Genomic DNA, 44,640 nt, shown 5'->3' with positions numbered 1-44,640 from the left:
AATACCCCATTGGAAAAATATAGAGACTTACTTCCAGACCGATGGAAAAAGCAGTAACAGCACTTATTTAATCAGCTGTTACTGCTTTTTTTGAATTATGCAAGGTATAAACGCGGAGCCGCTTACTAAAATCCATAGAAGTATCATTAAAATAATACAATGCACGAGAAAAGCCACTTTAAACGTTAAGAAAAGCCTGTTTAAACATCAGAAAAAGTCATTTTAAACATCGGAAAAAGTCATTTTAAGCATTGCAAAAATGCATTTTAAACATTGCAAAGAATCAGAAGAATATTGCCCAAAAATAAGTCCGATATTTGGGCATTTGTTGCCCGCATTGTGGGCAATGGTTACCCGGTACAGGGGCTATAGATGCCCACTTGGCGGGCTGTGGATGCCCGTGTAACGGGCACAAGCAGACCAACCGAAGGGCATAGAGAGACCAGCTGATGAACAGACTTTTCTTGATTTCAGTAGACACTTTTTACTTTGTAAACTAGAAAAGTAGACACAATCAATTTCATAAAACTGAAATAGTAGACGCATTAGCTAAAAGTGCAGTCAATGATACTTCTATGATACATTAATGAGACTTCTCGGCACTAAAACAGAGAAGTCTCATTAATGTTAATTCGCTATATATCAAATATTTAAGCCGTATTTTTTTTCGTGCAAAAATGAGACTATGAGACTTTTTTCGCTAAAAAACTTTTTTCACGTAAGCGATTGATGCCTATAAAAGATGAAAAACTCCCTTCAAGTTATTGGGTACACAGTTGAATACAGAATAAATCCCGAAATCGCTTGGTGGTTTCGGGATTTTTGCTTATCTTTGCCAACGTTAATAGTAAATAGTTGATAATATGGCAACGAAGTTATATCCAATAGGCATGCAGACCTTCTCTGAGATTCGAGAGGAGGACTTTCTCTATATAGATAAGACGGAGTACATCTATCGTATGACTCATACGAGTGGAAAGTATTTCTTCTTGGCGCGTCCACGTCGTTTCGGCAAATCTCTTTTGGTTTCAACTTTTGAGAGTTACTTCGAGGGAAAGAAGGAACTCTTCAAGGGACTTGCCATCGAAAAGCTAGAAAAAAAATGGACGGAATATCCTGTGCTCCATTTAAGTTTGGCTGGTGGAAAGCACATGGAGAAAGACCAATTAGTGCGCTATCTCTTGTATATATTGAAGGTAAATGAAGAAAAATTTGGCATCGTCAATGATTCTCCTGACCCGAATGTTCGTATGCTTAATTTAATAAAAACAGTATGTGAACAGACTGGGCTGAAGGTCGTTGTGCTCATCGATGAATACGATGCTCCTTTGCTCGATGTGGTGCACGAGGATACTAGCTTGGATATCTTGAGAGAGGTGATGCGTAATTTCTATAGTCCTCTAAAGGATAGCGACCGAATGCTGCGTTTCGTCTTCTTGACAGGTATCACCAAGTTCTCGCAAGTTAGCATCTTCAGTGAACTGAACAATATCACAAATGTGTCGATGGACGATGAATATGCAGGAATCTGCGGCATCACCAAAGAAGAACTCCTGGAAAATATGTCGGATGACATCGATATGCTTGCTGATGCACTTGGATATTCTAGAGAAATGATGATTGCAAAGCTCAAGGAGAATTATGATGGCTATCATTTCTCTAAGAAATCGCCAGACGTTTTCAATCCATACAGTCTGCTCAACTGTTTTTCGAAAAAGGAATTGGGAGCATTCTGGTTCAGTTCTGGTACGCCAACTTATCTTATCAATATGTTGAGGCAGTTTGGCGTGTTGCCAACGGAGATAGCTCCGACAGAAGCTGTCAGTTCATCCTTTAATGCACCGACGGAGAATCTGAAGACCATCACGCCGTTGCTCTACCAGAGCGGATATGTTACCATCAAGGAGTACGATCCGGAAACGAGAATTTATACTCTAGATATTCCAAACAAGGAAATCAAGGTAGGGTTGTTTGATAATCTTCTGCCAAACTACGTGGATGGTGTCTCTGCCGAACGGGGCAATGTGGCAATAGCCAAAATGGCATTGCTTATTGGCAAGCGCAACATGGATGGTGCCTTGCATCTGTTGCAAGACTTCCTGGGAACGGTGCCATACTGCAACGTGACCAATTATGAGGGGCATTATCAGCAGATGCTCTACATCATCTTTACTCTCTTAACCAATTACCTGGTGGATGTGGAGGTGCATACGCCACGTGGCAGGGTAGATATTGTGCTCCTTACCAAGACCGACCTCTATGTGGTTGAATTGAAGCTGAATAAGAGTGCTCAGGCGGCAATGCAGCAAATCAATCTGAAGAACTATCGCCAGCGATTCGCTCTTTGTGGCTTGCCAATTACCAAGGTTGGCATCAATTTCGATTCTACCCAAGGTACTATTGAGGATTGGGTGATAGAGGCATGAGCATCTGAGAGATAGGTAAAGAATAAAAGAAGGTGTGTCAATATAATAAATCCCGAAATCGCTTGGCGGTTTCGGGATTTTTGCTTATCTTTGCCAACGTAAATAGTAAATAGTTGATAATATGGCAACGAAGTTATATCCAATAGGCATGCAGACCTTCTCTGAGATTCGAGAGGAAGACTTTCTCTATATAGATAAGACGGAGTACATCTATCGTATGACTCATACGAGTGGAAAGTATTTCTTCTTGAGTCGTCCACGTCGTTTTGGCAAATCTCTTTTGGTTTCGACTTTTGAGAGTTACTTCGAGGGAAAGAAGGAACTCTTCAAGGGGCTTGCCATCGAAAAGCTAGAAAAAGATTGGACGGAATATCCTGTGCTTCATTTTAGTTTGGCTGGTGGAAAGCACATGGAGAAAGACCAATTAGTGCGCTATCTCTTGTATATATTAGAGAAAAATGAGAAAAAGTTTGGAGTTATAAAGGATTCTCCCGACCCGAATGTCCGTATGCTTAATTTAATAGAAACTGTATATGAGCAGACTGGGCAGAAGGTCGTTGTGCTCATCGATGAATACGATGCTCCTTTGCTCGATGTGGTGCATGAGGATACCAGCTTGGGCGTCTTAAGGGAGGTGATGCGCAATTTCTATAGTCCCCTAAAGGATAGCGACCGAATGCTGCGTTTCGTCTTCTTGACAGGCATCACCAAGTTCTCGCAGCTTAGTATTTTCAGTGAACTCAATAATATCACAAATGTGAGTATGGATGCAGAATATGCTGGCATTTGCGGCATTACCAAGGAGGAACTTGTGGCAGAAATGCATGAAGATATTCAGCAGATGGCAGATGTGATGGGCTTGTCGTATGATAAAACTTTGGAAAAGTTGAAGGAAAATTATGATGGCTATCATTTCGCCTGGCCTTCTTCTGACATATTCAATCCATACAGTTTGCTCACTTGCTTTTCAAAGCGAAAGGTTGATTCCTATTGGTTTGGCTCAGGCACACCTACTTATCTCCTCAATATGATGCGGAAATATGACTTTACACCGATTGACCTGGGTGAACAGATGGATGCGTCAAAGGATGATTTCGATGCAGCCACTGAGACGATGACTACTATCATGCCTTTGCTTTATCAGAGTGGTTATATCACCATCAAGAATTATGATCCGGAAACGGAACTCTATACCTTGGCTCTGCCTAACAAAGAGGTGAGGATAGGTTTGTATCGCAGTATGTTGCCGCATTATTTGGAGGCAAAGTCGGCCATGTGCAATACGACTGTGGCCAAGATGTCGGCTCTTATCAATAAGGGTAACATGGATGGTGCTCTTCAGCTATTGAAAACGTTCTGGGAGACGGTACCTTATTGCGATAATACCGATTATGAGGGGCATTATCAGCAGACAATGTATATCATCTTTGCCCTGCTTACGAATTTCCGTATATTGGTGGAACAGCATACTTTCCGGGGAAGAACAGACATTACGATGGAAACAAAGGATACCATCTATGTGATAGAGCTGAAATTTAATAAGTCGGCACAAGAGGCTCTTGACCAAATCAACAACAAACATTATGCTGATGCTTTTGCCCTAAAAGGCAAAACCGTGGAAAAGATTGGTATGAACTTTATGATTGATGAAGATAAGACGATAGTATTGGATTGGGTAAGATAATTCCCTTTATTGGATATTGCAAAATATGATCCATGAGAAGTGAGAAAACATATATCATCAAATTATGCATCGTTTTTCTCTGCTTTTGGGGCTGGATACTTACCGGTTCTGCCCAGAAGGTAGAGACAAACGATTATTTCTATGTGCTCAATATCCGACAGGGCCTTTCTGATAACCGTGTCCTACAGATGATGCAGTTGGCTGATGGCAGGATGGCGGTGAGAACTCGCAAGGGTATCAATCTCTATGATGGAAGGCGTTTCTCCTTTATTTCCCTTCCGGCAGAAAAGGCAGAAAGCATCACGAAATACAAGGGGCAGACGCATCTTTATGCCGATAGCCAGGATAGACTTTGGATAAAGGAATATCAGCAGATATTCTGCATACAGCTTGCTGAGGGCAGACTTTTGGAGCATCCCCTTGACGTTCTGACAGGAAATGGAAAAGAGGATAAGATGAGGTTGAACCGGAACAGTCCTACTGAGAATACCATTCAGGACCTGTTTGTAGATAGCAGGAAGAATGTCTGGGTAGTTATGGGTGATTCTCTGCTCAATACGCAGGATGGCAATCTTATTAAGTTGAAGGAGGAATGGGGATGTCTGCAGGATTTGGATACTGATGGCAAACAGGTTTATGCCTTCATGGATTCGGGAATCGTGGCGGTTTTTCAGAATGATAAGCTGGCTTATACCGCTTCTGCCTATTCTGCATCAGAAGTCCAGCGCTACAGAAGTACCTCGCTCACTATTCAGACACCGAGCGGACAGTTTTACCAAATCAGAACCGGGCACGATGAGAAGAATAAGACGGATGTTTCCGTCTTCCTGCATTTTAATCCGGAAACCCGTAAGTTTTCCAGGATATTCGCATGCAATTACATCTTGCATACATTGAATATGTCATCAGACAATCAGGCATTGATCAGCAGTCAGCATGGTTATCTGATGTTCGATTTCAAGTTGGGAACGACTCCACGCGAAGTAAAGGAATTGGCTTTGCCTGATGGAAAATCGCTCACTACGGGCATCAATACGGTTTATCGGGATAAGGAAGGAGCCATCTGGCTGGGAACCTATCGCGATGGTCTTATCTATGTTTCACCTATGTTGGGCCTCTTCTTTACCATAGACCAGCCCTGGTGGCAGTCGGGGTGGGCGATAGCTGGCTTTGTGTTTTCCCTTGTAGCTTTGGTGGGTATCATCACTTTTTATCTTCGTAGGAGAAAGAGAATAAATGTAATAAATACTGATTCTGTTCAAGATGAAGTTTCTTCATTGCCGGAGGATAGTCTGCTGCAGGAAACAGCTGAAAACATCAATCAGGAGCCCGAGCTGATACTTCAGGTGCGTGCTCTGGTAGAATTGCATCTGGAAGATGGCGAATATGGCGTGGAGCAACTGGCACAGGACCTCTGCATGGAGCGGACGGGACTCTATAAAAAGCTGACGGCTCTGACCGATACGACTCCTGTGGCATTTATCCGCAGCATCCGTCTTCGTCGTGCAGCTGCCTTGCTTCAGGAAGGAAAGTTCACCGTGAATGAAATCGCCGAGCGAACGGGCTTCAGCTCGTCCAGCTATTTCACCAAATGTTTTAAGAAGGAATTTGGCGTATTGCCTTCAGAATATAGATAAATTGTGCCGGAATAGCCCTAAAAAGGGGGCTTTTCCGGCATGATTCAACAAATGTACCATTCGAATCATCATTTGTTTTATCCCTTTTTCACCATTTAGCATTACCTTTGCAGCCGAAATACAATCTTATGTACTTGAATCAAGACAAATCATAAACCCTCTAATAAAATAAACAAAAGTATGCTAAAGAATTTATCTCTCATTGCCCTTTTGGGCATCGCTGCCGTTGGCGTTCCAAGTGAACTCTGCGCCAAGAGCATAAAGGTGGCAGACACCCAGAAAGGTGCGGCTGCCAAGTCTATCACCCGTCAGGTGGCTCAGCAGAATGTAACCATCGAATTCTATTCTCCATCCATCGTCCGCATCTTGAAATCTGATGCCGGACTTGGTGCTCCTGTTCAGAAGAAAAGCTATTCTGTCATCTTGAAACCTCAGCAGATGAAGGGCGTTCAAATACAGGAAAATGGTGATATTGTAAAAATCAATTCTAGTTTTATTTCCGTTGAACTGAATCAGCAGACTGGCGAAATCCGCTTCCTTTCGAAGGATGGAAAGCTGCTGCTTACCGATACGAAGACCCGTCTGGAAGCTCGCAAGGATGAAGCCAACAAGGGCAAGTACCGCATAGAGCAGGACTTCCGTCTTGCTGATGACGAGGCAATCTATGGTCTGGGACAGTTGCGCGATGTTTACATGAATCAGCGTGGTCGACAGAATATCGTACTCTGGAATAATAATACTTATATCGCCATCCCTTATTTCACCAGTGAGAAGGGCTATGGTCTTTACTGGGACAATGCAGGAAAAACCTATTTCAATGATGTAGTAGCATCCAAGAATAATGGCAACCAGCCATCATGCACTTCCTTTACCAGCGAAGTGGGAACCTGCGCCGACTACTATTTCATGTATAAGGATGGTACGCAGGATGGAGTCATCGCCAGCATCCGTGAACTCACCGGACAGGCTACCATGTTCCCGAAATGGGCGATGGGCTTCTGGCAATGCCGTGAGCGCTATAAGACCAGCGATGAACTGGCAGGCGTATTGGATAAGTATCGCGAACTGAAGATTCCTACCGATGCCATTGTGCAGGACTGGCAGTATTGGGGATGCGACTCCAACTGGAATGCGATGAAATTCCAGAACCCATACTATATAAATAAGGTGGGCGACCCAGCTTATGCCAAGTATCTTCCTACCGATATGAAGCAGATGAAGGCACAGGGAGAGCCTCGCCTGAAGAGTCCGGAAGAGATGGTGAAGTATGTTCATAAGAACGATGCCCATCTGATGATTTCCATCTGGGCAAGTTTCGGTCCTTGGACAGAGCAGTATCGTGAACTGAAGAAGATGAATGCTCTCCTTCCTTTCGAAACCTGGCCAAGAAACAGTGGTGTGATGCCATACGATGTCTTCAATCCGAAGGCTCGCAACCTCTACTGGAAGTATCTTACTCATCTCTACCAGATGGGCTTTGATGCCTGGTGGACCGATTCTACGGAGCCAGACCATTTTGAGAAGCCGGGCGATGAGAACTATCAGACCTACGACGGTTCATGGCTGGGCGTGAAGAACGCCTTCCCATTGTTGCACAACAAGAGCATCTACGAGCATCAGAGAGCGATGAAGGGCAACACAAAGCGTTCGCTCCAGATGACCCGAAGCGGCAGTCTCGGTATTCAGCATTATGGCACCATCTGCTGGAGCGGTGATGTGGTGGCTTCCTGGAATGAGATGAAGAATCAGATTCCATCGGGCTTGAACTTCTCGCTCTGCGGTATCCCATTCTGGAACACCGACCTGGGTGGTTTCTTCTATTGGGAGTTTGAACAGAATCCAAAGAACCCTGCCCTTCAGGAACTGCAGACCCGCTGGATGCAGTGGGGAACCTTCATGCCATTGATGCGTAACCACTGTTCTTCGCCGATGGTAAGCGAACTGTATGAATTCGGAAAGCAGGGCGACTGGGCTTATGATGCCATGATCAAGGCCATCAAGCTGCGTTATCGCCTTCTGCCTTATATTTACAGTACGGCAAGCGACTGTGTACAGAATAGCGGAAGTATGATGCGTGCCCTGGTAATGGATTATGCAGCAGACAAGAAGGCTTCCCGCCTGAACGATGAGTATCTCTTCGGCCGCAACATCTTGGTGAAGCCGGTAACCGATCCTTTATACACCTGGAAGGATAAGGAGAAGAAGGGTCATACCATCTATCCTGATGTAAGGAAGGCAGCTGCCCCTGTGAATGTTTACTTGCCAAAGGGTAATAAATGGTATGATTTCTGGAACAACACCCAGTATGAGGGCGGTCAGGATATCCAGCGCCTTTGTCCTATCGACATCATGCCTGTATTCATCAAGGCTGGTACCATCCTGCCATTTGGTCCTGAAGTGCAGTATAGCTCAGAGAAGCCTTGGGATGACTTGGAAATCCGTGTCTATCCAGGTGCAGACGGATTGTTTACGCTCTATGAGGACGAGGGCGACAACTACAACTATGAGAAGGGTAAATTCTCAGAAATCCAGTTTGTATGGAATGAAGCAGACAGAACCTTGAACATTGCTCCACGTAAGGGCAGCTATAAGGGAATGCTCCAGCATCGCAGATTCCACATCGTACTGGTGGGTGCCAATAGTGGTGCGGGCGATCAGCCTATGCAGGCAAGCACGAGTGTGGAATATGACGGAAAGGCTGTAAAGATACAGCTGTAAGAGAATTACCAGAAAAGGTTTAGTCGTACTCATTCTATACCTGTATTTGGAAATAAGAATATGGATCGGAACTTGCCGCAAAACGTTCCGGTCCATAAAAAAAACTTAAGCCTTGTCAAGACAGAAACAACAATTAATAACTTAAAAATAGACAGTGTATGAATCTTAAACGAATCTCAGTGTCATTCTTTAGCCTGCTTTTAGCAAGCCAAATGACCTTTTCGGCTCAGAATGTCAGTTTTAGCACAAACAAAGTAACGCTCAAGTCAGCTTTAGACGTTATTATCAAGCCTCAGCAGAAGACCCAGACTTCTGGCAAGAAGGTAACGGTGCGCGGTGTCATCAAGGATGAAACCGGCGAACCAATTATTGGTGCTACAGTAAGAATTAAAGGCCAAAGTGAAGGAACCGTATCCGACTTTGACGGAAACTTCAGTCTGGATGTTACAGGCGACAACACCCTCCAAATCTCTTATATTGGCTATCAGACGCAAGAATTTGCGGTAGGCAAACAGCATCATTTTTCTATCGTACTTGAAGAAGATAAAAAGATACTCAATGAAGTAGTAGTCATTGGATATGGTACTCAGAAGAAAGGTGATATTACTAGCTCTGTAGGTAGTGTCAAGAGTGAAGACTTCACTGCAGGTGCCATCAATGATGCAGGACAGCTGATTCAAGGCAAGATAGCAGGCCTTTCTGTTACCAATCCTAGCGGTAACCCTGTGGGCGGTACAGAAATATCACTTCGTGGAAACACCACCATCCTGGGTGCTTCTACCAATCCACTGATTCTCATTGATGGAGTGCCTGGAGATTTCAACACAGTAGCACCTGAGGATATTGAGAGCATTGATGTGCTCAAGGATGGTTCTGCTGCTGCTATCTATGGATCTCGCGGTACTAATGGTGTCGTGCTTATCACAACAAAGAAATCAAAAGGCAACAATATCAATGAGGTACAATACAGCGGATACCTCAGTCTCTCTACAATTGCCAAGAAGCCAGACTTCTGTGATGCGAACGATTATCGCCAGCAGATTAAGGATGGATTGAGAGATGCTGCCTGGGATTTAGGAGATAATACCAATTGGATAGACGCCATTACCCGAACAGGTCTGAGCCATGTACACAATATCTCTTTCAAGGGTGGCAATGCACAGACGAATTATATCTTCAATGTCAACTACAGAAATCTGCAGGGTATTTTCAAGCGCTCTGACAAGGAGGAATTTCAGGGACGTGCAGAGGTAAACCACTCTATGTTTGATGATAAGTTGAGATTCAACTTCCAGTTGTTGGGCAATCAGACTGGTTATACAGCAACAAGTGATGGCGGCAGCTTCAATACCTATAGCTGGCGCCAGGCCCTTATCCACAACCCAACAGAGCCTATCAAGAATGCAGATGGATCATGGCACGAGAATACAGGTATCTTCAACTATGACAACCCTGTTTCCCGTATCTATGAATGTGATGGCGAACAGAAGATTTCTCAGACACGATTCAGTTCAAATATCACATTGGCTCCTATCAAGGAACTCACCTTCAACGCACTCTTCTCTTACGACAAGATTAATCAGGAAGGTGGATATTATGAAACCAAAAAGCATATCTCTAATGTTCGCGACGGTATGAACGGCTATGCTTCTACTGGTGGAAGTAGCACGGTTACGAAATTGGTTGAGTTGACTGCACAATTCCATAAGAATTTTGGCGATCATACAATTCAAGCACTTGCTGGTTACAGCTATCAGGAAAGTACCTATAGCAACCAATATGAACGTAACTACAACTTCCCTACCGATTTGTATAGCTGGCATAATATCGGTGTAGGACAGGCTTTGAAGGAAGGTTTGGGAACAGAATATAGCTACTGGCTTGATACGAACCTGATTGGTTTCTTCGGACGTTTGAACTACAACTACAAGAATCGCTATCTGTTAATGGCCAGTGTTCGTCATGAAGCTGCCAGTCAGCTTGCTGGTACCGACAAGCCATGGGGAACCTTCCCTAGTGTGTCACTCGGCTGGCGTATTACTGAAGAAAAGTTCATGAAGAATCAGAAAGTGTTCGATGATATCAAACTGAGAGCAGGTTATGGTGTTACTGGTTCACAGCCTAGCCAGTCATTCCTCGGTGTGCCTCTGTTGGGCTATGGTGATTATTACCTCTATAATGGACAGTGGATTCGCGCATTGCAACCTACCCAGAACTCTAACGACAAGTTGAAGTGGGAAGAGAAGCATGAGTATGATATCGGTGCAGACTTCAGTGTCTTAAACTATCGTTTGAATGTATCTATTGACTGGTACTATCGCCTTATCAAGGGATTGCTCTACGACTATTCCGTACCATCTCCTCCAAATCTCTACACCACTACACGTGCTAACGTTGGCGAGATGAGTAACAATGGTCTTGAAATCATGGTGAATGCCATTCCAGTTCAAACCAAGGACTTCAAGTGGGAAACCACTATAACGTTCTCTACCAACTCCAACAAGTTAAAGAGTTTATCTAACGACCTGTACCAGACATCTTCTGATTACTTTATGACAGGCTGGATAGAAGAACCTATCAAGACAGAGTCACACATCGTACGTATAGGTCATAAGGTGGGAGACATCTATGGTTTCAAAGTAGTAGATGTAGATGAGAGTGGTAAATGGATCTATCTTGACAAGAATGGCAATCGTGTGAACTATGATGATTTCACACATTCATTCGAAGACAAGCAGATTTTAGGTAATGGAGTACCAAAATGGTATCTTGGTTTCAACAACCAGTTCCGCTATAAGAACTTTGATCTTGCCATCAATATGCGAGGAGCCTTTGGTTTCCAAATCATGAATGGTATGAGAATGTTCTATGAGAATAGAAGCCGCCAAGACTGGAACCGTCTGCGCTCTGCTTACGATAAGGTATTTGGCAAGGCTGTACTCAACACTCTGTGTTCTGAGGAATTTAACAGCTATTATGTAGAAAATGGTGATTATTGGAAGATTGATAATATTACTTTGGGCTACAGTTTCAGCAAGATCAACAAGTGGATCAAGGCACTTCGCCTATATGCATCTGTCAATAATGCCATCACCATCACCGGCTACAAGGGAATCGACCCTGAGGTTTCAACTTCCGGTTTGGCTCCTTCGTACGATAATCGTGACAGCTATCCTCATACCCGTGCATTCACCTTCGGTATGAATGTTACATTCTAATGATAATCAATAGATATAAAGTCATGAAAACAAAAATTATATATACTTGCCTTATCGGTGCAGCAGCACTCTTAGGCATATCTTCTTGCACAGACCTGAAAGATACAAATTATACAAACGTCGTTGCAGATGGTTTTCAGCCTACTGATGAAGACGTTGCATCATTATTGTCATCTGCCTATGTTTCTTGGCGAAAGACGATGCTTCTGTGGAATGGTGTGGCACGTGCAGAAATGCTTTCTACCGACCAGGACGTAATCCCTGCACGCCCTAACGGATGGGTAGATGGTGGTGCTTACAAACGTATGCATCAGCATAAGTGGACCAGTGAGGATGATATTCCTTTGCAATCATGGGTCCGCACTTATGATGGTATCAATGCATGCAACCGTGTACTATACCAGATAGAATCGGGTCAAATTCAACTGGGCGACAGAGAGACAACCATCATCTCTGAGCTGAAAGTTTTGAGAGCTTCCTATTACTATCTGCTCGACGATTTGTTTGGCAATGTGCCTATCATCACCAAGTTTGACGTACCTGCCGGCTACTTGCCTGAGCAAAGTACCCGCAAGGAGGTATATGAGTTTATTATTCAAGAACTCACCGAAAATATTCCAAACTTGTCGGAAGAAGTAAATAGCGAGTATTATGGTCGATTCAACAAATGGGCAGGCTATACCTTACTTGCCAAAATGTATCTCAACTCTGAGATATTCAGTGATGGGGCTCACAAGGATTACGATAAGTGTATTGAGGCATGCAACAAAGTCTTGGAATGCGGAAAATATAGTATGGAAACTGTTCGCAAAAATGTGTTCATAACCAATAATGAGAACAGCAAGGAGATAATTTTTGCACTTCCTTTCGACGAGACTTATGTTACCGACTGGAATGCATTCGATTTCCATATGTACAGTTTGCAGCCTGAGAATCAGGCTACCTACAATTTCAAGGCCACTCCATGGGGTGGTGCATGTGTACTCCCTCAATACATTGAATCGTTCGATCCTGATGACCAGCGCTTGAAGGACGACTTCATTTCCGGTCCTCAATATGACAAGAATGGCGGAGTTTTGTATTGTACAATGGGTAATATGAAAGATAAGCCTCTCGATTACGTCAACAAGGTGAACAGTATTGATGACTCTGACGAAAATCAAGGATGGAGATGGGGTAAGTTTGAGTATGCAGAAGGTATAACAAACCGCCTGAGTAACGACTTCCCATTATTGAGATATGCCGATGTTTATCTGATGAAAGCTGAAGCACTCTTAAGAACAGGGCACGCAGACGAAGCTGCGGAACTTGTTACGAAAGTAAGAGAACGCAACTTCACGGAACATCCAACCAAAGCCATCGTCACTGGAGAGCAATTGCAGGAAACCAGTTGTTATGACTACGGACGCCGAGACAACGTCAAGTCAACTCGTGATAATGCTATTATTCAATATGGCAGAATGCTTGATGAGTTAGGTTGGGAATTCTCTCAGGAAGGACGTCGCCGTCAGGATATGGTCAGATTTGGAGTATTCACTACTCGCTCTTGGTTCTCTCATGATGCAAGTAGTAAGGAAAAGAATTTATATCCAATTCCTAACAGTCAGATACTGACCAATCCAAAACTGAAGCAGAACCCTGGTTATTAAAGAGGTTTCAATAATTCTGTCTTTATCAAGGACTAGAAAAGAAATCTTCTGAAGAAATTTACATATTATACTGCACTATTATGCGCGAATCGATACTTTTATCTTAATTCGCACAAAATAGTGCAGTAATATTTATATGATATGAATTTCTAAGTTACTTTTTGAGTGTTACATAATATAAAGTATTTGGTACATGTGATAAAGTAGAATTCTGCTTTTTTGCTTACCTTTGCAGCCACAAATAACAATTTAGTACACTAATAGCTTAATAGTAATTACAATGAACAAGAATGTTATATACGCAGCTTTGATGTTTGTGCTAACGATGTCCTCCGGCAGTGCTTCAGCGCAGCAGTTGCCCTATCAGAATCCATCCCTCTCGGCTCATGAGAGAGCGGTAGATTTGTGTGGACGTCTCACGCTGGAAGAGAAAGCCTCTCTGATGCTGGATGATTCGCCGGCTATCCCTCGATTGGGAATCAAGAGATTCCAATGGTGGAGCGAGGCACTGCATGGTGTGGCGAACATGGGAGATGTAACCGTTTTCCCGGAACCTATCGGAATGGCAGCATCGTTTAACGACAGAATGGTGTATAGCGTCTTTGATGCTACATCTGATGAGATGCGTGCCAAATGGAATGAACTGCAGCAAAAGGGTGAAGATGTAACCCGTTTCCATGCCCTCTCGGTCTGGACTCCAAACGTGAATATCTTCCGTGATCCTCGCTGGGGACGTGGACAGGAAACCTATGGTGAGGATCCTTATCTTACCAGTAGGATGGGATGCGCCGTGGTGCGCGGACTGCAGGGACCTGAGAATACGAAATACCGTAAACTCTGGGCTTGTGCCAAGCACTATGCGGTTCATAGCGGACCAGAATGGGCTCGTCATACAGACAATATTACCGATGTTACACCGCGCGACCTTTGGGAAACTTATATGCCTGCCTTCAAATCACTGGTGCAGGATGCCAAGGTGCGCGAGGTGATGTGTGCCTATCAGCGCTGGGATGATGAACCATGCTGCGGCAACACCCGATTGCTTCAGCAGATATTGAGAGATGAGTGGGGATTCAAATACCTGATGGTTTCTGACTGCGGAGCGGTCACCGATTTCTGGTCCAGCCATAAGGTTTCTAGTAATGCAAGAAATGCGGCTGTCAAGGGCGTGCTGGCTGGTACGGATGTAGAGTGTGGATATAATTATGTTTATAAGTCAGTGCCAGAGGCAGTGAAGTATGGTGCCCTTACTGAAGAAGAAGTTGACAAGCATGTGATTCGTCTGCTCGAAGGTCGCTTCGACTTGGGCGAGATGGATGACAACAAGATCGTATCATGGTCGAAGATTCCTGTAACGGTGCTTTGTAGCAAGGCGCATCGCCAGCTCTCGCTCGATATGGCTCTGCAGACCATGACGCTGCTCCAAAACAATAATGAGGTATTGCCTCTCAATAAAAAGGTAAAGAAGATTGCTTTCATCGGACCAAATGTGGATAACGAACCGATGATGTGGGGAAACTATAATGGTACTCCACGACAGACAATTACCATCCTGGATGGTATCAGAAGTCGTTTGAAGAAAAACCAGGTCGTCACCTTTAATGGGTGCGACTTGGTGAACGACCAAACTTTGAATTCTTACTTCGACCAGTGTAGCATGGATGGCAAGATGGGCTTTAAGGGTACTTTCTGGAACAACCGTAAGATGGAAGGCAAGCCTGTTGCCATCACCCAGGAGAAGAATCCTGTGCAGGTAACGACCTATGGTCAGCACTCTTTTGCTCCTAATGTTAAGTTGGTGGACTTCTCTGCAAAATATGAAACCGTGTTCCGTCCTAAGCAGACTGACAAGGTGTTGCTCGACGTGGCTGGTTGCGGTCACTACGAGGTATATCTGAATGGTGAGAAGAAGGCAGAGCATTCTATCTGGCGCACTACTGAGAGTCGTATCGAGTTCCAAGCCGAGAAGGGTAAGGAGTATCAGATAGAAATCCGCTATGCGGAAATGCCTAACTATAATGCCGACATGAAGTTCAATATCGGGCATGAGAATCCTATCGACTATCAGGCTTCGCTCAAGCAGTTGAAGGATTGCGAGACAGTAGTCTTCGTGGGTGGCATCTCTCCACAGTTGGAAGGTGAGGAAATGCCTATCGAGATTTCTGGCTTCAAGGGTGGTGACCGCACCAACATTGAATTGCCGAAGGTGCAGCGCAATTTCCTGAAGGCTTTGAAGGAGGCGGGCAAAAAGGTGGTCTTTGTCAACTGCTCGGGTTCAGCTATCGCCTTGACTCCAGAGACAGAGAGTTGCGATGCCATTCTCCAGGCCTGGTATCCTGGTCAGGAAGGTGGTGAGGCAGTGGCTCGTGTACTCTTCGGAGAGTACAATCCTGCCGGCAAGTTGCCTGTTACGTTCTATAAGAATTCGGAGCAGTTGCCTGATTTCAAGGATTACAGCATGAAGGGCAGAACCTATCGTTATATGAACGATGCGCTCTTCCCATTCGGTTATGGCTTGAGCTACACTTCTTTCTGTATAGGCGATGCTACACTTTCCAACTCTATCATGAAGAAGGGTGAGAAGATTACGCTGAAGGTACCGGTAAGCAACGTGGGAAAGAAGGATGGAACCGAGGTGGTGCAGGTGTATGTGAAGGACCCTGCCGATACCGATGGACCATTGAAGACCTTGAAGGCTTTCGAGAGAGTGGAGGTGAAAGTAGGAAAGACTGCTGAGGCTGTCATTACGCTGGATAGCAGTAACTTCGAGCTCTTTGATGCTGCAACCAATACCGTCCGTGCCAAGGCAGGAAAGTATGAGGTTTATTATGGCAGCAGTTCGGCTGATAAGGACTTGAAGAAACTGGATATCCTATTTCAATAGTGACAGTTTCCAAATGGAATTTCAGACAATCATCAAATTAATTATAATTCATAATATGAGAAGAACCCAAATAGTATTATCTCTGCTTTTGGCTGGCATGGGAACTGCAGCAACTGCACAGAATATCAACTTGCCAATCATTCAGACCAAGTACACTGCCGATCCTGCACCTTATGTGCATAACGATACGGTTTATCTCTACACCACCCACGATGAGGATGGGGCAGAGGGGTTCCTGATGAAAGACTGGCTGCTCTATACCTCAACGGATATGGTAAACTGGCAAGACCGTGGTGCCGTGGCTTCATTGAAAGACTTCAAGTGGTTCAAGGGCGAGAATGGTGCCTGGGCAGAGCAGGTCATCGAGCGCAATGGAAAATGGTATATGTATTGCTCTATCCACGGTCATGGCATCGGAGTGCTGGTAGCAGATAGTCCATACGGACCGTTCAAGGATCCTCTCGGAAAGCCTCTGGCATGGGAGGGCGACTGGTTCGACATCGACCCTACCGTATGGATAGATGATGATAATCAGGCATACATGTATTGGGGCAACCCCGTGTTGAAGGCTGTGAAACTGAACGAGGACATGATTTCATATTCTGATTCCATCATGCACTTCCCGAAGATTCAGGATTATCAGGAAGGGCCTTGGTTCTGGAAGCGCAATGGCAATTATTATATAGCCTATGCTTCTACCTGCTGTCCTGAGGGCATCGGTTATGCGATGAGCAAGAATCCGCTCGGACCATGGGAATATAAGGGACATATCATGAACCACACGCCTCGTACTCGTGGCAATCATCCGGGCATCATCGACTACAAGGGCAAGAGCTATTGCTTCGGTTTGAATTATGACATCTTCCGTTTGGAAACCAGCCGGCATGCTGAGCGCCGTTCTGTTTCTGCTGCCGAAATGACTTACAATCCTGACGGAACCATCCAGGAGTTGCCATACTTCCAGGACTGCAAGCTGGAGCAGATAGAATGGTTCAACCCTTATCGCCAGGTTGAGGCTGAGACGATGGCTTGGGGCTATGGATTGAAGACGCAGCCTAAGAATGAATGGGCGCAGAAGGAAAAATGGAACCAGGTGGTTACGAATGTTGATGAGGGAAAGTATATCCTCGTGAAGGGTGTTGACTTCAAGAAAGGTGCAAGTAAGTTTGATGTTTCTGCCTCTTGCCACATGTTGGGTGGCAGCATCGAAATCCGTCTTGATGGGGTAAACGGTCAGTGTATCGGCAAGGTGGATATCAGCAACACCAAGGACGAATACAAAACCTTCTCTACTCAGGTGAAGAAGGTAAAGGGTGTGCATGATCTCTACTTCGTCTTCAAGGGAGGTGACATCCAGAAACAGAACCTCTTCTTCCTGGATTGGTGGAAGTTTGTGGAGTAAAAGTTCTGCTCAGTAATTATTATTTATCACAGCACAGCCTCGTGGTGGCTTTGTGATGGTTATCAAATAATTAATGTAATCAGTAAATAAGAAAATGAAGAAACAACTAATGATTGCTCTGCTGAGCATCGCGCCTGCCTTGGGTGTTGTGGCGCAAGATAAACTTTATAAGGATGAGTTCCCGCTGGGCGACATCACCCTTCTGGACGGACCATTGAAGCATGCTCGCGACTTGAACGTGCAGGTGCTCCTGAAATATGATTGCGACCGCATGTTGGCCCCTTACCGCAAGGAGGCTGGCTTGCAGCCTCGCAAACCTTCTTATCCCAATTGGGATGGACTGGACGGACATGTGGGCGGACATTATCTGTCGGCTCTTGCCATCAATGCGGCCACAGGCAATGAGGAATGCCGAAAGCGCATGGAATATATGATATCCGAGCTCCAGCTGGTGCTTGATGCCAACAATCAGCGTCCTGAAGCCTGGTGTCATAACTATATAGGTGGTGTTCCGAATAGTGCCAAGATGTGGACAGCTTTCAGTAAAGGCGATTTCGGACCTTACTTCGGAACATGGGCACCTTTCTATAATATTCATAAAATGTATGCAGGTCTTCGTGATGCATGGCTCTATTGCGGAAATGAACAGGCAAAGAATCTGTTTCTGAAGTTCTGCGATTGGGCAGTGGACATAACACGTGATTTGAGCGATGAACAGATGGAGAAAATGCTAGGTAACGAGCATGGAGGCATGAACGAGGTGCTTGCTGATGCATACGCTGTTACCGGAGAACAGAAATATCTGGACTGTGCCCGCCGCTTCTCCCACAGACAGTTGCTTGTTCCTCTGGAAAACGGTAAAGACTGCCTTGACAATATGCATGCCAATACGCAGATTCCGAAGGTTATCGGCTATCAGCGCATTGCTGAGTTGGCTCATGATGTACAATATCACAATGCCAGCGAGTATTTCTGGGAAATTGTGACACGTCAGCGTTCGCTCGCTTTGGGTGGAAACAGTCGTCGTGAGCACTTCCCGACTAAGGAAACTTGCATAGACTATATCAACGACATCGATGGACCGGAATCTTGCAATACGTATAATATGCTGAAGCTTACCGAGGATTTGAACCGAGTGAAGCACGATGGCATGTATGGCGACTTTTACGAGACTGCGATGTTCAACCATATCCTCTCTGCCCAGCATCCGCAACATGGCGGCTATGTCTATTTCACTTCCGCCCGTCCTCGTCATTACCGCAACTATTCTGCCCCTAATGAGGCAATGTGGTGTTGTGTGGGAACAGGCATGGAAGACCACGGAAAGTATGGACAGTTTGTCTGGACGCACGATAAGGGTGTGAAGGCGGAAGAGGATGCACTGTACGTGAATCTCTTCGTGGCTTCCGAATTGAATTGGAAGGAACGGAAGATGGTGATTCGTCAGCAGACCGCTTTCCCATATGCTGAGACATCTAATATAGAGGTAACTAAGGGCAAAGGTATCTTCACCTTGAAGATTCGTAAGCCATCGTGGTGTGATAACTTCACCGTGAAGGGTGTAGGTTTTGATGCCGATAGTTATGAAGAGAATGGATTTGTCTGCATCAAGCGCAAATGGAAGAAGGGTGACCAGGTCGAAATCTCTATGCCTATGCATGCTTACATCAAACCGATGATCAATGTGCCTCAGTATGTGGCAATCATGTATGGTCCTATCCTGCTCGGCATGAAAACGGGAACAGAGGATATGCGTTCGCTCATTGCCGATGATAGTCGTTTCGGACAATATGCTGGTGGTATGAAGTTGCCGCTCGATAAAGCTCCAATCCTTCTGCCTAAGCATCTGAATGACATTGCCAAGGACTTGAAGCCAATTCCTGGCAAGCCATTGCACTTTAAACTTGCCACCCGAATGGAGAATGCCATTGATGGTGAACTGCAGCCTTTCTTCGAGATTCACGATTCCCGATATATGATGTATTGGTTGGCACTCGGCGAGAATGATTACAAGGCTTATATGCAGAAGTTGGCTGATGAGGAAACAGCCCGTCAGGCTTTGGAGGCTAGAACTGTGGATAAGGTGAACCCTGGAGAACAGCAGCCAGAGACCGACCATCGTATGGAGACAGATGATTCGAACAAGGGTAATACAGAGGGTATCTTCTTCCGTGATGCAAAGGATGGCCATTATTTCAGCTATCTGATGAAGACTAAAGGTGAGAACAACCTTAGTCTCCAACTTAAGTTCTGGGGGCAGGATGAGTGGCGCACTAGTGAGTTTGATATCTACATTGACAATCAACTTCTGACAAGTGTAAACAACAGTCATCGCTGGCGCACCACACAGTTTAAGACCGTTGATTATGCCATTCCTTCAGAGTTTGTTAAGGGCAAGAAGGAAATAAGAGTGAAGTTTGTGGCTCATAAGGGCAAGCAAGTTGGACAGATTTATGGAGTTCGACTTGTGAAGAATTAATTGAAGTTAAAGTAGTTATCACTCGCTACGGTCGTTCGGGAAGTTAAGAGACAATAGTCTTCTAGCTTAAAATGTAGGACATTTGTCCCTTAACTTCCTTCTTACTTCCCTAACTTTACTTAACTTCCCCACATGCGAAAGTTCAGTTTTTCATAATTTCTCTATTTACTAAAAATTACAGTATGAAATTTCAAATGAAGGTCAATTTTCCATGGTCAAGGCCTCTCTTGGCCTGTTGTTTTGTGATGCTTGCCCTCACATCAATGGCTGATTCCTTTATCAGCTTCCGACAGCAAGGGGGAGCATTCCCTATTTCCACCGCCTCTCAGATGTCTGGTATCTGCATGGATGCTCACGAAAAACAAGGTGTGATCCCATCCTCATTGGTACATACGGAGTGAGTGAAGTTATTACTCGTCTTGCCAAGAAAGGCATCTTGCCAGAGCGTTCGCTCAAGGGCAAGTGGGATAGCTTTGTCATCAAGACCCTTGATCATCCTGCCAAGGGCATGGAGCGTGCCTTGGTGGTGGCAGGTTCTCTAGTGGGGTATTCGGTTGCCATTCAATGGTCTTTTCTATGACATCGTTAATGTATTCAAACAGATTGATGCCAATATCAGTGATGTGCCTGTAAGTATGTTGACATCGAAGTCGGAAATCTCCGACCGTCTTCAAAAAACACTTCGGCATGTCGCCTACTGATTATGAAATGAAGTTTGGCGAAGAGGAAAATGTGAATGATGAGGAAGAATGATTGCATGTGAAATAATTAGCAAAGAAAAAGGAACATGGTGAAACGCTGTGTTCCTTTTTTTTGTCTACCTTTGCAGAAAAAATCAATGAATAATAAAATCTTTCTTATTTTCTTATGAAGAAGTATCTCTTATTAGTATTTGTGCTGCTAGGCATCATCTCTACAGCTGATGCAGCCAAACAGTTTGTGAAGTTTGATGTAACTTTAGCAGATAAGGCCCTTCGCCTGACGGGTACGAAGGATTCCATCCGCTACTCTTCTTCCGATTGGAAGGGAGTGAAGATGGCTGTTGCAAACTTGCGCAATGATCTGCGTCAGGTAACGGGCAGCGAATGCGCTCCCATCTTGGTGGCCACTGTAGGCAAGAGCGAACTTGCCAAGAAATATCCCAAGCATTGCAAGCTGCTGAAGGGAAAGTGGGAACAGTATCTCATCTTTACCGATAAGGGGCAACTTGTCATTCTAGGCTCCGATAAGCGTGGCACCATCTATGGTATCTATGAGTTGTCTCGCCAGATAGGTGTGTCGCCTTGGTATTGGATGGCTGATGCGCCTATCCAGCATCATGACCAATTGTATATCCTTCCTGGCACTTATACCGATGGAGAACCCAAGGTGAAATACCGTGGCATCTTTATCAATGACGAGTGGCCATCTTTTGGTGGATGGTGCGGCAACCAGTTTGGGGGCATCAATTCCAAGGCTTATAGCCATATCTTCGAACTATTGCTCCGCTTGAAAGCCAACTATTTCTGGCCTGCCATGTGGGCTACTGCCTTTAATGAGGATGACCCCAAATCACCACAGTTGGCAGATGACATGGGCATCGTGATGGGTACCTCCCACCATGAGCCGATGATGCGAGCACATAAGGAGTATGTGCGTCGCAAGGCTGAGGTGGGTCCATGGGATTATGCACAGAACCCTGAGCGCATCGAGAAGTTCTTCTCTGATGGCTTGAAGCGCAACAGCAAGTATGAGAACATCATTACCATTGGTATGCGAGGTGATGGCGATGTGGCGATGGGCAACGGCAAGGACGAGGACAACATCAAGACATTAGGAAAAGTGATTGAAGCACAGCGTCGCATCATCAAGGATTGCTATGGCAAGCCGGCAAGCTCTGTGCCGCAGCTCTGGGCTATCTTTACCGAGGTGCAGCGATACTATGATGCAGGTTTCAACGTACCTGATGATGTAACCCTGCTCTTCTGCGACAACAACTGGGGCTATATCCGCCGTAAGGGTACCGCCGCAGAACGCAAGCGCAAGGGTGGACTGGGCTTGTATTATCACATCGACATGAATGGTGGTCCATGGAACGACCGTTGGGTGAACACCACAACCATCCCGAAACTCCGTGAGCAGCTGCATGAGGCATACGCCAGCGGCATCGACCGCATCTGGATCATCAACGTGGGCGACTTGAAGCCGAAGGAGGTGCCTATCGACTTCATCATGGACTATGCATGGAACCCAGATGCGGTGAAACCAGGAGATGAACTGCCATGGTTGGAACGATTCTCTCAAAGCATCTTCGGAGAGAAATATGCCAAGGAAACAGCCGACTTGATAGCCAAATACAGCAAGTATAATCTTCTGCGCAAGCCTGAGGCTCAGGTGCCAGGCTTGTTTAATGAGCATGAGATGCTGGTGATGTCACAGCGTTGGCAGTCGTTGGTGGAAAGGGCAGAGCTGTTGCGCAAGCAGATGCCTAAGGAGAAGCAGGATGCTTTCTACCAGTTGGTTTATTATCCAGTGGTGGCAAGTGTTGGTGTGGCAGAAATATACAATCATGCCACCATGGGTGACAGCCTCGGTGTGGAGGTGTTGATGAAGAAAGACCAGCAGTTGAACGACTATTATAATAATGTGTTGGCAGGAGGCAAGTGGAAAGGCATGATGATGGATAATCACATCGGTTATACTAAATGGTCAATTCCAGACAAGAATCGCAACCCGATGACTTTGGGTATGAAGGTGGAGCATCCGTTAAATGTACCTGTTTCCACCACGGAGATTGGCATTCCTGCCTATCAGTACTGCCGAATCAAGGAAGGCAAGAATGCCAAGTGGATATTCTTGCCAGACTTGGGCAGAGGTAAGGGATGCATGGGCATCGACCATGTGATGGTAGCAAGTGAGCCGGATGGCAAGGGGGCATCGCTAGAATACGATTTCGAACTTTCTTCTGATATGCAGCAGCTTTCCATCGCCCTCGGCATTCTGCCAACCCAGGATGTCTATCCAGCTCGTGGTCTTCGCATCGGAGTGCAGATAGACGACCAGCCCTTGCAGATTGTGGATGCTCGCGCAGGATTTGTGGATACCTTTGCCGAGTACACTCCTCAGAACCTCGCTGTGTCCAAGGTGTTGAAACCATTGCCTGAGCAGCCTAAACTGGTTTTGAATGGTTGGTGGAAAGGGAAGAAGCAGTTGCGAAGAGATGAAATCTTTGACAACCAGCGTTGGTTGGCAGCTACATCATCATCTGCAGTCAAGGCTGGTAAGCATACGCTTCGTATCGTGATGATAGACCCTGAGATTGTCTTGGAGCAGGTGGTTATCAATCCAGACAACAACAGATACAGCTATTTCGGGCAAAACTTTTAGGTAAAGATGTAAAAACGGTGTGTTTCTTTTGAAATGCACCGTTTTTTTCTTACACCATGGTTGTTTTGCTAAAGTATTTGTAACATACAGCAAAGTAAAATGTCTGTTTTATTGCTACCTTTGCGCTCAAAAATAGTAACTAATAATTTTGGACAAACAATGAACAATAAGTTTTTGATTGCTTCGGCTTTGTGCATGAGTATGAGCGCAACGATGAATGCGCAGAATCCTATCGTGCAAACACAGTTGACTTCAGACCCAGCTCCTCTTCCTGTCGGTGACCGGCTTTATGTCTATGCTGGTCATGATGAAGACAAGGCAGATTTCTTTTGGATGAACGAATGGCGCGTGTATTCCACAACTGATATGGTAAACTGGACCGACCATGGTTCACCACTCGACCTGAGTTCTTTTTCTTGGGCTGACGACCGTGCATGGGCGGCACAAACCATCGAAAGAAATGGTAAGTATTACTGGTATATCTGTGCGCACTCTAAACTGACGGGCGGAATGGCTATCGGCGTAGCTGTGGCTGATTCTCCTACCGGTCCGTTCAAGGATGCGCTGGGAAAACCGCTTTTCGATAATGGAAGTTGGGACAATATCGACCCTACCGTCTGGATGGACGAGGATGGTCAGGCTTATCTCTATTGGGGTAATCCGCATCTTTACTATGCCAAACTGAATAAAGATATGATCAGCTTCAAGGGTGGTATAGATGCTAAGGCAGCTGTTGATGAAAAGCGTGAAGTGGGCAGAATCGTGATGACTGAGGAGGGATTCGGTTCGCCTGACGTGGAGAAGCGCGATTCTACCCGAAAATATAAAGATTGCTACACAGAGGGACCTTGGTTCATGAAGCGTGGCAAGAACTATTATATGCTTTATGCAGCAGGTGGAGTGCCTGAGCACATTGCTTATTCCATGAGCAAGAAGCCTTTCGGACCATGGAAGTATATGGGCGAAATCATGCCATTGGAAGATACGGGTTCCTTTACTAACCATTGCGGTGTTACCGACTTCAAGGGCAAGTCTTATTTCTTCTATCATACGGGTAAACTGGGTGGCGGATTCGGACGCAGTGTGGCTGTGGAAGAATTCAAATATAATGCCGACGGCACATTCCCAATTATCCACCATACTCAGGAAGGAGTGGCTCCTATCGCAACCCTCAATCCTTACAAGCGTCAGGAGGCTGAAACCATCGCTTTCTCTAAGGGAGTGAAGTCGGAGCAGACCGATGATACGGGTGTTTATATCTCAGAAATTCATACAGGTGATTATATCAAGGTACGTGAGGTGGATTTTGGAAATGAGAGTCCGGATGCATTTGCCATTTCAGCGGCGTGCTCTTCGCTTGGAGGTTCGCTGGAGGTTCATCTCGATAAGGAAGATGGCGAACTGATAGCTAAACTTGATGTTACCAAGACCGGTGGCTGGGAAAAGTGGAAGACTTTCTCGGCACAAATGCTAAAGAAAGTGACAGGAAAGCATGATATATACTTCGTGTTCAAGGGATTGAAGGGAAGCAAACTCTTCAATTTCGACTGGTGGAAGTTTGAGAAGAAATTCGCCAATCCTGTGGTTTGGGCTGATGTGCCTGATGTGGATGTAATCCGTGTGGGTGACAGCTTCTATATGGTAAGCACCACCATGCATCTGATGCCGGGTGCGCCTATCATGAAATCGAAGGATCTGGTGAACTGGGAAACCGTGAACTATATCTTCCCTAAACTTACCGATTCGCCTAAGTATGACATGAAGGAGGGTACGGTGTATGGTCGTGGTCAGTGGGCTACATCCTTGCAGTATCATCGTGGCAAGTTCTATGCGCTCTTTGCTCCGAACGATAATCCTGGTGGAGAGACTTATATCTGCACCGCCGATGATATCGAGGGTAAATGGACCATCCACAGCCGTTTGCAGCATTTCCATGATGCCGCTCTCTTCTTCGATGATGACGACAAGGCATACGTGGTTTATGGCACGGGAGAGATGGTGCAGCTGAATGCAGACTTGACAGATGTGGTGCCGGGCAGCCATCGCAAACTCTTTGAGCGTGATGCGGATGAAACTGGCTTGCTAGAAGGTTCCCGTATGATTAAGCATAATGGCAAGTATTATCTCCTGATGATTTCATGGACCAAGGGACATCCGCGCCGTGAAGTGTGCTATCGTGCTGATAAGATGACGGGTCCTTACGAAAAGAAGGTGATTCTGGAGACAGAGTTTGCCGGATTCAACGGTGTGGGACAAGGTACGATTGTAGATGATAAGGATGGTAACTGGTATGGCATCGTATTCCAAGACCGTGGTGGAGTGGGCAGAGTGCTCACGCTGGAGCCATGTACCTGGAAGGATGGATGGCCTATACTGACCGATGAAAAGGGCAATATTCCTGCCCAGATGCAGAAGCCGGTGCTGGGTTATGACGGCAAGGGACTCGTGTATAGCGACGACTTCTCTAAAGATAAGCTGGAATTGCAGTGGCAGTGGAACCATAATCCTGTGGATAATGCCTGGTCACTCACAGAGCGCAAGGGCTGGCTCCGCCTGAAAACATCCCGTATCGTTCCTAATATCTTCCTGGCTCCCAATACCATCAGTACCCGTACCGAGGGACCAACCTGCAAGGGAATCATCAAGATGGATGTGAGCAAGATGAAGGATGGCGATGTGGCTGGTCTGTCAGCCTTCCAGGGTGATGCAGCACTGCTTTCTATCGTAAAGGAAGGCAAGAAGCTCTTTGTGGTAGGTACCAAGGAGAGTGTGGCTCTGACGGATAAGGAGAAGGCGGTGACCGGTGTGAAGCGTGAGGAGGTGTATCGCCAGCCTTTGAATCTGAAGCAGGATAAGGCAACGAAATCAAGCATCATCTATCTGAAGATGAGTTGCGATTTCCGTCTTCATCAGGATCTCGCCACCTTATTATATAGTATAGATGGAAAGACCTGGATTCCTGCCATCAAGGATTTCAAGATGCAGTATGATTATCGCCGTCTCTTCATGGGTACCCGTATCGCCATCTATAATTATGCCACAAAGGCTGCTGGCGGATATGTGGATGTGGATAGCTTTGAGTATCAAAAACAGTAGAATGATTTTAGTATAAAAAAATAAATATGAGATATTGTAGGTTATTATTGGTAGTATTTATTTTCATATCATCATTGGCAACCGTAAAGGCTGCCAATGATTCTTTTGTTTCTGCCCATCAGCCATTTGTTGCTTTTGAGCAGACTCAGGGAGCTTTTCCTGTGGTTTCTTCCGGGATTACTTCTGAGATTTATCTTGATGCTGCTGAGCCTCAGGGCGTGAAGCGTGCTGCAGAAGATCTGCGCTCTGATATCTACAAGGTAACGGGCAAATCGCCTAGAGTCTGTTGCGACGGCGAATGGCCGGTGCGTTATCCCGTCATCATCGGTACGTATGGTAAGGGAGATGTGGTTACCCGTCTGGCTAAACGGGGCTTGCTCAACGAGAAAGCCTTGAAGGGAAAATGGGAGAGCTACGTGGTCAAGACCCTGGAACATCCGATGAAGGGAGTGGACAAGGCTTTGGTGATTGCTGGTTCGGATATGCGAGGCACCATCTATGGCATCTATGAACTCTCCCGACAGATGGGCGTTTCGCCATGGTATTGGTGGGCAGATGTGCCTGTGGTTAAGCATAACGAGGTGTTTGTGGAGAAGTGCAACGTGGAGTTGGGCGAACCAAAGGTGAAATATCGTGGTATCTTTATCAACGATGAGTTCCCCTGCATGACTTCCTGGGCTCGGGATATGTTCGGGGGTATGAACAGCAAGATGTATGCGCATGTCTTCGAACTCCTGCTGCGCCTCAAGGCCAACTGTCTCTGGCCTGCTATGTGGGGCTCCTTCAAGGAGTACAAGCCGCTGATTCCTATCCTGAAAGATGAGAACGGGATGTACGAGGGCAACTGCTTCAATGAGGATGACCCCGAAAATCCTCGTCTGGCAAATGAATATGGCATCATTATGGGTACTTCTCATCACGAACCGATGATGCGTTCGCAGCAGGAATGGATCAGACATAAGAAAAACTATGGCAATGCCGACTGGAACTGGCAGACCAACCGGAAGGCTATCTCCCGTTTCTTCTCGGAAGGAATAGAGAATACCAAGAACTATGAGAATCTCGTAACGATTGGTATGCGTGGAGACGAAGACCGTCCGATGACTGATGCGGGTAGCAGGGAGGCTAACTTCCGACAGATGGAGGAAATTATCGCTGCACAGCGACAGATGATAGCCAAGGCTACCGGTAAACCTGCTTCTGAGACTCCTCAGGTGTGGACTCTCTATAGCGAGGTGCTTGATTACTATGACCAGGGCTTGAAGGTGCCGGATGATGTAATCGTGATGCTTTGCGATGATAATTTCGGTCATGTGAGACGCCTTCCTTACCTGGGTAAGGAGAAGCATAAAGGTGGCTACGGCATGTATTATCATGTGGGCTATTATGGTGCGCCAAGGGCAAGCAAGTGGCTCACGATGTCGACTATTTCTGAAATGTGGGAGCAGTTGCAGGCTACCTATCAGTATGGGGTGGATAAGCTCTGGATGCTCAATGTGGGGGATATCAAGCCGCATGAGTTTGCCATCGACTTCTTCATGGATATGGCATGGAACCCTGATCAGTTTAATGCCTATCATCTTAGAAAGTATGCCGAGCGATTCTCGGCATCGCAGTTTGGTGAGCAGCATGCAGAGGATATAGCCGATCTTCTGCTTCTCTACGGCCGTTATGCTTCGCGTATTAATGCCGAGATGCTTGATGACAAGACTTACAATCTCCAGTCGGGCGAGTTCAAGGCTGTGAGGGATGAGTTCCTAGCCTTGGAAGCGAAGGCGCTTCGGATAGAAGCTTTGCTGGATAAGGATCAGAAGGATGCTTATCAGGAACTGGTGCTTTTCCCGATTCAGGGCATGGCTAATCTCTATGATATGTATTACTCGCTGGCAATGAACAGGAAACTCTTTGCCGAGGGCGACGAGGAGGCGAATCGCTGGGCTGATGATGTGGAGAAGTGTTTCGTAAGAGATTCTATGCTCTGTAGGCACTATAACCAGGAGATAGCTGCGGGCAAGTGGAACCACATGATGGACCAGGTGCATATAGGTTACACAGAGTGGCATGCGCCAAGACACAACGTGATGCCGAAGGTATATCGCATTCAGGAGAATGACCAGCAGGATAAGCCTCTTACCACAGGATTCGTCTTTATGGAAAAAGGCGGAGTGGTGTCTATCGAGGCTCAGCATGTGGGTGAATGCCGGAATGCATCAGATGCTTCCTGGAAAATCATCCCGGGATTGGGCCGTTCTCTGTCGGGCATTGCTCTGTTCCCTTATACGGCTTCGGTGGAAAATGCCTGGCTGAAATATCGGATGAACCTGAATACACTGACCGATTCCGTGAATGTCTATCTCACGGTAGCTGCCGTGATGCCTTTCCTGAAAGGTGGACATCAGGTGGCACTCAGTTTGGATGGAGGTGAAGAGGTGGTTGTCCATCTCAACCAAAACCTGAACTGGGAGCATAAATATGACTTGATGTATCCTACTGCTGCTGCACGAGTGATTCAAAACAAGGTTCGTCTTCGTCTGGATAAGAATAAGGGAAAGATGCATTCTTTGCTGCTTAGACCTTTGCAGCCGGGCATCGTATTCGAGAAAATTGAGGTGGATTGTGGAGGAGGTTATGTACCATCACGTCTTGGAATGCCGGAAACTTCTTACAGATTGGAAAAATAAAACAGATTTTCTTTCGGGGACAGATATATTTTTTGTATATTTGTCCCCAACTTTTAAGATACAATCTTCTAAAAACAGAAATAATGAATGTAAAAAGACAATGTTTTATTGCTGCTCTGATGCTGGGAACTCTTATGCCTGCTTCTGCTGCAAAGGCGGTAAAGAGTGATAATAGTACCCGACTTTGGTATAACGCCCCAGCCCAGCAGTGGCTGGAGGCTCTGCCTATCGGAAACTCTCATCTGGGAGGTATGGTGTATGGTGGAACCACCGACGAGAATATCCAGTTGAATGAGGAGACTTTCTGGAGTGGCGGTCCCCATAACAACATTAGTAAGAAATCCCTGGAGAATCTGCCAAAGGTGAGGGAACTCATCTTCAATGGCAGGGAAGAGGAGGCTGCTGCTCTCATCAACCAGACCTTCATCCCAGGTCCTCATGGCATGAGATTCCTGCCGATGGCAAATCTGCACATCAGAATGAAGAATCAGGGAAAGGCTGAGCAGTTTGTGCGCGACCTGGACTTGAAGAGGGCGATTGCCACGACTTCTTTCGTGATGGATGGCGTAAGATATACCCGTACCACCTTTGCTTCGCTGGCTGATGGCGTCATCGTTTGCCACATCACGGCGAGTAGAAAGGGTGCTTTGAGTATCGATGTTACCCTGGATTCGCCTTTTGAACATCAGACTCAGAAGACTGCGAATGGTGTAGTGCTGAAGGTGAAGGGACAAGACCAGGAAGGCATCAAGGCGGCTCTTGCTGCAGAATGTGTGGCGGATGTAAGGACGGATGGCACCGAGGCAACCATCATCGTGAGCGCTGCTACCAACTTTGTGAACTATCACGATGTATCGGGCAATGCTGCCCAGCGCAATGCCGACTATATAAATAAGGTGAAACTGATGAGCTACGCACAGTTGGAGAAACGCCATGTGGAGGCTTACCAGAAGCAGTTTGCTACATCTTCCTTGGTTCTGCCAACCGATGCCAATGCTTCGTTGCCTACCAACCAGCGCCTGGAGAAATTTGCGGGCAGCAAGGATATGGCGATGGTAGCGCTGATGTATAACTATGGTCGCTATCTGCTCATTTCCTCTTCCCAGCCTGGCGGACAGGCGGCAAACCTGCAGGGTGTTTGGAATGACAGCAGAAATGCGCCTTGGGACAGCAAATATACCATCAACATCAATACGGAGATGAACTACTGGCCTGCCGAGGTAACGAATCTCGGTAACACCACGGAGCCTCTGTATTCGCTCATTAAGGATTTGAGCGTAACGGGAGCACAGACGGCTAGGAAAATGTATGGCTGCCGTGGCTGGATGGCTCATCATAACACCGATATCTGGCGCATAGCAGGTCCGGTGGATGGTGCGCAGTGGGGTATGTTTCCGAATGGTGGTGCCTGGCTCACCACCCATCTCTGGCAGCATTATCTCTATACGGGCGACAAGACTTTCCTCAAGCAGTGGTATCCGGTGATAAAAGGGGCTGCAGAGTTCTATCTCGACTATATGCAGAAACTGCCAGGCACCGAATGGAAGGTAACCGTGCCGTCGGTGAGTCCGGAACAGGGACCTATGGGTAAGAGAACTGCCGTAACGGCTGGTTGCACGATGGATAACCAGATAGCCTTTGATGCCTTGACCAATGCTGTGAAGGCTTCAGAAATATTAGGTGTTGATGAGGCTGGACGCAAGGAGATGCAGCAGCTGATTTCGCAGATTCCACCGATGCAGATAGGAAAGTACGGACAGTTGCAGGAGTGGCTTGTGGATGCGGATGATCCGAAGAACGAGCATCGCCATATCTCGCATCTCTACGGATTGTATCCATCCAATCAGATTTCTCCTTTCTCTCATCCGGAACTTTTCCGTGCTGCAGCCACCACCCTGAAGCATCGTGGCGACCAGGCTACGGGCTGGAGTCTGGGTTGGAAGACGAACTTCTGGGCACGCATGCTCGATGGCAATCATGCATTCAGAATCATCAGCAATATGCTTCGTCTGTTGCCATCTGATGCGCAGGCAAAGGAGTATCCTGATGGCAGAACCTATCCGAATCTCTTCGATGCCCATCCGCCATTCCAGATTGACGGCAACTTCGGAGTAACAGCCGGTATCGCTGAGATGCTCCTGCAGAGTCATGATGGAGCCGTGCATCTGTTGCCTGCCTTGCCTGATGCCTGGAAAGAGGGAAGCGTAAAAGGATTACGTGCCCGTGGCGGTTTTGTGGTAGACATGGACTGGAAGGATGGAAAACTGAAGCAGGCGAAGATTCGCTCTACCATTGGAGGCGTCCTGCGTCTCCGCTCATATGTACCGTTGAAGGCGAAGAATCTGAAGAAGGCAGAAGGTGAGTGCCCGAATGCCCTGTTTGCACCAGCTGTAGTAAAACCTGTGATGGAGCAGCATCGGATTGCAGAAGGAGTGAAGGCACCTATTCCTGACGTATATGAATATGACTTGGAAACAGAACCGGGAAAGACTTATCTGATCAAATAATGCCCTGAAAATACATTTGTTGCCATAAAAGTATCATTTTGTCCACCTCTGGTTGGATAATTATCCGTACTTTTGTGGCAACATTTTTTATAATAATCTTTTAGACCTATCAATGAGAATGAAGAAAGTTTTATTTGCAACTTGTTGTATAGCTCTTTTGAGCGGCTCTTTGGGAGCAGCGGCACAGAAGCAATCTGCAGCGAAGAAAGTGCAGATGCAGACTTTGACTGGCAAGTCTTGGTCGGCAGATAACGGGAATGGTACCTTTACCAATCCTTTGTTTTACGATGAGTTTTCTGACCCTGATATTATTAGAGTGGGGGAGGATTACTATCTGGCGGGTACCACGATGCACAGTGTGCCAGGACTAGTGGTCCTCCATTCTAAGGATTTGGTTAACTGGGAATTCTCTTCCTACTGTTTCGACCGATTCGATGATTCTGATGATTTCAATCTCCGCAATGGCAAGGAGGCGTACGGACAGGGTATCTGGGCGCCTGCCATCCGATATCATAACGGCAAGTTCTATATCTTCTCCAATATCAACGGACATGGATTGCAGGTTTATATCTCGGACAGTGCCAAGGGGCCTTGGACGCATCACAAGATTAATGGCGACATCTACGACCTCTCTGTGCTTTTCGATGAAGATGGCAAGATTTATGCCGTGCATAAGTATGGTAACGTAACCGTTACGGAGTTGAAACCCGATTTGAGCGGTCCGGTAGAGGGCAGTAGCAAGGTAGTGATTCCGGAAGGCAATGCGATGGGTGAGGGACATCATGTATATAAAATCAATGGCATGTACTACATCCTCTCTGCCGATTACTCACCGATGGGCCGTATGCAGTGTGCCCGAAGCAAGAGCATCTGGGGACCTTACGAAACCTGCGTAATCAGCGAAAGAGAATCGTATGGTTATGCTGCTGGATGGAGCGTAGGTAACATGGGCATCGGTCGGCCTTTGCCTGAAGATGGCTTCAAATTCCAGAACAACAAACCTAATGGTGTGAACCTGGTCTGTGCTACCATTCATCAGGGTGGCATCGTGCAGGCTCCTGACGGGAAATGGTGGGGCGTTTCGATGCAGGACTTCAATGCTGTAGGAAGAACGGTGTGCCTGTCGCCTATCACATGGGTTGACGGCTGGCCTTACTTCGGATTGGAGAAGAATCTGGGACGTTCGCCTCGCACCTGGTTCAAACCGAATGAAGCGGTGAAGACGCCTCAGGCGCCATACGAAAGATGTGATGATTTCTCAGGCAAGACTTTCAAGCCTGTTTGGCAGTGGAATCATAATCCGAATGACAAAATGTGGTCGCTGAATAAGGAGCGAAAGGGATGGCTAAGATTGCATTCCATGCCTGCAAAGCAACTGCTTTGGGCAAAGAATACATTGACGCAGCGTGCCATCGGACCTATTTCTTATACTTCTGTTAAATTAGATGCATCCCGCTTAAAGGCAGGTGATGAGGCTGGTTTGGGTGCCATCAATACGCCTTATGCTTCGCTGGGTGTAGTAAAGGACGAGAAGGGGTTAAGCTTGAGATGCTACGACCAGAATACCAATAGGGAAGTGCTGAAGCCATTGGCTAAAAGCAAGATTGTATGGTTGCGCCTTTGGGGTGACTACGACAAGAGCCAGTTGCAATATTCTTTTTCTCTAGATGGCAAGAACTGGGAGAATATTGGCGAGCAGATACTTTCGCCTTATCAGTTGAAGACCTTCCAGGGTGTACGTGTAGCACTTTATGCTTTCAATAAGAAGAAAGTAAATGGCGGTGTGGCTGATTTCGATGATTTTAAGGTAGAAGAGCCGATGGCTGACAGAACCGCCAATCTGCCTATCGGAAAGACTGTGAGATTCTTCAGCCTCGCTGATGGCAGTTTGATGGATGCTACCGGACATGGATTGATGCATAGTTCCGGTAACCGAAAGGACATGAGAAATCAGGTGAAGTTTGTTGTGGAGGATAGAGGTAAGGGAAAGATTGCTTTGAAGACGGCTGACGGACGATATGTTTATATTGCTGGTGCTGGTTTATCTGGCGATGTTCGCCTGACTTCCGACTCTTCCAAGGCAGAGGAGTTTGTATGGCAGGATATGCTTTATAACCGTTGCATGCTGCTTTCTCTGAAGACTCAGCGTTATGTGGGTAAGAATCCTGTGGATGGAAGTCCTTATTCTGCAGATTTCCAAGGCGCTGACGCTGGTATGAAGAACGGATGTGTTTTTACATGGGAAGAGGTTGAGTAAAGTAATCTGTTCTTATAAATTTGAAGAGGCAGACTCTCGCAATGGGGAGTCTGCCTCTTTATCTTATGTGATATAGTTTGATTATTCGAAATAGAATGTGAGTGCTATCATCTTGCTATGTGCTGACTTGGCAGATAGTGTATATGGCAGCGAACTCTTGTCCTTTATGTTTTTGATGTGATTCTTATCGTATGTATCTGTTATTCCATACATGAACTTCAGTTCTGGGCGGAGTTTGAAGAATGGCAGATAGAAATCGCATCCCAATCCCAACTCTAGGAACAGATCTGTTTTCTTCAGTTTGATATAATCTTCGTTTTTGCTGTTCAGATTCATCATCGGGTTGATTCCTGCCATGATGTATGGGCGGTGATTATTGAATCTCTGTGCAGCAAATATCAGGTCGAAAGCACTTGAAATGTAAGCTGTCTTCATCTCCTGTTTCTGTTGGATTGGATTTCCGGCTCCATCTTTTTCCAGCATGTTGTAGAAGGTGAGATGTCGGGTACCGAAATACATGGCTGGTGCTATGCGTAGCTGGAAGTGGGTGTTGAGGCGGAATTCTCCTAATACACCTACTGTAAATCCGGGATCCCATCTATCCTGATCTACTGTTACGCAACCTTGCTGCTCAATGCCGTCAGCGTCCAGATAAGTAACCGTTCCTGCATTCTGAAATTCTATGTCCTGGAAATGGGTGCCTACCAATACACCGAAGTGGAAAGGGCGCAAGTCGGTATAAGGGCGGTTTTCTACCGTTCTTTCCTGTGCACTTGCCTGGATAGCGATGGCAAGGCTTATGATGAATGTCAATAGTTTCTGTTTCATATATTTATAACGGAATATTCTTCATCATATTGCTTTCAGTTTTATTTCGATTATGTATAAATTAAGTAAAAACGTGAAAATTCTCATACCTAATTGTAGGTATTCCGAAAATAATTATTATCTTTGCACCATAATTATTAGGTAATGTACCTGTAGTTATCAGACAAGACAAATTAAAAGCATATTATACAAAAACATTATAAACATTTAAACATTAATAATTATGGCATACGTAATTGGTGACGATTGTATCGCTTGCGGTACATGTATTGATGAGTGTCCATCAGGTGCAATCTCTGAGGGCGAGAAGTATTCAATCAACCCAGACCTCTGCACAGAGTGTGGTACTTGTGCTGATGTTTGCCCTAACGAGGCAATCAGTCTTCCTTAATCTTTAAGGATAGATACTTTTAGTTACATAAAACATTGAGAGCGGTTCCCTTGGGAATCGCTCTTTTCTTATTACCTATCCAACTCTATTGTCTAATAGAGCAAGTACTTTTCATTATCGATTGGACTGACAAGGGGACTCGAACCCCTTTTTCTCCGAACAGAAATGTTTCCTCTACAGTCAGTCTTTCTTGAGAAGGTTAATCAAGTGCCTACTTTCGGTTATACGAATATGTTTCCTTTACGTCTTCGTATGCACCTAAGAGACTGCAGTTGAGATTTATCTCGTTTGCAATGTTCGGTTGCTAATAGTACTGCATAGCATCTCTATTCAAGGATAGTAAACTTGTTACTAATTGTGATACCAACCACAATTTTTTAGCAGCTTGAGCCCACTTCTCTGGCTCAAGCTACTTTCTGAAAAATTCACTTATTTTCATACTTGTAATTGAGTTTATGACCTCTGCACGTCAGGCTTAGCGTTGGTCGATTAGTTGCCTGTTTATTTAGCAATATTCCAAGGAAATACATATTTAGCTCCATTGATGTCTATAATAACATCCATGGTATCACCTTTACTGCGTTTTATGTTGATGTATCCAGATATGGCTTGCCCTGGATATATTGTGGTTCTTTTTAAATAACCTTCTTGTTTAATTTCTCTTTCTTGTAAAAGAGCATTCTCATAGTTAGCCATGCGATTGCTTGCTATAACTTGTGCTTGGTATGCTACCGCTCCATCATATGTTACAGTGTGAGAGGTAGTAGAAGAATTACCATGGTATGAGCTATTCCCATTGTAACTACCATAGGCATACCCTCCAGAGCCATAAGCATAAGCGTTGCCATATGAATTTAAATAGCCGTTATAAGAAGAGTTTGTTTGTGTCGTGGAACTTGAATAGCCTGCACCTGCAGCAGCTAATCCTTCAGCAATGCCAGCAAACGCCATATTCCAATTTTGGGTTCTTCTTACTTTTCGCATGTATTTATCCGCAGAATACACCTCTAATGCAACCTCTTGACCATTTGTCTTTTTGAGAGTTGAAGTTATCTTAGCTGGGTCAAAATCGATGGGAACAATAGAGTTGTTAGATACAACTATTGATATTTGATACCATTTCCCGTAATCTTTAACTTGTGTGTTGGTCATGGCTACCATCAAGCCATTCTTTATATAGTATGGCCATGCTGCTCCATCCTTGTATTCTGTCTTCTTCTCATATTGAGAAGGTGATTCCCATATAGGGGTATTGTCACTTATACGGAATTTACCACCAAATCCATCTTTGTTTGAAAGAATATAGTAATCATAACGAGGATTACCATCTAACATTTCGGTTTGCGAACACATGTCACCCTTTTCATCAAATTGGGTAAGTATGCCATTAGGCTTTCCATTTTTCATCGTGCAATGGAGCTTTATGAGGCCATTTTCATAATACGCAGTATATTCTCCTTCTGCAATTCCATTGTGTCTATAGCCTTTCTGTTCGATTTTTCCAGACTTATAATAATTCGTCCATTCTCCATCCATTACAGATTTTGAATCGTCATATTTGTCTATACTAATGTAGCCACCTTCAGATTGCAGTTCTCCCGTAACATAATAATCACGAAATCGCTTGCCAAAATTAAAATCTGTATTTCCGCTAAGGATGCGATAATAAGAGGCGAATGATTTAGACTCAACTCCTTTCCAATTCTTGTCATAGAAAAGAGTGTCTTGCTTAGATTGCGCAAATAGAGAACTTGCACCGAATAAGCAAATAGAAAATACGATACACATTTTCATTTCTATCTTCATTTTTGGGCTGTGCTCCTACAGCGCGGGTATAAAAGAGTTATACATACGGAAAAAGCGTGGAGCCAATTCTGTCACTCGTTCGTAGAGGCTCTGTCATCGTCTAATTTGTCGAAACGAACAACGCCGTAAGCCTCACGCCAGTGTAAGTATATAGAATAACCCTTGCAGCGAGCGATTAAATCAGCCGAAGACAATGAGGATAGTATATAATACACCACTTCATGTGGCGATCTGCGTTGCTTTGTTTTTGACAACTTGTGTTGTGAACTGCCAGATTCCTACACGTCAAAACCGAAGCGTACAAAAACGCTTTTACCATTTTTCTGTCTGCCCCAACCTCTGCCCTTGGAGGTTTTCGGTATGGGTATATAGGTGATGCAAAGATAATAATTTAACCTCAGTATCTGTTTTTTTGTGTTGATAAAATGTGATTTTGCGGTACAATTTAACATTATTAAGTATATATATGTCAAAGAAATCTACTTTTGCATGATTATTCTTACTAAAAAGTTTGTGCAGTCAATAATTATTAGTATCTTTTTGGTAGCTAATTTCATAATGAATCTATTCCTTTTTTTGAAAATAAGCTTAAACTCCTTACTGGATATGTTATCCTGGTCACCAAATAGTTAAGTCTTTTCTAACATTTCATAGTCTTATGAACTTTGAATCTTTTTGACCATCCCATACCTGTAGATGATTGCTCAAAAATTCTACTCTTGTATGTTCACCCTAATCTTTCATAAAACATACTTGATTCCGAATTGAGGTGGTAGTTGGTATAATCGCAAGTATATTTACAAGCAGCACGAAAAGCTGCATATAGAATTAATAAACGAGAATTGTAGAAACAAAACATCTTTTGGACAGCCTGAATGTTTGACAAATGCAATTTCGGTGCTGCTGGTATAAATTACTTGTCAATTGAAGAATTTGGCGTATGAGAAAAAAAAAGCCGACCTGACTTGGTCGACCCTTATTCTTAGTATGCTCGGCATGAGCTTATCTAATGGGTGCAAGTCCCTAACAAGCCCTAATAGCGGGAATTGTATAGCCAATAGCAAGGGTGTCCACTGCGAGGTGGAATCTGAAAGAAGCTGGCGGCAAACATCTGACCTAACGTACAGAAACTCCATATAAGGCATTTGACCATGGATGAGATTGCCGAACAAATTAAAGTCCTATAGCTATTCGGAATGGTCGGTGTAAATGAAGTGGGTATAAGATGGAAAGAATAAGCCCTTATCCGAGGAGGTCTCACGGACATGAGGATTAGTTGCTTTTACGAAAGTCATGGAGTAAAGCTTGCCGTGAGAAGTCAGCAGAAGCCATAGTAGTGGAATTCTCGATAACGTTCCATGAAGGGCTGAACCTATAGATTAAACGATAGTAATAGAAACGTACCTTATGAAGGGAAGAATGCAGAAAACATTGGCAGAAGTCAAGGGCTGCCCACAGAAAGATAGGACGGAATCCGAAGGATATGTGGGAGCGCAGACCTTCATGTGGATATGTGAAGACAATATCGTGGAAGTACCATTCGACAAGGAACACCTATTGGAGCGCATCATCAGTCCTGATAACTTGCGCAAAGTCTACAAAGCAGTGCATCGTAACAAGGGCTGTAGCGGTATCGACAAGATGTCATGTGAGCAAATGCTCCCTTGGCTCTTGGCTAACAAGGATGTCCTAATCCGTTCCTTGCTTGACGGTTCATACCGTCCGAACCCAGTTAAAAGGGTAGAGATACCCAAAGACAATGGCAAGATGCGCCTGTTGGGCATCCCCACGGTCATAGACCGTCTGGTTCAACAAGCCATCAACCAAACCCTAACCCCCATCTATGAGCGTCAATTCTCTCCAAGAAGCTACGGCTTCCGTCCGAGAAGAGGATGCCCTGAGAGGTGCTCAGAAAATTATCGATGAAGGCTACATCTATGTGGTTGACCTCGACTTGGAGCGTTTTTTCGACACAGTAAGCCACAGTAAACTCATAGAAATCCTCAGCCGCACGATAAAGGATGGTAGGGTGATAAGCCTTATCCACAAATATCTCCGCAGTGGTGTGATGAACAAAGGAATGTTCGAGGCAAGTGAGGAAGGCACTCCCCAAGGAGGACCGCTAAGTCCGCTTTTGAGCAATATCATGCTCAACGAGTTGGACAAGGAACTCACAAGCCGAGGTCTCCCTTTTGTCCGCTATGCCGATGACTCGATGATATTTTGTAAGTCCAAGCGTGCAGCCAAGCGCGTGAAGGAATCCATAACCCGATTCATCGAAGGAAAACTTCATCTGAAGGTGAACAGGGATAAGACAGTTGTGTCTTATGTGCAAGGTGTGAAATACCTTGGTTACTCCTTTTATGTAATGAAAGGCAAATGCCAACTCACTGTGCATGCAAAAGCCAAAGCCAAGATGAAAGCCCGACTTAAAGAGTTGACTTCCCGAAGCAATGGTTGGGGATATGCCAAGAGGAAGCAAAAACTTGAAGAGTACATAAAGGGTTGGGTAGGTTACTATCACCTTGCCAACATGAAACGTTTTCTCATAGAAACGGACGAGTGGTTAAGGCGACGGCTACGTATGTGTATATGGAAGTCGTGGAAGAGGGTGAAAACGAGAGTTGCCAACTTGGTAAAGTGTGGTATTGACAAATACCAAGCTTACATGTGGGGTAATAGTCGTTTGGGTTATTGGCGCATAGCTGGCAGTTATATACTAAGCCGTGCTATAACCAACGAAAAGTTGAGCATGGCAGGCTATGCTACATTGATGGGTTCATACATCGAATGGCACCCAAAATAGGAACCGCCGTATGCGGAACCGCACGTACGGTGGTGTGAGAGGTCGGAAAACGAAAGTAGGAGAAAAACTACTTCGTTTTCCTCCTACTCGATTAGTTAATGTTATGCTTATTCACCTGGCTTGAGACCAGCCTTCTCGTAAGCATCGTTAGCCAACTTGTTCTGTGGATCAAGCTTCAGAAGCTTATCCCAGTATGGCTTAGCTGTGTCGAAGTCCTGCTTGTCGTAGGTATAGATGAAGCCCATATACTGGTAAGATGTCTTCAGGTAGCTGAGCTCATCCTCATCACACTGCTGCTTAGCTTCCAATTCATTGATTACTTCTGTATAAGCAGCAATAGCCTTGTCGTCCAACTCGTTCTGGAAAGCTGTGTTACCCTCCTGAAGCTTAGCGAATGGCTTCAATGTAGGATACTTCTCTGCCAACTTAGCGTATACGCCGATAGCCTTATCGATGTTCTCTACCTTCTTAGCTGGATCTTTCTTAGCCTTGTTTACATAGATTTCAGCAAGCTTCATGAAGTCTGTAGGAGCTGCATTTGGATTCTTATCCATGTACTGCTGGTTGTACTCCAAAGCCTTGTCTTCATTGCCCAATTCCTTGTAAGCCTCAGAGATATACTGCAATGGCTTAGGATCGTCTGCCTTCATCTCCAATGCCTTCTGGTACTGAGCAATAGCCTCATTATACTGCTTGTTGCCAGCCAAAGCCAAACCATAATAAGCAACGATACTAGCATTCTTCTTGATAGAATCGGTATTCATTACTTGATTTGCAAACTGCAAACCTTCCTCATATTTTTGCAAATCTACGGCTGATCTCATGGCAAATACCAACAAACTAGCAGAAGTAGGGTATTGCTTCATACCTTCTTGGCAAAGTTGAAGAGTCTCGTCTTTTTTGCCTAATCCGTAAGTTGTTACTGCATATTCATAGAATCTATACATATTCAAAGTCTTGAGCGGTGCCTTCTTGAAGAATTCATAAGCCTTCTCATACTTTCCTGCTGTATAAAAACCTTCTGCAGCTTCTGCCTCGATAGGATAATCAGGATTAATTGCTCTCAATTTTTCCAGAGCTTCAGCACTACCTTGTGGGTCAATCTTACGGTAAACGTTAGAATAGCTGATGTATCCCTGAGGATTCTTAGGATCCATAGTCATACACTGACCATACCAGGTAGCAGCCTCGCCACCATTGTCTTGCATTGCATTGATGTCGCCTTTCAGAATGTAAGCGTCACCATAGTTCTTGAACTTAGCTATGACAGCATCAGCAACAGCATTAGCCTGATCATAGTTCTTGTTCATTGCAAGAAGGTTACCCAAAGCAACCAATGCCTTAGGATCCTTTTTAAACTCCTTCTGGTATTCCTTGATTTCCTTGGCAAAAGCCTTAGGATCAGCGTTACCAGCCTTCAATGTAGTCTCTATAGGCTTCAGCATGTCCTTATAGTTGACATCCTGTGCCATTGCAGGTGCTGCCAAACCCATGACGAGCAAACCTGCTACTAAATATTTAATTGCTTTCATAATTCTACTTTTTTATATGCGTCTCTTTCTTAGCGTTTTCTTTAGCGTTTTACATTAACGGTCTTTATAGTGATGTCACCTCTGTATGGAAGTAATCCGGTCTTGAATAGGATGAGCTGTCCTCTTGGACCTGAAATGTAGTTTGCGAAACTCCAAGGCAATGCCCTGTGAGGGTCAACTACAATAGCATATAATGTTCTGACGAACGGATATCTTCCATCCAGCAAGTATGCCTGATATGGTTGCCAACTGTTATATGGTTTTGCCACATCTTTGATGGATACTCGCATGACATGAATATTCTTCTTAAATGTAGTGTTGGTTGAATCACGGCGGTCGTTGAGCCAGTTAGATCCAATTACACCGATTGAGCCAGGGTTCTGATCCACATAGTCGATAACCTCTTTGCTGGTTTTTGCGGCCATGATTTTTGCACCCATTTTAGCTCCGTGCAGCACAGAGTCTACTACGTAATTGGTTGTTGCAGAGCGGGTATTGTCGAAAATGACTTCGATGTCACCTCTCTTAGAACCTTTCACAATATCACTCCATTTTGTTGCCTTACCTGTGAGGATACGTTTGATATCTTTTACCGTAATACAAGTATCATTGTTTTGCTTGTTTACAATAAATGCCAATCCATCGTAACCGATAGGGAAAACAGAAGGAATTACATTGCTTTTAGACTTCAAGTAGGCTATTTCACTATCTTTCAAATTACGTGTAGTGAACAAGAGTGCTGTTTTGAAATCTTTAATCATCTGAAGTCCGGTGACTTCATCTGTATACTTCGGTTTGAGTTTAGCTTTTGGGAACTCATACTCAAACTGACTTCTTTCTTCGTCAATGATAGGACTCAAACTCTCGTCAGCCACAAATTCAATTGTGCCTGAAGTAGGAGTATCAGTTCTACCATCTTTGGCTTTCTTCTCGCCACATGCCGAGAAGAAAGCCATTGATAGTACTGTTAATCCTATACCTAAAAAAATATAAGATGTTCTTTTCATTCTATTACTGCAATCTAAATACAACTGGTACAGTATACTTAACACGTACAGCAGAACCGTTTTGCTTACCTGGTTTCCACTTAGGCATGCTCTTAACGACACGCTGTGCTTCACGGTCAAGTGAAGGGTCTACGGAACGAGCTACCTTAACATCAGAGATAGAACCATCACGCTCTACCACGAATGATACGATAACACGACCCTGTACACCATTCTCCTGTGCAACGACAGGATACTTGATGTTGCTTGCAAGGTAAGACATCAGGGCGCCTTGTCCACCAGGGAATGAAGGCATCTCCTCTACAACGTCGAAGACCTTAGTAGCAACCTCAGGTTTTGGTGCTGGTGGTGGAGGTGGAGCTGCAACTGCAATATCATTTCTTACAGCTTCAACTGTACGGTCCTTCACACCTTCCTTGTTTTCAGTACCGACTGCAACTTTGTCATCCAGTTTATCCATCTGCTTAACCTGGTTTTCCTCTTTTACGAGTTCATCCTTCTTAATGACAGGTGCGGTAAACTTCTGAGTTTCGCGAGCCACAGGAATCTCCTTTTTCATTTCAACCTTAGGCTTCACTGGCTCCTTCTTCTTTTCTTCTTTCTTAGCCTGCTGCTGGAGTCTAGCCAACTCCATAGCTTCCATATATGCTTGCTGCTCTTCAGCCTGTTTCTGTTCAATAACCTTCCAAGCTAAAAAACCACCCACGAGAGCTGCAGCAATGACCAAGATAAGCAGAGCCTTAATGTTTCGGCCAGAAGTACCCTTACGGAGCTGGTATGCACCATACTCCTTGTTCTTTCCGGCGAAAACCATATCGACCCATTTAGGATCGTAAAGATCAATTTTTGCCATTTCTTTCTTGTTTTAATTGTTAGTACACATCTTACATCTTAACGTTTCTAGACTTGAGAAGCTTCTCGTCGTCTCCGTTAATCTTATCGATGACATACGTACCAATGTTCAAAATCTGCATTTCATCGAGTGCATCAACCATATTTTTATATGAAGCATTATCTGTAGGCTTGATGACGATAGTAAGAGTAGGAATCTTTCCGTCCTTCAAGTTACCAGCCTTCAAATCGCTCAACTTCTTCTGATAGATGCTATCAGGATACTGCTTAGGATTCTTCTGACGATCCATGTTCAACTCCTTTACAGCAAGTGAGATTCTCTCTACAGGACGTGTACCGTTTTCTGTAGCGTGCTCTCTCAAGACCTTACGGATACCCTGGCTTCCCCATGTAGTCTCCTTGATCCATGTAGGGTCATCGTACTTAGGAATACCAGCACCATAATAAATCTTGTTGTCTGCTGTTACGTAGAGTGTCACAGTTTCAGAAGCCTTAGCTTCGTTCTTCTGATCTTCTTGAGTATTCTCATCATTACTTGGCATAGTCAGCTCCATAGTCTGAGGTTTGCTCAAAGATGTACACAGCATGAAGAACGTGATAAGCAGCATGAGCATATCCACCATAGGCGTAAAGTCTACGCGGACATTCATTTTCTTTTGTTTGCTTTCTTTCTTTGCCATTTATTCGTCCCCCTGTTGTTTTAACTGTGTAATCATATAGTAATGACTCTCGTCCATGTCCTGGAGTTCGTTCATCACTCTCTTAACGGTCTTGTAAGGTGTAGAAGCATCTGCCTTCAGGGCAATCTTGATGTCTTCGTTTACGTTACGAGCTGCGTCAACCCACTGCTGGAACTCGCTCATACCGCCCTTAATACTGTCGAGAGGAATACCTTTAGTCTGGAGATACTGTGGACGCTTAGAAGCGTTCATTGTCAGATAAGTACTCAAGTCGCCCATAGGTACGCCGAACGTACCTTCGCTCTTGAATGTCTCAATCTGTTTTGGGTTCAATGACACACCGAATGCTCCTGTCATTGTGCTCAGTGTAGCTCCCAACTGATCAGTATTATCAATACTCATAAATACTTGGCCCTCGCCGGTAGGATTACCAGCCTTGTCCTTTTCAGGACTAACCAAGATGGTCAAGACGCCGTTTTCTGGCACCTTAATCTCAGACACAGATCCTGGTGTGTTTACCTTTACAGGCTCATTCTTTACGAAAGTAGAGGTGAGCATGAAGAAGGTAAGCAGCAGGGTCATAACGTCTGACATAGGCGTCATGTCAATCCAGACGTCACTCTTCTTAATTTTTACTTTACCCATAGCGATAAAATTTTAAAGGGTTAGCAAAAATTAAGCCTCTTCTGCGTGGTTAGCTTCGTATGTCTGAGCAATTGAGTAACCTACCTCGT

At 45.1% G+C, this 44,640-nt stretch carries 24 protein-coding genes and 1 pseudogene; 18 read left to right on the top strand and 7 right to left on the bottom strand.

Annotation, left to right across the window (positions count from 1 at the left end):
* The first annotated feature begins 863 nt into the window (after positions 1-863).
* The 16 genes from ACWJAO_RS07930 (at position 864) to ACWJAO_RS07855 (ending at position 34,004) form a co-directional block, all read left to right on the top strand.
* Positions 864-2,426, top strand: a complete 1,563-nt coding sequence (locus ACWJAO_RS07930) for an ATP-binding protein (protein WP_449139854.1) — start codon at positions 864-866, stop codon at positions 2,424-2,426.
* 121 nt (positions 2,427-2,547) lie between these two features.
* Positions 2,548-4,110, top strand: a complete 1,563-nt coding sequence (locus tag ACWJAO_RS07925) for an AAA family ATPase (protein WP_449139853.1) — start codon at positions 2,548-2,550, stop codon at positions 4,108-4,110.
* Positions 4,111-4,142: 32 nt separating this feature from the next.
* On the top strand, positions 4,143-5,747 hold the full coding sequence (locus ACWJAO_RS07920; protein WP_449139852.1) for a helix-turn-helix domain-containing protein: 1,605 nt from the start codon (positions 4,143-4,145) through the stop codon (positions 5,745-5,747).
* Positions 5,748-5,927: 180 nt separating this feature from the next.
* Positions 5,928-8,465: a TIM-barrel domain-containing protein gene (locus tag ACWJAO_RS07915; RefSeq protein ID WP_449139851.1), complete on the top strand. Its 2,538-nt coding sequence runs from the start codon at positions 5,928-5,930 to the stop codon at positions 8,463-8,465.
* Positions 8,466-8,623: 158 nt separating this feature from the next.
* On the top strand, positions 8,624-11,683 hold the full coding sequence (locus ACWJAO_RS07910) for a SusC/RagA family TonB-linked outer membrane protein (RefSeq protein WP_449139850.1): 3,060 nt from the start codon (positions 8,624-8,626) through the stop codon (positions 11,681-11,683).
* A gap of 23 nt (positions 11,684-11,706) precedes the next feature.
* Positions 11,707-13,332 carry a RagB/SusD family nutrient uptake outer membrane protein gene (locus tag ACWJAO_RS07905; RefSeq protein WP_449139849.1) on the top strand — a complete coding sequence of 542 codons (1,626 nt, stop codon included), beginning with the start codon at positions 11,707-11,709 and terminating at the stop codon, positions 13,330-13,332.
* 280 nt (positions 13,333-13,612) lie between these two features.
* A complete protein-coding gene (gene xyl3A / locus ACWJAO_RS07900) occupies positions 13,613-16,216 on the top strand; it encodes a xylan 1,4-beta-xylosidase (RefSeq protein ID WP_449139848.1) in 2,604 nt (867 codons plus the stop codon).
* A gap of 55 nt (positions 16,217-16,271) precedes the next feature.
* Positions 16,272-17,618, top strand: a complete 1,347-nt coding sequence (locus ACWJAO_RS07895) for a glycoside hydrolase family 43 protein (protein ID WP_449139847.1) — start codon at positions 16,272-16,274, stop codon at positions 17,616-17,618.
* Between the two features lie 94 nt (positions 17,619-17,712).
* Complete coding sequence (locus tag ACWJAO_RS07890; RefSeq protein WP_449139846.1) at positions 17,713-20,097, top strand: beta-L-arabinofuranosidase domain-containing protein; 2,385 nt, start codon at positions 17,713-17,715, stop codon at positions 20,095-20,097.
* A gap of 263 nt (positions 20,098-20,360) precedes the next feature.
* Positions 20,361-20,498, top strand: a complete 138-nt coding sequence (locus ACWJAO_RS07885) for a hypothetical protein (protein ID WP_218432532.1) — start codon at positions 20,361-20,363, stop codon at positions 20,496-20,498.
* On the top strand, positions 20,495-20,677 hold the full coding sequence (locus tag ACWJAO_RS07880; RefSeq protein WP_218432533.1) for a hypothetical protein: 183 nt from the start codon (positions 20,495-20,497) through the stop codon (positions 20,675-20,677). Before ACWJAO_RS07885 ends, ACWJAO_RS07880 begins: the two co-directional genes overlap by 4 nt.
* Before the next feature lie 287 nt (positions 20,678-20,964).
* Complete coding sequence (locus ACWJAO_RS07875) at positions 20,965-23,463, top strand: glycosyl hydrolase 115 family protein (protein ID WP_449139845.1); 2,499 nt, start codon at positions 20,965-20,967, stop codon at positions 23,461-23,463.
* Between the two features lie 159 nt (positions 23,464-23,622).
* Positions 23,623-26,559: a family 43 glycosylhydrolase gene (locus tag ACWJAO_RS07870; protein ID WP_449139844.1), complete on the top strand. Its 2,937-nt coding sequence runs from the start codon at positions 23,623-23,625 to the stop codon at positions 26,557-26,559.
* Between the two features lie 26 nt (positions 26,560-26,585).
* Entirely contained in the window at positions 26,586-29,240 is a 2,655-nt protein-coding gene (locus tag ACWJAO_RS07865; protein WP_449139843.1) for a glycosyl hydrolase 115 family protein, read from the top strand.
* Positions 29,241-29,323: 83 nt separating this feature from the next.
* Entirely contained in the window at positions 29,324-31,747 is a 2,424-nt protein-coding gene (locus ACWJAO_RS07860; RefSeq protein WP_449139842.1) for a glycoside hydrolase family 95 protein, read from the top strand.
* A gap of 118 nt (positions 31,748-31,865) precedes the next feature.
* Positions 31,866-34,004, top strand: a complete 2,139-nt coding sequence (locus ACWJAO_RS07855; protein WP_449139841.1) for a family 43 glycosylhydrolase — start codon at positions 31,866-31,868, stop codon at positions 34,002-34,004.
* An 81-nt stretch (positions 34,005-34,085) separates the two neighbouring features.
* Here ACWJAO_RS07855 and porT read toward each other — a convergent pair whose 3' ends face one another.
* Entirely contained in the window at positions 34,086-34,832 is a 747-nt protein-coding gene (gene porT, locus ACWJAO_RS07850; protein WP_449139840.1) for a type IX secretion/gliding motility protein PorT/SprT, read from the bottom strand.
* Positions 34,833-35,055: 223 nt separating this feature from the next.
* On the opposite strand from porT, the gene ACWJAO_RS07845 reads away from it, so the two are divergent.
* Entirely contained in the window at positions 35,056-35,223 is a 168-nt protein-coding gene (locus ACWJAO_RS07845; RefSeq protein ID WP_006849139.1) for a 4Fe-4S binding protein, read from the top strand.
* Between the two features lie 501 nt (positions 35,224-35,724).
* On the opposite strand, the gene ACWJAO_RS07840 is transcribed toward ACWJAO_RS07845, so the two are convergent.
* Entirely contained in the window at positions 35,725-37,029 is a 1,305-nt protein-coding gene (locus tag ACWJAO_RS07840; RefSeq protein WP_449139839.1) for a toxin-antitoxin system YwqK family antitoxin, read from the bottom strand.
* A gap of 1,407 nt (positions 37,030-38,436) precedes the next feature.
* Between ACWJAO_RS07840 and ltrA the strand changes: the two are divergent.
* A pseudogene (gene ltrA, locus ACWJAO_RS07835) lies at positions 38,437-39,835 on the top strand (group II intron reverse transcriptase/maturase).
* A gap of 107 nt (positions 39,836-39,942) precedes the next feature.
* Here ltrA and ACWJAO_RS07830 read toward each other — a convergent pair.
* The 5 genes from ACWJAO_RS07830 to ACWJAO_RS07810 are packed head-to-tail and all read right to left on the bottom strand — an operon-like array spanning position 39,943 to position 44,551.
* On the bottom strand, positions 39,943-41,367 hold the full coding sequence (locus tag ACWJAO_RS07830; protein WP_449139838.1) for a tetratricopeptide repeat protein: 1,425 nt from the start codon (positions 41,365-41,367) through the stop codon (positions 39,943-39,945).
* Between the two features lie 41 nt (positions 41,368-41,408).
* Complete coding sequence (locus tag ACWJAO_RS07825) at positions 41,409-42,374, bottom strand: PstS family phosphate ABC transporter substrate-binding protein (RefSeq protein WP_449139837.1); 966 nt, start codon at positions 42,372-42,374, stop codon at positions 41,409-41,411.
* Positions 42,375-42,378: 4 nt separating this feature from the next.
* Complete coding sequence (locus ACWJAO_RS07820) at positions 42,379-43,227, bottom strand: TonB family protein (RefSeq protein ID WP_449139836.1); 849 nt, start codon at positions 43,225-43,227, stop codon at positions 42,379-42,381.
* Between the two features lie 31 nt (positions 43,228-43,258).
* A complete protein-coding gene (locus ACWJAO_RS07815; protein WP_449139835.1) occupies positions 43,259-43,906 on the bottom strand; it encodes an ExbD/TolR family protein in 648 nt (215 codons plus the stop codon).
* A complete protein-coding gene (locus ACWJAO_RS07810) occupies positions 43,907-44,551 on the bottom strand; it encodes an ExbD/TolR family protein (protein WP_449139834.1) in 645 nt (214 codons plus the stop codon).
* Between the last annotated feature and the right edge of the window lie 89 nt (positions 44,552-44,640).

The organism is Segatella sp., assembly GCF_977051555.1.
The sequence above is the reverse complement of the archived record's forward strand: the minus strand, read 5'-3'. Positions and strand labels throughout refer to the sequence as shown.

What these genes read in the sequence shown, in the direction of transcription:
- ACWJAO_RS07930 (WP_449139854.1), top strand. Translation starts at nt 864, where the DNA reads ATGGCAACGAAGTTATATCCAATAGGCATGCAGACCTTCTCTGAGATT.
- ACWJAO_RS07925 (WP_449139853.1), top strand. Translation starts at nt 2,548, where the DNA reads ATGGCAACGAAGTTATATCCAATAGGCATGCAGACCTTCTCTGAGATT.
- ACWJAO_RS07920 (WP_449139852.1), top strand. Translation starts at nt 4,143, where the DNA reads ATGAGAAGTGAGAAAACATATATCATCAAATTATGCATCGTTTTTCTC.
- ACWJAO_RS07915 (WP_449139851.1), top strand. Translation starts at nt 5,928, where the DNA reads ATGCTAAAGAATTTATCTCTCATTGCCCTTTTGGGCATCGCTGCCGTT.
- ACWJAO_RS07910 (WP_449139850.1), top strand. Translation starts at nt 8,624, where the DNA reads ATGAATCTTAAACGAATCTCAGTGTCATTCTTTAGCCTGCTTTTAGCA.
- ACWJAO_RS07905 (WP_449139849.1), top strand. Translation starts at nt 11,707, where the DNA reads ATGAAAACAAAAATTATATATACTTGCCTTATCGGTGCAGCAGCACTC.
- xyl3A (WP_449139848.1), top strand. Translation starts at nt 13,613, where the DNA reads ATGAACAAGAATGTTATATACGCAGCTTTGATGTTTGTGCTAACGATG.
- ACWJAO_RS07895 (WP_449139847.1), top strand. Translation starts at nt 16,272, where the DNA reads ATGAGAAGAACCCAAATAGTATTATCTCTGCTTTTGGCTGGCATGGGA.
- ACWJAO_RS07890 (WP_449139846.1), top strand. Translation starts at nt 17,713, where the DNA reads ATGAAGAAACAACTAATGATTGCTCTGCTGAGCATCGCGCCTGCCTTG.
- ACWJAO_RS07885 (WP_218432532.1), top strand. Translation starts at nt 20,361, where the DNA reads ATGGCTGATTCCTTTATCAGCTTCCGACAGCAAGGGGGAGCATTCCCT.
- ACWJAO_RS07875 (WP_449139845.1), top strand. Translation starts at nt 20,965, where the DNA reads ATGAAGAAGTATCTCTTATTAGTATTTGTGCTGCTAGGCATCATCTCT.
- ACWJAO_RS07870 (WP_449139844.1), top strand. Translation starts at nt 23,623, where the DNA reads ATGAACAATAAGTTTTTGATTGCTTCGGCTTTGTGCATGAGTATGAGC.
- ACWJAO_RS07865 (WP_449139843.1), top strand. Translation starts at nt 26,586, where the DNA reads ATGAGATATTGTAGGTTATTATTGGTAGTATTTATTTTCATATCATCA.
- ACWJAO_RS07860 (WP_449139842.1), top strand. Translation starts at nt 29,324, where the DNA reads ATGAATGTAAAAAGACAATGTTTTATTGCTGCTCTGATGCTGGGAACT.
- ACWJAO_RS07855 (WP_449139841.1), top strand. Translation starts at nt 31,866, where the DNA reads ATGAAGAAAGTTTTATTTGCAACTTGTTGTATAGCTCTTTTGAGCGGC.
- porT (WP_449139840.1), bottom strand. Translation starts at nt 34,832, where the DNA reads ATGAAACAGAAACTATTGACATTCATCATAAGCCTTGCCATCGCTATC.
- ACWJAO_RS07845 (WP_006849139.1), top strand. Translation starts at nt 35,056, where the DNA reads ATGGCATACGTAATTGGTGACGATTGTATCGCTTGCGGTACATGTATT.
- ACWJAO_RS07840 (WP_449139839.1), bottom strand. Translation starts at nt 37,029, where the DNA reads ATGAAGATAGAAATGAAAATGTGTATCGTATTTTCTATTTGCTTATTC.
- ACWJAO_RS07830 (WP_449139838.1), bottom strand. Translation starts at nt 41,367, where the DNA reads ATGAAAGCAATTAAATATTTAGTAGCAGGTTTGCTCGTCATGGGTTTG.
- ACWJAO_RS07825 (WP_449139837.1), bottom strand. Translation starts at nt 42,374, where the DNA reads ATGAAAAGAACATCTTATATTTTTTTAGGTATAGGATTAACAGTACTA.
- ACWJAO_RS07820 (WP_449139836.1), bottom strand. Translation starts at nt 43,227, where the DNA reads ATGGCAAAAATTGATCTTTACGATCCTAAATGGGTCGATATGGTTTTC.
- ACWJAO_RS07815 (WP_449139835.1), bottom strand. Translation starts at nt 43,906, where the DNA reads ATGGCAAAGAAAGAAAGCAAACAAAAGAAAATGAATGTCCGCGTAGAC.
- ACWJAO_RS07810 (WP_449139834.1), bottom strand. Translation starts at nt 44,551, where the DNA reads ATGGGTAAAGTAAAAATTAAGAAGAGTGACGTCTGGATTGACATGACG.